The 57,671-nt window shown below is 45.3% G+C and carries 52 protein-coding genes, 9 tRNA genes, 3 rRNA genes, 2 riboswitches and 1 other annotated feature (2 of these 67 only partly in view); of the genes, 45 read left to right on the forward strand and 19 right to left on the reverse strand.

Translation table 11 applies throughout. The features are described from left to right. Together cwlD and M1J35_RS03630 are read left to right on the forward strand one after the other, a co-directional pair. Positions 1-354, forward strand: partial view of an N-acetylmuramoyl-L-alanine amidase CwlD gene (cwlD, locus tag M1J35_RS03625; protein WP_224522347.1) — the 3' portion only. The gene continues 366 nt to the left of window position 1, outside the view; 354 of the gene's 720 nt are visible here — the last part of the coding sequence; its start codon lies off the left edge, out of view; its stop codon occupies positions 352-354. A 124-nt stretch (positions 355-478) separates the two neighbouring features. Next, complete coding sequence (locus tag M1J35_RS03630) at positions 479-1,528, forward strand: P-loop NTPase (protein WP_229597128.1); 1,050 nt, start codon at positions 479-481, stop codon at positions 1,526-1,528. Positions 1,529-1,606: 78 nt separating this feature from the next. On the opposite strand, the gene gerD is transcribed toward M1J35_RS03630, so the two are convergent. After that, on the reverse strand, positions 1,607-2,245 hold the full coding sequence (gene gerD / locus M1J35_RS03635; protein WP_254652767.1) for a spore germination lipoprotein GerD: 639 nt from the start codon (positions 2,243-2,245) through the stop codon (positions 1,607-1,609). Positions 2,246-2,394: 149 nt separating this feature from the next. Here gerD and M1J35_RS03640 point away from each other — a divergent pair, with 149 nt between their 5' ends. Next, a complete protein-coding gene (locus M1J35_RS03640) occupies positions 2,395-3,030 on the forward strand; it encodes a KinB-signaling pathway activation protein (protein WP_079534950.1) in 636 nt (211 codons plus the stop codon). Positions 3,031-3,077: 47 nt separating this feature from the next. Here M1J35_RS03640 and pdaB read toward each other — a convergent pair whose 3' ends face one another. Then, the gene (gene pdaB, locus M1J35_RS03645; protein ID WP_229597130.1) at positions 3,078-3,827 is read right to left on the reverse strand and encodes a polysaccharide deacetylase family sporulation protein PdaB; all 750 of its coding nucleotides are present in this window, start codon (positions 3,825-3,827) and stop codon (positions 3,078-3,080) included. A gap of 138 nt (positions 3,828-3,965) precedes the next feature. Between pdaB and M1J35_RS03650 the strand changes: the two genes are divergently transcribed. The 14 genes from M1J35_RS03650 (at position 3,966) to rocF (ending at position 11,592) form a co-directional block, all read left to right on the forward strand. Then, a complete protein-coding gene (locus M1J35_RS03650; RefSeq protein WP_034765921.1) occupies positions 3,966-4,193 on the forward strand; it encodes a hypothetical protein in 228 nt (75 codons plus the stop codon). 357 nt (positions 4,194-4,550) lie between these two features. Next, positions 4,551-6,100 (forward strand): 16S ribosomal RNA (locus tag M1J35_RS03655). 199 nt (positions 6,101-6,299) lie between these two features. Continuing rightward, positions 6,300-9,234: ribosomal RNA gene (locus M1J35_RS03660) — 23S ribosomal RNA — on the forward strand. A 151-nt stretch (positions 9,235-9,385) separates the two neighbouring features. Continuing rightward, positions 9,386-9,502: ribosomal RNA gene (gene rrf, locus M1J35_RS03665) — 5S ribosomal RNA — on the forward strand. Together the 16S, 23S and 5S rRNA genes with 9 tRNA genes alongside form the textbook arrangement of a ribosomal RNA operon. Positions 9,503-9,510: 8 nt before the next feature. Beyond that, positions 9,511-9,585: transfer RNA gene (locus M1J35_RS03670), tRNA-Asn, on the forward strand. A gap of 2 nt (positions 9,586-9,587) precedes the next feature. Next, positions 9,588-9,660: transfer RNA gene (locus tag M1J35_RS03675), tRNA-Thr, on the forward strand. A gap of 20 nt (positions 9,661-9,680) precedes the next feature. Continuing rightward, positions 9,681-9,755, forward strand: a tRNA-Glu gene (locus tag M1J35_RS03680). A gap of 29 nt (positions 9,756-9,784) precedes the next feature. Then, positions 9,785-9,860, forward strand: a tRNA-Val gene (locus M1J35_RS03685). Between the two features lie 41 nt (positions 9,861-9,901). Beyond that, positions 9,902-9,977: transfer RNA gene (locus M1J35_RS03690), tRNA-Thr, on the forward strand. Between the two features lie 13 nt (positions 9,978-9,990). Then, a tRNA-Tyr gene (locus M1J35_RS03695) sits at positions 9,991-10,074 on the forward strand. A 68-nt stretch (positions 10,075-10,142) separates the two neighbouring features. Then, positions 10,143-10,217 (forward strand) — tRNA-Gln (locus tag M1J35_RS03700). A gap of 4 nt (positions 10,218-10,221) precedes the next feature. Continuing rightward, positions 10,222-10,294, forward strand: a tRNA-Lys gene (locus M1J35_RS03705). Positions 10,295-10,337: 43 nt separating this feature from the next. After that, positions 10,338-10,413, forward strand: a tRNA-Ala gene (locus M1J35_RS03710). A 276-nt stretch (positions 10,414-10,689) separates the two neighbouring features. Beyond that, positions 10,690-11,592, forward strand: coding sequence for an arginase (gene rocF, locus M1J35_RS03715; protein ID WP_034765818.1), 903 nt, complete (start codon positions 10,690-10,692; stop codon positions 11,590-11,592). 56 nt (positions 11,593-11,648) lie between these two features. Here the strand turns inward: rocF and M1J35_RS03720 are convergent, their stop codons facing one another. Continuing rightward, a complete protein-coding gene (locus tag M1J35_RS03720) occupies positions 11,649-11,810 on the reverse strand; it encodes an aspartyl-phosphate phosphatase Spo0E family protein (protein ID WP_034765819.1) in 162 nt (53 codons plus the stop codon). 166 nt (positions 11,811-11,976) lie between these two features. On the opposite strand from M1J35_RS03720, the gene sigW reads away from it, so the two are divergent. From sigW to glmS, 6 genes are all read left to right on the forward strand, one after another. Beyond that, positions 11,977-12,540 carry an RNA polymerase sigma factor SigW gene (gene sigW, locus M1J35_RS03725; protein WP_034765821.1) on the forward strand — a complete coding sequence of 188 codons (564 nt, stop codon included), beginning with the start codon at positions 11,977-11,979 and terminating at the stop codon, positions 12,538-12,540. Positions 12,541-12,555: 15 nt separating this feature from the next. After that, the gene (locus M1J35_RS03730; RefSeq protein WP_224522344.1) at positions 12,556-13,185 is read left to right on the forward strand and encodes an anti-sigma factor family protein; all 630 of its coding nucleotides are present in this window, start codon (positions 12,556-12,558) and stop codon (positions 13,183-13,185) included. A 235-nt stretch (positions 13,186-13,420) separates the two neighbouring features. Then, positions 13,421-14,257, forward strand: a complete 837-nt coding sequence (gene cdaA / locus M1J35_RS03735; protein ID WP_034765824.1) for a diadenylate cyclase CdaA — start codon at positions 13,421-13,423, stop codon at positions 14,255-14,257. After that, a complete protein-coding gene (locus M1J35_RS03740) occupies positions 14,250-15,491 on the forward strand; it encodes a CdaR family protein (RefSeq protein ID WP_254652768.1) in 1,242 nt (413 codons plus the stop codon). Before cdaA ends, M1J35_RS03740 begins: the two co-directional genes overlap by 8 nt. A gap of 24 nt (positions 15,492-15,515) precedes the next feature. After that, positions 15,516-16,865: a phosphoglucosamine mutase gene (gene glmM / locus M1J35_RS03745; protein ID WP_034765828.1), complete on the forward strand. Its 1,350-nt coding sequence runs from the start codon at positions 15,516-15,518 to the stop codon at positions 16,863-16,865. Positions 16,866-17,370: 505 nt separating this feature from the next. Continuing rightward, entirely contained in the window at positions 17,371-19,173 is a 1,803-nt protein-coding gene (gene glmS, locus M1J35_RS03750; protein ID WP_034765829.1) for a glutamine--fructose-6-phosphate transaminase (isomerizing), read from the forward strand. 51 nt (positions 19,174-19,224) lie between these two features. Here glmS and M1J35_RS03755 read toward each other — a convergent pair whose 3' ends face one another. Next, positions 19,225-20,745 (reverse strand): M1 family metallopeptidase, encoded by a 1,521-nt coding sequence (locus M1J35_RS03755; RefSeq protein ID WP_254652769.1) that lies wholly within the window; start codon positions 20,743-20,745, stop codon positions 19,225-19,227. 357 nt (positions 20,746-21,102) lie between these two features. On the opposite strand from M1J35_RS03755, the gene M1J35_RS03760 reads away from it, so the two are divergent. Further along, complete coding sequence (locus M1J35_RS03760) at positions 21,103-23,286, forward strand: FUSC family protein (RefSeq protein ID WP_254652770.1); 2,184 nt, start codon at positions 21,103-21,105, stop codon at positions 23,284-23,286. Between the two features lie 153 nt (positions 23,287-23,439). Next, positions 23,440-24,135 (forward strand): YqcI/YcgG family protein, encoded by a 696-nt coding sequence (locus M1J35_RS03765; protein ID WP_254653680.1) that lies wholly within the window; start codon positions 23,440-23,442, stop codon positions 24,133-24,135. A 36-nt stretch (positions 24,136-24,171) separates the two neighbouring features. On the opposite strand, the gene M1J35_RS03770 is transcribed toward M1J35_RS03765, so the two are convergent. Further along, positions 24,172-25,035, reverse strand: coding sequence for a DUF4097 domain-containing protein (locus M1J35_RS03770; RefSeq protein ID WP_254652771.1), 864 nt, complete (start codon positions 25,033-25,035; stop codon positions 24,172-24,174). Between the two features lie 227 nt (positions 25,036-25,262). Between M1J35_RS03770 and M1J35_RS03775 the strand changes: the two genes are divergently transcribed. The 6 genes from M1J35_RS03775 (at position 25,263) to M1J35_RS03800 (ending at position 31,189) form a co-directional block, all read left to right on the forward strand. Continuing rightward, positions 25,263-25,847: a DNA-3-methyladenine glycosylase gene (locus M1J35_RS03775; protein ID WP_229596909.1), complete on the forward strand. Its 585-nt coding sequence runs from the start codon at positions 25,263-25,265 to the stop codon at positions 25,845-25,847. A 104-nt stretch (positions 25,848-25,951) separates the two neighbouring features. Next, a riboswitch (cyclic di-GMP riboswitch) is annotated at positions 25,952-26,032 on the forward strand. A 72-nt stretch (positions 26,033-26,104) separates the two neighbouring features. After that, positions 26,105-26,815, forward strand: a complete 711-nt coding sequence (locus M1J35_RS03780) for an EAL domain-containing protein (protein ID WP_061811259.1) — start codon at positions 26,105-26,107, stop codon at positions 26,813-26,815. Between the two features lie 130 nt (positions 26,816-26,945). Beyond that, complete coding sequence (locus tag M1J35_RS03785; RefSeq protein WP_254652772.1) at positions 26,946-28,925, forward strand: ABC transporter permease subunit; 1,980 nt, start codon at positions 26,946-26,948, stop codon at positions 28,923-28,925. 14 nt (positions 28,926-28,939) lie between these two features. After that, positions 28,940-29,401, forward strand: a complete 462-nt coding sequence (locus M1J35_RS03790; protein WP_254652773.1) for a helix-hairpin-helix domain-containing protein — start codon at positions 28,940-28,942, stop codon at positions 29,399-29,401. A 162-nt stretch (positions 29,402-29,563) separates the two neighbouring features. After that, the gene (locus tag M1J35_RS03795; RefSeq protein WP_254652774.1) at positions 29,564-30,322 is read left to right on the forward strand and encodes a divergent polysaccharide deacetylase family protein; all 759 of its coding nucleotides are present in this window, start codon (positions 29,564-29,566) and stop codon (positions 30,320-30,322) included. A gap of 111 nt (positions 30,323-30,433) precedes the next feature. Beyond that, complete coding sequence (locus tag M1J35_RS03800) at positions 30,434-31,189, forward strand: (S)-benzoin forming benzil reductase (RefSeq protein ID WP_254652775.1); 756 nt, start codon at positions 30,434-30,436, stop codon at positions 31,187-31,189. Between the two features lie 107 nt (positions 31,190-31,296). Here the strand turns inward: M1J35_RS03800 and M1J35_RS03805 are convergent, their stop codons facing one another. Next, a complete protein-coding gene (locus M1J35_RS03805; protein WP_254652776.1) occupies positions 31,297-32,616 on the reverse strand; it encodes a Na+/H+ antiporter NhaC family protein in 1,320 nt (439 codons plus the stop codon). Positions 32,617-32,697: 81 nt separating this feature from the next. Next, positions 32,698-32,802: riboswitch (SAM riboswitch) on the reverse strand. Positions 32,803-33,075: 273 nt separating this feature from the next. Between M1J35_RS03805 and M1J35_RS03810 the strand changes: the two genes are divergently transcribed. Beyond that, positions 33,076-34,236, forward strand: coding sequence for an MFS transporter (locus M1J35_RS03810; protein WP_254652777.1), 1,161 nt, complete (start codon positions 33,076-33,078; stop codon positions 34,234-34,236). 419 nt (positions 34,237-34,655) lie between these two features. Continuing rightward, complete coding sequence (locus M1J35_RS03815) at positions 34,656-34,928, forward strand: DUF2187 family protein (RefSeq protein ID WP_051758445.1); 273 nt, start codon at positions 34,656-34,658, stop codon at positions 34,926-34,928. 86 nt (positions 34,929-35,014) lie between these two features. Here M1J35_RS03815 and M1J35_RS03820 read toward each other — a convergent pair whose 3' ends face one another. From M1J35_RS03820 to safA, 6 genes are all read right to left on the reverse strand, one after another. Then, the gene (locus tag M1J35_RS03820; RefSeq protein ID WP_254652778.1) at positions 35,015-35,272 is read right to left on the reverse strand and encodes a YpbS family protein; all 258 of its coding nucleotides are present in this window, start codon (positions 35,270-35,272) and stop codon (positions 35,015-35,017) included. An 82-nt stretch (positions 35,273-35,354) separates the two neighbouring features. After that, positions 35,355-36,803 carry a cardiolipin synthase gene (gene cls / locus M1J35_RS03825; RefSeq protein ID WP_254653681.1) on the reverse strand — a complete coding sequence of 483 codons (1,449 nt, stop codon included), beginning with the start codon at positions 36,801-36,803 and terminating at the stop codon, positions 35,355-35,357. 115 nt (positions 36,804-36,918) lie between these two features. After that, a complete protein-coding gene (locus M1J35_RS03830) occupies positions 36,919-38,352 on the reverse strand; it encodes an alanine/glycine:cation symporter family protein (protein WP_224521629.1) in 1,434 nt (477 codons plus the stop codon). Between the two features lie 330 nt (positions 38,353-38,682). After that, positions 38,683-38,850 (reverse strand): hypothetical protein, encoded by a 168-nt coding sequence (locus M1J35_RS03835; RefSeq protein ID WP_254652779.1) that lies wholly within the window; start codon positions 38,848-38,850, stop codon positions 38,683-38,685. A gap of 211 nt (positions 38,851-39,061) precedes the next feature. Next, positions 39,062-39,475: a CBS domain-containing protein gene (locus M1J35_RS03840; protein WP_034763135.1), complete on the reverse strand. Its 414-nt coding sequence runs from the start codon at positions 39,473-39,475 to the stop codon at positions 39,062-39,064. A gap of 86 nt (positions 39,476-39,561) precedes the next feature. After that, a complete protein-coding gene (gene safA, locus M1J35_RS03845) occupies positions 39,562-40,209 on the reverse strand; it encodes a SafA/ExsA family spore coat assembly protein (protein ID WP_254652780.1) in 648 nt (215 codons plus the stop codon). A 195-nt stretch (positions 40,210-40,404) separates the two neighbouring features. Between safA and M1J35_RS03850 the strand changes: the two genes are divergently transcribed. From M1J35_RS03850 to M1J35_RS03860, 3 genes are all read left to right on the forward strand, one after another. Beyond that, the gene (locus M1J35_RS03850; RefSeq protein ID WP_249922575.1) at positions 40,405-40,524 is read left to right on the forward strand and encodes an Lmo0850 family protein; all 120 of its coding nucleotides are present in this window, start codon (positions 40,405-40,407) and stop codon (positions 40,522-40,524) included. An 85-nt stretch (positions 40,525-40,609) separates the two neighbouring features. After that, on the forward strand, positions 40,610-40,894 hold the full coding sequence (locus M1J35_RS03855) for a hypothetical protein (RefSeq protein ID WP_224521628.1): 285 nt from the start codon (positions 40,610-40,612) through the stop codon (positions 40,892-40,894). Positions 40,895-41,067: 173 nt separating this feature from the next. Then, positions 41,068-41,967, forward strand: a complete 900-nt coding sequence (locus M1J35_RS03860) for a diacylglycerol/lipid kinase family protein (protein ID WP_159361022.1) — start codon at positions 41,068-41,070, stop codon at positions 41,965-41,967. A 45-nt stretch (positions 41,968-42,012) separates the two neighbouring features. Here the strand turns inward: M1J35_RS03860 and M1J35_RS03865 are convergent, their stop codons facing one another. The 3 genes from M1J35_RS03865 to M1J35_RS03875 form a co-directional block, all read right to left on the reverse strand. Then, positions 42,013-42,594, reverse strand: coding sequence for a YqaA family protein (locus M1J35_RS03865; RefSeq protein WP_034763130.1), 582 nt, complete (start codon positions 42,592-42,594; stop codon positions 42,013-42,015). 180 nt (positions 42,595-42,774) lie between these two features. Beyond that, positions 42,775-44,463: an arginine--tRNA ligase gene (argS, locus tag M1J35_RS03870; protein ID WP_254652781.1), complete on the reverse strand. Its 1,689-nt coding sequence runs from the start codon at positions 44,461-44,463 to the stop codon at positions 42,775-42,777. 47 nt (positions 44,464-44,510) lie between these two features. Next, positions 44,511-44,715, reverse strand: a binding site (T-box leader). Positions 44,716-44,767: 52 nt separating this feature from the next. Continuing rightward, positions 44,768-45,943 (reverse strand): FtsW/RodA/SpoVE family cell cycle protein, encoded by a 1,176-nt coding sequence (locus M1J35_RS03875; protein WP_034763125.1) that lies wholly within the window; start codon positions 45,941-45,943, stop codon positions 44,768-44,770. A gap of 434 nt (positions 45,944-46,377) precedes the next feature. On the opposite strand from M1J35_RS03875, the gene M1J35_RS03880 reads away from it, so the two are divergent. Both M1J35_RS03880 and sfsA read left to right on the forward strand, forming a co-directional pair. Then, a complete protein-coding gene (locus M1J35_RS03880; protein WP_254652782.1) occupies positions 46,378-47,157 on the forward strand; it encodes a hypothetical protein in 780 nt (259 codons plus the stop codon). After that, positions 47,154-47,897 (forward strand): DNA/RNA nuclease SfsA, encoded by a 744-nt coding sequence (sfsA, locus tag M1J35_RS03885; RefSeq protein WP_051758444.1) that lies wholly within the window; start codon positions 47,154-47,156, stop codon positions 47,895-47,897. Before M1J35_RS03880 ends, sfsA begins: the two co-directional genes overlap by 4 nt. Positions 47,898-47,939: 42 nt before the next feature. Here the strand turns inward: sfsA and M1J35_RS03890 are convergent, their stop codons facing one another. After that, on the reverse strand, positions 47,940-48,428 hold the full coding sequence (locus M1J35_RS03890) for a BsuPI-related putative proteinase inhibitor (RefSeq protein WP_051758443.1): 489 nt from the start codon (positions 48,426-48,428) through the stop codon (positions 47,940-47,942). Between the two features lie 215 nt (positions 48,429-48,643). On the opposite strand from M1J35_RS03890, the gene M1J35_RS03895 reads away from it, so the two are divergent. Genes M1J35_RS03895 through M1J35_RS03925 form a run of 7 tightly spaced genes read left to right on the forward strand, consistent with a single transcriptional unit; the run spans position 48,644 to position 55,192 of the window. Next, positions 48,644-49,873 carry an ABC transporter substrate-binding protein gene (locus M1J35_RS03895; protein WP_254652783.1) on the forward strand — a complete coding sequence of 410 codons (1,230 nt, stop codon included), beginning with the start codon at positions 48,644-48,646 and terminating at the stop codon, positions 49,871-49,873. After that, positions 49,854-50,714, forward strand: a complete 861-nt coding sequence (locus M1J35_RS03900; RefSeq protein ID WP_254652784.1) for an ABC transporter permease — start codon at positions 49,854-49,856, stop codon at positions 50,712-50,714. The genes M1J35_RS03895 and M1J35_RS03900 overlap by 20 nt, the downstream gene beginning before the upstream one ends. Before the next feature lie 7 nt (positions 50,715-50,721). Next, positions 50,722-51,522 carry an ABC transporter permease gene (locus tag M1J35_RS03905; RefSeq protein WP_254652785.1) on the forward strand — a complete coding sequence of 267 codons (801 nt, stop codon included), beginning with the start codon at positions 50,722-50,724 and terminating at the stop codon, positions 51,520-51,522. After that, entirely contained in the window at positions 51,519-52,487 is a 969-nt protein-coding gene (locus M1J35_RS03910) for an ABC transporter ATP-binding protein (protein ID WP_061811070.1), read from the forward strand. Before M1J35_RS03905 ends, M1J35_RS03910 begins: the two co-directional genes overlap by 4 nt. 12 nt (positions 52,488-52,499) lie before the next feature. Next, a complete protein-coding gene (locus M1J35_RS03915; RefSeq protein WP_034763107.1) occupies positions 52,500-53,159 on the forward strand; it encodes a TVP38/TMEM64 family protein in 660 nt (219 codons plus the stop codon). A gap of 14 nt (positions 53,160-53,173) precedes the next feature. Continuing rightward, on the forward strand, positions 53,174-53,755 hold the full coding sequence (locus M1J35_RS03920) for a CDP-alcohol phosphatidyltransferase family protein (RefSeq protein WP_254652786.1): 582 nt from the start codon (positions 53,174-53,176) through the stop codon (positions 53,753-53,755). A gap of 12 nt (positions 53,756-53,767) precedes the next feature. After that, positions 53,768-55,192, forward strand: a complete 1,425-nt coding sequence (locus tag M1J35_RS03925) for a dihydrolipoyl dehydrogenase family protein (protein WP_254652787.1) — start codon at positions 53,768-53,770, stop codon at positions 55,190-55,192. A gap of 64 nt (positions 55,193-55,256) precedes the next feature. Here the strand turns inward: M1J35_RS03925 and M1J35_RS03930 are convergent, their stop codons facing one another. The 3 genes from M1J35_RS03930 to M1J35_RS03940 all read right to left on the reverse strand — a co-directional run. Then, the gene (locus M1J35_RS03930; RefSeq protein WP_254652788.1) at positions 55,257-56,342 is read right to left on the reverse strand and encodes an FAD-dependent oxidoreductase; all 1,086 of its coding nucleotides are present in this window, start codon (positions 56,340-56,342) and stop codon (positions 55,257-55,259) included. Positions 56,343-56,356: 14 nt separating this feature from the next. After that, entirely contained in the window at positions 56,357-56,908 is a 552-nt protein-coding gene (locus M1J35_RS03935) for a GNAT family N-acetyltransferase (RefSeq protein WP_229596860.1), read from the reverse strand. Positions 56,909-57,033: 125 nt separating this feature from the next. Further along, on the reverse strand, positions 57,034-57,671 hold the 3' portion of the coding sequence (locus tag M1J35_RS03940) for a dicarboxylate/amino acid:cation symporter (RefSeq protein ID WP_079532959.1). The gene runs 550 nt beyond the window's last position; only the last 638 of its 1,188 coding nucleotides appear in the window; its start codon lies beyond the right edge, outside the window; it ends in the stop codon at positions 57,034-57,036.

The following is a 57,671-nucleotide window of genomic DNA, read 5'->3' on the forward strand; positions in this document are numbered from 1 at the left end:
GCAGATCTGTTTCTTAGTGTCCACTTGAACTCCATTCCATCTGCGAAATGGAGCGGGGCGCAAACCTTCTACAATCCAAAGTTTGAAGAAAATAAAGAACTCGCCAAAGCAATCCAAGCAGAACTGACACGGAACCTGGAAAATACGACCCGGGAAGCAAAGGGTCTGCAAAATGTCTATATCCTGAAGCATGCTAAAAAATCAGGTGCCCTCGTGGAAATCGGTTTCCTCTCCAACCCTGGAGAACGTGCCAACCTCCTTAAAGAGGATTACCAGCAAAAGATTGCTGCCTCCGTCTACCAAGGGGTACTCAACTACCTGACCGCGGACAAAGAAAAAGCTGACGAGGAATAACCTCTCAGCTTTTTTTATTATTCGACAAAAGCATTCAAAACCTTTTGAGCATTCATTCAACTGAGAATATGTTATACTGAAAACAGATGATTGAAAACGAATACATAGAAAAGGGTGGTTATTCATGTTATCGGAACAACAAACACGCGAACTTTTATTTGGATTGAAAGATCCTTTTTTAAATAAAACCTTACAAGAAACAAATGGTGTTGTAGACATCTCCGTTAAAGAAGAGAAGAACCATGTCAGTGTGAAAATTGCCATCGCCAAAACGGGTACCGGGGAGCAAATGCAATTCCAACAGCAAATTGTACAAGTATTAAAGGAGAATGGGGCGGAATCCGTCGGGATCCGTTTCACCGAGCTTCCGGAAGAAGAGCTAGAAAAACATAGAGGCGCAGGTGGGGAAGGGACGGACCTGTTATCCCCTGCAAGTAAGACGACTTTCATTGCGATTGCCAGCGGAAAAGGCGGCGTAGGAAAATCAACGGTTTCGGTTAACCTTGCCGTCTCACTTGCCCGACAAGGCAAAAAGGTCGGTCTTGTGGATGCCGATATTTACGGATTTAGCGTTCCTGATATGATGGGGATCGTGAAAAGGCCGGTCGTACGCGGGGAAAGAATTATTCCAGTAGAACGATTCGGCGTGAAGGTCATCTCCATGGGGTTCTTCGTAGAGGATAATGCCCCTGTTATTTGGAGAGGGCCGATGCTTGGTAAAATGCTGAATAACTTCTTCTCTGAAGTCGAGTGGGGCGAACTGGATTATTTACTGCTGGACCTTCCACCTGGCACAGGAGACGTTGCTCTTGATCTACATACGATGCTTCCACATTGTAAGGAAATCATCGTGACGACACCTCATCCGACAGCAGCATTCGTTGCAGCCCGTGCAGGCGCCATGGCCCTTCAAACCGACCATGACATCCTTGGTGTGGTAGAAAACATGTCTTACTTTGAAAGTAAACTGACAGGTGAAAAGGAATTCGTCTTCGGTCAAGGCGGTGGAGAGAAGCTTACAGAAGAGCTCCGTACCGATTTACTTGGCAAGCTTCCACTCCAGCAGCCGGACTGGGATGAAGCGGATTTCGCCCCTTCTATTTATGCAGAGGATCACCGACTCGGTCAGATATATGGGGAGATCGCTCACAAAGTAATTGAAAAACTGTCTTAAAGAAGCAAAAAAGGGACCAATGCTGAGATATGCATTTGGTCCCTTTTTATGTTTGTCACATTGACAGGAGGAAGGTCTCTATTGCCCTCCGCTGCCTGTACCACCCGAGTCTCCAGAACCACCCTGGTCACTGCCGGATGATTGACTGCTGTTGCCTTCACTTTTTCCGCCATCTTTGATTTCCCCTGCAGCCTTCAATAAAACATCCTGCAGCTTCGCCTTGAATAACGGACTTTGGAAGGTTTCTGTAATCACCTTTTGCAGATGCTCTTTGTATTCCTGGCTCTTTAATACCTCGGTAAGCTCTTTCTTAAATTCCGGATCCTTTAATAGGTCCATCATCATTCCTTGGTACTCAGGGTCCTTCATGAGGTCTTTGAGCAATTTTTCATTGCCATCTTTCATGCTTTTTGCCATGGCTTCAGCAAACTTCGGATCTTCAAAGGATTTCTTCCAGAATTCTGTTCCCTTTTCGGATGTGAGGGTTTTGGATATCGTATCAGTTACAACACCCTGATCCATAATAAGCTCTGCCTTCATTTTTTCATCAGACATGACTTGCTGGATGGCTTTTTTACCATCATCCGTCTTTAATATATCAACAACCATCTTCTTGGTCTCTTCATAATCCATTTTGCCACTGCCCGTATCCCCGCCACCGCCACAAGCGGATAGAAGAAGAAGGGGCAATAGAAAAAGAAAGGAATATCTTTTCATGGGTAGGCTCCTTCCATACAAATTCCCTTACCCTTAATATGAGAAATATCGAAAAAAATATGCACAGGTAAAATTGGAACCTGGCTTTTTTAAACATGCGTTGGTACAATCAAGTGAGTGTATATTTTTTTATTTGGAGGAAAATAGAAGTGACCATCCGCAATTGGATTCGTTTATTTATTCATACGTTAGTCATCGGTGGAGCCATAACAGGTGTCGCCGCCCTGATCATAAGATGGGATCAGTTCGGGCCATACTTTCAGGACGGTGACGTGATTGGTATATTATCGAGTTTACTCTGGTTCATATTTGTAGGATTTACTTTTAGTGTCATCAGTCAAATGGGCTATTTCGCTTATTTAACCATCCATCAATTCGGGATGGGGATGTTCAAGAGCTTATGGAACCCCGTTCAAGTGGTGCTGATTGCCCTTGTGCTGTTTGATTTGATTTACTTCCGGTTCAGAGCTTTCGCTGTAGAAGGGGAGTCGTATACACCTTATATCCTTCTCGGCATCGGGATCTTTGTGGTGGGTCTTGTCGTGGCTTACGTCAAGAATCAACAATCAGAAGCTAAAACCAACACATTTGTATCAGCCCTTTTCTTTATGATCGTCGTGACGACACTCGAATGGCTTCCAGTATTACTGGTGAATTCCGTGAAGTGGCTGTATCTTATGCTGCTCGCCCTTCTTGCCTGTAACGCATTCCAACTATTGCGCCTTCCTAAGTACATAGAGAAGTCCCAGGCGGAAAGAGAACACAGGCAATCGGCTAAGGGTTGAATAAAAAATCCCGCAAGGTGAACGACGTTCACCTTGCGGGATTTTTATTACTGTATAAGCGATGACTTGGCATCACCGTTTGAAATCATATCGGATACCGTAATGAACGTACCTTTTCCTTTAAGCTCTTTCACTATGGACGGCAAGGCGTCCTTCGTCTGTTTAGCTGAATCTGACGCGTGAAGCAGGACAATGTCCCCTTTTTTTGCTTTGCTAACATTATTCAGGATTTCTTCCACACCCGGATTAGTCCAATCCTTTGAGTCCACGCTCCAGTGGACGACCGTTAAGCCGAGGGAATCGGCGACCTTCAACGTTGCTTTATCGAAATGTCCCGTGGGAACGCGTAATAATTTCACATCTTTCACATTCAATTTCTTAAAGACTTCATCCGCCTTCATAATGTCCTGCTTTATCTTGTTCGGTTCCATCTCCGTATAGTCGGAATAGGCATAGCCGAGATTTCCGATCTCATACCCCTGTTTAACGATTTGTTCCACTAAATCGGGATGCCGCTCGGCCCAGGCTCCGGAAAGAAAGAAGGTAGCGGATGTCACATTCATTTTCTTCAATTCTTCAAGGATCGGCTTTGCCTTTTCATCTCCCCAACCAATGTTGAAGGTGATCGCCACTCCCTTTTCTCCTTTGTAAATCGCCTTCGGACCATCCTTCGTACTGAAAACCGAAAGTGTCGAGAGGTTACTGCTATATACAAACAAAGCAGTAAAGAAAGAAATCACGATGATCAAACTAATTTGCTTTAATTTCTTAGCGTTTACTGTGTGAAACGTATTCAAAGTCATCCCTCCGTTCAACCGTCTGTCTTTACTAAAGATATGCATGTCCTTCAAAAAAATATCTATCTGACAAAAAAATGATTATAAATATCTTTTAATGGAAAAAACTACAAATACCAACATAAAGGGGTGACATACTTGCTGGGGTTAATGATTAATGATAGAGAGAAACAAGAAATAGAATATCTGTTGAAAAGAGAGATGGATGAAATACTGTTCGATCTTAAGGATTCTCGAATTGATCATATCGTTAAGAGAGCAATGGATGAACGGTATAAAATCTTATTTTCCCTTTTTAAACGGTTTGCGAGTCACAAGGAATGTTTGAAATATATGAAGACAGCACCTAAGAAAGAAACAAATTAATGTCATCGGGCTCTCCTTTTAATGCAAGGGAGAGCTTTCATTATCATAAATGCGAGGGACTATGGATGAAATAGTAGTAATGGGAATGAAATAATTTATTAAAAAAGTTCACAAAATGTATTGACCCGTATTTAAAATCTTGATATAGTAATAAACGTCGCTGAAACACAATGAATTATTTAGAAGAAACACCAATAAATAATTTTAAAAAACAGTTGACATCACATGATGAATTGTGATAAATTAATAAAGTCGCTTCAAACGGAAGCACTTACAAATTGAACCTTGAAAACTGAACAAAACAAGACAATACGTCAACGTTAATTCTAGATTTATTTTAAAGAGCTATTCAAACTTTTATCGGAGAGTTTGATCCTGGCTCAGGACGAACGCTGGCGGCGTGCCTAATACATGCAAGTCGAGCGGATTGATGGGAGCTTGCTCCCTGATATCAGCGGCGGACGGGTGAGTAACACGTGGGTAACCTGCCTGTAAGACTGGGATAACTCCGGGAAACCGGGGCTAATACCGGATAACCCATTTCCTCGCATGAGGAAATGTTGAAAGATGGCTTCGGCTATCACTTACAGATGGACCCGCGGCGCATTAGCTAGTTGGTGAGGTAACGGCTCACCAAGGCAACGATGCGTAGCCGACCTGAGAGGGTGATCGGCCACACTGGGACTGAGACACGGCCCAGACTCCTACGGGAGGCAGCAGTAGGGAATCTTCCGCAATGGACGAAAGTCTGACGGAGCAACGCCGCGTGAGTGATGAAGGTTTTCGGATCGTAAAGCTCTGTTGTTAGGGAAGAACAAGTGCCGTTCGAATAGGGCGGCACCTTGACGGTACCTAACCAGAAAGCCACGGCTAACTACGTGCCAGCAGCCGCGGTAATACGTAGGTGGCAAGCGTTGTCCGGAATTATTGGGCGTAAAGCGCGCGCAGGTGGTTCCTTAAGTCTGATGTGAAAGCCCACGGCTCAACCGTGGAGGGTCATTGGAAACTGGGGAACTTGAGTGCAGAAGAGGAAAGTGGAATTCCAAGTGTAGCGGTGAAATGCGTAGATATTTGGAGGAACACCAGTGGCGAAGGCGACTTTCTGGTCTGTAACTGACACTGAGGCGCGAAAGCGTGGGGAGCAAACAGGATTAGATACCCTGGTAGTCCACGCCGTAAACGATGAGTGCTAAGTGTTAGGGGGTTTCCGCCCCTTAGTGCTGCAGCTAACGCATTAAGCACTCCGCCTGGGGAGTACGGTCGCAAGACTGAAACTCAAAGGAATTGACGGGGGCCCGCACAAGCGGTGGAGCATGTGGTTTAATTCGAAGCAACGCGAAGAACCTTACCAGGTCTTGACATCCTCTGACAACCCTAGAGATAGGGCTTTCCCCTTCGGGGGACAGAGTGACAGGTGGTGCATGGTTGTCGTCAGCTCGTGTCGTGAGATGTTGGGTTAAGTCCCGCAACGAGCGCAACCCTTGATCTTAGTTGCCAGCATTCAGTTGGGCACTCTAAGATGACTGCCGGTGACAAACCGGAGGAAGGTGGGGATGACGTCAAATCATCATGCCCCTTATGACCTGGGCTACACACGTGCTACAATGGACGGTACAAAGGGCAGCGAGACCGCGAGGTTTAGCCAATCCCATAAAACCGTTCTCAGTTCGGATTGTAGGCTGCAACTCGCCTACATGAAGCTGGAATCGCTAGTAATCGCGGATCAGCATGCCGCGGTGAATACGTTCCCGGGCCTTGTACACACCGCCCGTCACACCACGAGAGTTTGTAACACCCAAGTCGGTGAGGTAACCTTTTGGAGCCAGCCGCCTAAGGTGGGACAGATGATTGGGGTGAAGTCGTAACAAGGTAGCCGTATCGGAAGGTGCGGCTGGATCACCTCCTTTCTAAGGAAGATTTACTAAAACGTTTGACAGTCGAAGTTTTGTTCAGTTTTGATGGTTTAATTACTGTCAAAACATTTTTTATCTCTTGCGAGATAAAAGTTGTGTTTGTTCTTTGAAAACTAGATAAAGATAAATTGATAGTCAAGAAATTACCGAGTATCGCCATTTTAGGTTTTAAACCTGATGTAACAACCAATTCGGTTAAGTTATGAAGGGCGCACGGTGGATGCCTTGGCACTAGGAGCCGACGAAGGACGGGACTAACACCGATATGCTTTGGGGAGCTGTAAGTGAGCTTTGATCCAGAGATTTCCGAATGGGGGAACCCATTGTTCGTAATGGAACAATATCCTTACTTGAATACATAGAGTATGGAAGGCAGACCCAGGGAACTGAAACATCTAAGTACCTGGAGGAAGAGAAAGCAATTGCGATTCCCTGAGTAGCGGCGAGCGAAACGGGATATAGCCCAAACCAAGAGGCTTGCCTCTTGGGGTTGTAGGACACTCTATACGGAGTTACAAAGGAATGAAGTAGACGAAGAAGTCTGGAAAGGCTCGTCAAAGAAGGTAACAACCCTGTAGTTGAAACTTCATTCCCTCTTGAGTGGATCCTGAGTACGGCGGGACACGTGAAATCCCGTCGGAAGCTGGGAGGACCATCTCCCAAGGCTAAATACTCCCTAGTGACCGATAGTGAACCAGTACCGTGAGGGAAAGGTGAAAAGCACCCCGGAAGGGGAGTGAAATAGAACCTGAAACCGTGTGCCTACAAGTAGTCAGAGCCCGTTAACGGGTGATGGCGTGCCTTTTGTAGAATGAACCGGCGAGTTACGATCCCATGCAAGGTTAAGTTGATAAGACGGAGCCGCAGCGAAAGCGAGTCTGAAAAGGGCGAATTGAGTATGTGGTCGTAGACCCGAAACCAGGTGATCTACCCATGTCCAGGATGAAGTTCAGGTAACACTGAATGGAGGTCCGAACCCACGCACGTTGAAAAGTGCGGGGATGAGGTGTGGGTAGCGGAGAAATTCCAATCGAACTTGGAGATAGCTGGTTCTCTCCGAAATAGCTTTAGGGCTAGCCTCATGTGTAAGAGTCTTGGAGGTAGAGCACTGTTTGGACTAGGGGCCCTCATCGGGTTACCGAATTCAGACAAACTCCGAATGCCAAAGACTTATCCATGGGAGTCAGACTGCGAGTGATAAGATCCGTAGTCGAAAGGGAAACAGCCCAGACCACCAGCTAAGGTCCCAAAGTATACGTTAAGTGGAAAAGGATGTGGAGTTGCTTAGACAACCAGGATGTTGGCTTAGAAGCAGCCACCATTTAAAGAGTGCGTAATAGCTCACTGGTCGAGTGACTCTGCGCCGAAAATGTACCGGGGCTAACGTATCACCGAAGCTGTGGATTGACACCTCTAGGTGTCAGTGGTAGGAGAGCGTTCTAAGGACTGCGAAGCTAGACCGTAAGGACTGGTGGAGTGCTTAGAAGTGAGAATGCCGGTATGAGTAGCGAAAGATGGGTGAGAATCCCATCCACCGAATGCCTAAGGTTTCCTGAGGAAGGCTCGTCCGCTCAGGGTTAGTCGGGACCTAAGTCGAGGCCGATAGGCGTAGACGATGGACAACAGGTTGATATTCCTGTACCACCTCTTTTCCGTTTGAGCAATGGGGGGACGCAGGAGGATAGGGTAAGCGCACTGCTGGATATGTGCGTCTAAGCAGTTAGGCTGATGATGAGGCAAATCCCATCATCGCGAAGGCTGAGCTGTGATAGCGAGCGAATTATAGTAGCGAAGTTCCTGATTCCACACTGCCAAGAAAAGCCTCTAGCGAGGAAAAAGGTGCCCGTACCGCAAACCGACACAGGTAGGCGAGGAGAGAATCCTAAGGTGAGCGAGAGAACTCTCGTTAAGGAACTCGGCAAAATGACCCCGTAACTTCGGGAGAAGGGGTGCTCTGGTAGGGTGCAAGCCCGAGAGAGCCGCAGTGAATAGGCCCAGGCGACTGTTTAGCAAAAACACAGGTCTCTGCGAAGCCGTAAGGCGAAGTATAGGGGCTGACGCCTGCCCGGTGCTGGAAGGTTAAGAGGAGTGCTTAGCGCAAGCGAAGGTGCGAATCGAAGCCCCAGTAAACGGCGGCCGTAACTATAACGGTCCTAAGGTAGCGAAATTCCTTGTCGGGTAAGTTCCGACCCGCACGAAAGGCGTAACGATCTGGGCACTGTCTCAACGAGAGACTCGGTGAAATTATAGTACCTGTGAAGATGCAGGTTACCCGCGACAGGACGGAAAGACCCCGTGGAGCTTTACTGTAGCCTGATATTGAATTTTGGTACAGCTTGTACAGGATAGGTAGGAGCCTTGGAAACCGGAGCGCCAGCTTCGGTGGAGGCATCGGTGGGATACTACCCTGGCTGTATTGAAATTCTAACCCGCGCCCCTTATCGGGGTGGGAGACAGTGTCAGGTGGGCAGTTTGACTGGGGCGGTCGCCTCCTAAAGAGTAACGGAGGCGCCCAAAGGTTCCCTCAGAATGGTTGGAAATCATTCGCAGAGTGTAAAGGCACAAGGGAGCTTGACTGCGAGACCTACAAGTCGAGCAGGGACGAAAGTCGGGCTTAGTGATCCGGTGGTTCCGCATGGAAGGGCCATCGCTCAACGGATAAAAGCTACCCCGGGGATAACAGGCTTATCTCCCCCAAGAGTCCACATCGACGGGGAGGTTTGGCACCTCGATGTCGGCTCATCGCATCCTGGGGCTGTAGTCGGTCCCAAGGGTTGGGCTGTTCGCCCATTAAAGCGGTACGCGAGCTGGGTTCAGAACGTCGTGAGACAGTTCGGTCCCTATCCGTCGTGGGCGCAGGAAATTTGAGAGGAGCTGTCCTTAGTACGAGAGGACCGGGATGGACGCACCGCTGGTGTACCAGTTGTCTTGCCAAAGGCATCGCTGGGTAGCTATGTGCGGAAGGGATAAGTGCTGAAAGCATCTAAGCATGAAGCCCCCCTCGAGATGAGATTTCCCATCACGTAAGTGAGTAAGATCCCTAGAAGATGACTAGGTAGATAGGTCAGAGATGGAAGCATGGCGACATGTGGAGTTGACTGATACTAATCGATCGAGGACTTAACCACAAAGAGTCATATTTATATGAACAACAATTGGTCGATATTCGGCTTTCTTGACATCAATTCTTTATCTAGTTTTCAGGGAATAAATTTTCATTTATACCTTGATTTTTACCGAAAATATTATATAATAATATTTGTCATTGTAAGCAATATGTCTGGTGATAATGGCGAAGAGGTCACACCCGTTCCCATGCCGAACACGGAAGTTAAGCTCTTCAGCGCCGATGGTAGTTGGGGGATCTCCCCCTGTGAGAGTAGGACGTCGCCAGGCCAAATCATTCCGCAGTAGCTCAGTGGTAGAGCTATCGGCTGTTAACCGATCGGTCGCAAGTTCGAATCTTGCCTGCGGAGCCATTGCTTCCATAGCTCAGCAGGTAGAGTGCTTCCATGGTAAGGAAGAGGTCACCGGTTCGAGCCCGGTTGGAAGCTTTTATTTTTTTTTACAAACCGGCCCATTGGTCAAGCGGTTAAGACACCGCCCTTTCACGGCGGTAACACGGGTTCGAATCCCGTATGGGTCACCATTTTCTTTTTGAAGGAAAAGATACATAACGGAGGATTAGCTCAGCTGGGAGAGCATCTGCCTTACAAGCAGAGGGTCGGCGGTTCGATCCCGTCATCCTCCACCATTTTTTTACGAAAGTAAAATGAATGTTTGATAACCATATATGCCGGTGTAGCTCAACTGGTAGAGCAACTGACTTGTAATCAGTAGGTTGGGGGTTCAAGTCCTCTTGCCGGCACCATTGTTTTTTAGCTGGAGGGGTAGCGAAGTGGCTAAACGCGGCGGACTGTAAATCCGCTCCTTCGGGTTCGGCAGTTCGAATCTGCCCCCCTCCACCATTTTGTATATTTCATTGTAAAATGGACATCCTATAAATGTCCCTTTTTTATGCCATTCACGTAATTATTGGGCTATAGCCAAGCGGTAAGGCATCGCACTTTGACTGCGACATGCGTTGGTTCGAATCCAGCTAGCCCAGCCATTACGAGCCATTAGCTCAGTTGGTAGAGCATCTGACTTTTAATCAGAGGGTCGAAGGTTCGAATCCTTCATGGCTCATCACACATTTCTCACATCTCTTGGTGTGAGAATTTCTCTATATGGGGCCTTAGCTCAGCTGGGAGAGCGCCTGCTTTGCACGCAGGAGGTCAGCGGTTCGATCCCGCTAGGCTCCACCAAAGATATTTTGCAGATGCAAAAATATCCATCCGCTTATGAAGCAAAAAAATCAACATACATACGACATGATTAGACCTCAAATCTTTTAGGAGATTTGAGGTTTTTTTTGTGTACATAAATAATACGTTTGATGGCCTAATACATAAACTTACACTCATTCTCCCATAACCCCTCCGCCCACGCATATATATACACAATCCTGTCCAGTTGAGTCATCGGCCCTACTAGGGATACAATGGGGGTAGGATGTAAATTTTGAATAGGGGGAATTTTTGATGAAAAGAAACATTTCAATTATTGGTGTACCGATGGATTTAGGTCAAATGCGCAGAGGTGTGGACATGGGACCGAGTGCGATTCGTTATGCCGGTATCGTTGAGCGACTTGAGAATCTCGGATATGATATCAAGGACCTGGGTGATATTGAGATCGGTCAAGCTGAACGTGTACATAATAATCCTGATACAAATTTACGAAATTTGAAAGCGGTTGCTGAAGCAAGCGAAACGCTTGCCGGTAAGGTGAATGATGTCATTGGCAGCGGGGATTTCCCATTGATTTTTGGTGGGGATCACAGTATTGCGATTGGAACATTGGCAGGGGTTTCTCCCCATTATGAGAACTTAGGGGTGATTTGGTACGATGCCCACGGTGACTTGAATACGGGAGACACCTCTCCGTCCGGAAATATACACGGGATGCCCCTGGCAGTAAGCCTTGGGATCGGCCATGAGGATTTAACGGGTATCGGGCAAAGTTCACCAAAGATCAAGCCTGAGAACATCGTCATCATCGGTGCACGTTCTTTAGATGAAGGAGAAAGAGAGTTGATTAAGGAAAAAGGCATCAAAGTGTATACGATGCATGAAATCGACCGCCTGGGAATGACAAGGGTAATGGAAGAATCCATTGATTACTTGAAGGGAAGAACGGATGGGGTTCATCTATCACTTGATTTAGACGGCCTGGATCCAAGTGATGCCCCTGGAGTTGGGACGCCTGTCCTTGGAGGGATCAGCTACCGCGAGAGTCATTTGGCGATGGAGATGCTTGAGGAGTCTGGATTGATTACGTCTGCTGAATTCGTGGAGGTAAATCCCATCCTGGATGAGAAGAATAAGACAGCTACGGTTGCCGTTGCGTTGATGGGATCACTTTTTGGAGAGAAGTTACTATAATAAATGTCAAAAAAGGCTGGAACCCTCTAAGGATTCCAGCCTTCATCTATTCCCCTTCAATGGTGCTTGACCACTTGATATTGATTTAACAGATCGTCAAGACGAGTACTCAAATCAACTACTTGCTCATCGGCAAAGGAAGACTTTAATGCTAGTTCGACCATTTGGCGACGGCAGTCTTCAATTTGAAATAATAAATCATTCATTCTTCTCCTCATTTCGAGATCCTCCCGCAATAGAAATATTAGTTCCTTTATACCCCTTTTCTAATAAATGTAAACACATTTCCTTAAAAATTTGTTAGGATAATAATATAAAAAAATTGAAACCTTTTGATAGGGTACTACGTATATAAATATAGCCGCATAGAGCGGAGGTTGTGAAATGGAAGCGTTAGTGAATAAACGGATAAAACAAGTATTGAAAGGTGATCAAAATGCCTTTGCAGAATTGGTCGAGCTTTACAAAGATAAAGTGTTCCAAATTTGCTTCCGCATGCTTGGGAATCGTCATGAAGCAGAGGATATCGCCCAAGAGGCATTTATTAGGGCATACGTAAATATCGAGACTTTTAATCAAAAGAGAAAGTTTTCGACCTGGCTGTTCAGGATTGCGACAAATCTTTGCATCGACCGGATTCGTAAGAAAAAGCCGGATTACTTCCTGGATGCAGAGGTGGCAGGAACGGAAGGATTGACAATGTACTCTCAGGTGGCTGCTGATGTTCAGCTTCCGGAAGATGAAGTGGAGAATATGGAGTTGCAGGAGACCATACAGAAAGAAATTTCCAAGTTACCGGAGAAATATCGATCGGTCATCGTTTTAAAATACATTGAAGAGCTCCCGCTTCAGGAAATCAGCGAAATACTGGATTTACCGTTAGGAACGGTTAAAACGAGAGTACATAGAGGGCGGGAAGCTCTCAGAAAACAATTACGATCACTGTAGAGAGGGTGAGTGAACATGAAACCTTGTCCTGAAGAAATCATCGACTATATGCACGATTATTTAGATGGAGACTTAAATAGGGAGAAAGAAGAAACGCTGAAACATCATTTGCAGGAATGCAGCGATTGTCAGCATCATTTCCATGAATTGAAAAAAGCGATTGCGTTTGTACAAAGCACATCTCATATCAGTGCTTCTGCAGACTTTACAGATAAAGTCATGGCGGGATTACCGAAAGAGAAGAAGAAGATAGGGGTGCAGAGATGGTTCCGTCACCACCCGCTACTTACGGCTGCGGCCCTGTTCCTGTTCTTTATGACAGGAAGTTTCCTTACCTCCTGGAATGATGAGGACTTCTCATTTACGAAAAATACTAAATTAGTCGTTCAGGATCATACGGTTGTCGTACCTGAGGGGGAAGTCGTAAATGGTGACCTGACCGTCCGGAATGGTGATGTGAAAATAGAAGGAAAAGTCACAGGGAACGTGACCGTCATCAACGGTAATCAATATCTGGCTTCTGCAGGCAGTGTGACAGGAGAAATCCATGAAATCGATGAGGCGTTTGAGTGGCTTTGGTACCAGATTAAAAAAGGGGCTAAAGACACGTTGGATTGGGGAAATTCGCAACTTGAAGAAAAGTAGGATAAAATAGAGGGGATGGAATGTCAGGTCCGTCCCTAAAGGGCTGACACTTATGATGTTCGTGTCAGTTTTTTTATGCAAAAACGTGAGTTCATGAAGAGAATAGAAAGAATCATGAAGCCGTGGGTGTCTTTCATTTGACAGTGATAAAATGTGCTATAATAGGAACGTTACGAAAATGGAGAAGCCACACATGGCGGCTTACGCTTTCGATTAAGCTATTGGAGGATGTAATATGCCGTTTATCGATATTTTTTCGGATTACTCCGCGCTGGATTATGTCTCTGATATTGTAGATATACTCGTTGTATGGTTTGTAATCTATAAACTGATCATGCTGATAAAAGGAACGAAAGCAGTACAATTATTAAAAGGTATTTTTGTCATCATCATTGTAAGAGGCCTGAGTAGTATCTTTGGTCTCGATACACTGGGATGGATGATGGAACAAGCCCTCACATGGGGGTTCCTTGCGATCATCATCATCTTCCAGCCTGAACTCCGCCGGGCCCTTGAACAGCTTGGTCGTGGCCGATTGTTCTCAAGGACAGGGCTTCAGGAGGAAGAAGAGCAGGAACAGATGATTGAATCCATGACAAAAGCCGTAAGCTATATGGCAAAGCGGCGGATCGGGGCTCTCCTTACTCTTGAGAGGGAGACGGGGATGAGTGATTATATTGAAACAGGTATACCCCTTGATGCGAAAATTTCGTCCCAGCTGCTCATTAATATCTTCATCCCGAATACACCACTTCATGATGGAGCGGTGATTGTACAGAAGAATCAAATCGCAGCAGCTGCATGCTATCTACCGTTATCGGAAAGTCCTTTCATCTCAAAGGAACTGGGAACAAGGCACAGAGCTGCACTTGGTGTCAGTGAAGTGACGGATAGTATCACCATCGTTGTGTCAGAAGAAACGGGAGCTATCTCCATTACGAAAAATGGGGAGTTGCATCGCGATCTCTCTCTGGAGCGCTTCAGGGAAATTCTTACATTAGAGCTCATTGGCGATAAAACGAATGCTTCCTCGACAAAATGGAGCTTTAGGGGGAAGAAAGAAAATGGATAAATTCATGGAAAGCCGTTGGTTCATGCGTATCGTCGGACTCATGCTAGCTTTCATTCTTTATCTATCCGTGAACTTTGACGATATTCAGAAGACGGCCAACAATAGTAACGGTACGTCCCAGAATGCGATTGAAACGATCCAGGATGTCCCGCTTGAAGTGTTCTATGATAGTGAGAACTTGGAAGTGTCAGGCTTGCCGGATACCGTGAACGTGACCGTGGAGGGATCAAAAGCGATTGTCCAACAGGCGAAAACCCTCAAAGACTTTCAAGTATATGTTGATTTAAATGATATTGGAATAGGTGAACACCGTGTGGAAATTCAGATTCAGAACATCTCTGATAAATTGGATGTGAAGATCGATCCTGATTTCGCCAATATTTCCGTACAGGAAAAGGTCACGGAAGAATTCACCATTGAACCTAAATTCAATGAGAGTATACTATCCAATGGATATGAGGAAGAAGGTCTTGCCGTCGATCCAAAATCCGTGAAGGTGACAGGCTCGAAGGATGAGGTAGAGCGGATTGCCTACGTGATTGCCACACTCGATGTAGACGAAGAAATCAATGAAAATGTGACTAGGGAAGCCAGGGTACAGGTGCTCGACCGGGAATATAACAAACTGGATGTCCAAGTGGATCCTGAAGTGGTGGATGTGACCGTGTCGGTCGTGAATCCGAGTAAGGCCGTACCAGTCACCATCAAACAAAAAGGAAGCCTTCCGAAGGGTACCACCCTTGAGTCGATTTCAGTGGAACCTAAAGAAGCAACGGTCTTTGGAAGGCAGGATGTACTCGACACAGTCGAAGAACTCCTGGCAGAAGTCGATCTTTCCAAGATCACGAAGGATTCGACCATTACTGTGCCACTCGCCCTACAGGATGGTTTGAATAAAGTGGCTCCTGAAGAAGTAAAAGTCACAGTTAATGTGAACACAACCGAAGAGAAAAGCTTATCCGGGATCGAAATCAAACCTGAAGGATTGGCTGACGAATATGAGTACACCATCATGGAACCTGAAAACGGAGTAGTGGACGTGTCTCTGAAAGGTGAAAACGAAGAAGTGAGTAGTGTGAAGAAAGAAGATTTCTCTCTTGCTCTCGATCTTACAGGGCTCGAACCCGGGGAACATGAGGTAGAAATAGAAGCGGAAGGGCCGGAGAATGTTGAATGGACCCTTTCGCAAAAAAAGGTAAAAGTAGAAATTAAAGAAAAGAACACATCAGCATAGAGCTGTAAAAAGGAGAGAATGACAATGGGTAAGTATTTTGGAACGGATGGAGTAAGAGGTGTAGCGAATACCGAATTGACACCGGAATTAGCGTTTAAGCTCGGCCGATTTGGTGGATATGTTCTGACAAAGGATGCTACACGTCCCAAAATATTGATTGGACGGGATACCCGGATTTCCGGACATATGCTGGAAGGGGCTCTTGTAGCGGGACTTCTTTCAATAGGTGCTGAAGTGATGCGCTTAGGCGTGATTTCAACTCCTGGTGTCGCTTATCTGACAAAGGCGCTCGGAGCTCAGGCGGGGGTCATGATTTCCGCTTCTCATAACCCGGTTGCCGATAACGGAATTAAATTCTTCGGACCGGATGGCTTCAAGCTTTCCGATGACCAGGAAAGTGAAATTGAAGATCTGTTGGACCAAACCGTTGACGGGCTTCCTCGTCCGACAGGCGCGGACCTTGGGCAGGTAAGTGACTATTTCGAAGGCGGTCAGAAGTATCTGCAGTATTTAAAACAATCAGTAGACGAAGATTTCGATGGTTTACATATTGCGTTAGATTGTGCACACGGTGCTACATCCGCCCTTGCCACTCACCTGTTTGCTGATCTGGATGCCGATATTTCCACAATGGGAGCATCCCCGAATGGATTGAACATCAATGAAGGTGTCGGCTCCACTCACCCGGAAACATTGGCTGAAATGGTGAAAGAAAAAGGCGCGGATCTGGGTCTTGCCTTTGATGGAGATGGAGATCGGATCATTGCCATTGATGAGCACGGACAGATCGTTGACGGCGATCAGATCATGTACATCTGCGGTAAGTACTTGAAATCACAAGGGCAGTTAAAACAGTCTACTGTCGTATCGACTGTAATGAGTAATCTAGGGTTCCATAAAGGACTTGAAGAGAATGGCATCCAGAGCATCCAGACAGCCGTCGGGGACCGCTATGTGGTGGAAGAGATGAAGAAAAACGGTTACACACTCGGTGGAGAGCAGTCAGGCCATATCATCTTCCTGGATTACAATACGACTGGGGACGGACTATTAACGGGAATTCAGCTGGTGAACATCATGAAGGTGACAGGTAAATCACTTTCTGAACTTGCCGGAGAGATGCAGAAGTTTCCTCAGAAGCTTGTGAATGTACGAGTGACGGATAAGCACCATGTCACGGATAACGACACGGTGAAAAACGTCATTCAAAAGGTGGAAGAAGAAATGAACGGAAATGGCCGTATTCTTGTACGTCCTTCCGGAACAGAGCCTTTGGTGCGTGTAATGGCGGAAGCACCTACGGAAGAACTTTGTGAGCGATATGTGAATGAAATCGTACAGGTCGTCGACCAGGAAATGGGTCTAAACGAATAGTTGATTTTTCATGCACAAGGGGTCAATATGAGCCTCTTGTGCATATTTAATTAGTAGAGACCTTTTGAAAGGGTTTATCACTATCCTGTGTCGGGAACATGACAAATGGATAACAACTTATTGATGTCATGAGATTTATATTGACGAAGGGAAACCTGCTGGTGTATGATGATTTTGTTTTCGTTTTTCAAATAAAATGGGAATGTAATTCAAGAAGGAAAGGTGGATTGTAAGTAATAATCCTATAAAGCGCCAGGACTAAGCGATGGATACGTAAAGGATCGTTTAGTTGACGAGGTGGAGGTTTATCGAGTATTCGGCGGATGCCTCCCGGTTCGCATATGTCACCGAACCGAAAGTTTCGTCCTTAAAACGTTAAGGCAACTTAATGCACAAAGGGAAGAAAAAAGTGACCTAAAAAACTAATGACAAACAGAGATAAGGGGGCAAGTTGTCCCCAAAAGAGTTCTTGCCCCCTTGCATGTTCAGGGAGGAAATATAAATTATGTGTGGTATTGTTGGATATATTGGAAGTTCAGATACAAAGGAAATTCTTTTAAAAGGTCTTGAGAAGCTTGAGTACCGCGGTTATGATTCTGCAGGAATCGCCGTTCAAAACGAAGAAGGCATCCATGTGTTCAAGGAGAAAGGTCGTATTGCAGACCTTCGCGGCATCGTTGATGAGAACGTATCAAGCAACACTGGAATCGGACACACACGCTGGGCTACCCACGGTGTACCAAGCCAGGTGAATGCCCACCCTCATCAAAGTAACTCAGGCCGATTCACGATCGTTCATAACGGAGTAATCGAAAACTACTCCCAACTGAAGCGCGAATACCTGACAGACGTAACGTTCAAGAGTGATACGGATACTGAAGTCATCGTACAGCTGATCGAAAAGATCGTGGAAGAAGGAAATACGGTTGAGGAAGCGTTCCGTCAAACGCTGATGCTTCTTAAAGGTTCTTATGCGATTGCCCTTTTAGATTCTGAGAACGATGAAACCATCTATGTAGCGAAAAACAAAAGTCCACTTCTTGTCGGTCTTGGAGAAGACTTCAACGTTGTAGCAAGTGATGCTATGGCGATGATTCAAGTAACGGATCAATATGTTGAGCTGATGGATAAAGAAATGGTCATCGTAACGAAGGAAAAGGTCGAAATTCAAAATCTGATCGGTGAAGTAATGGAACGTGCTCCTTACACGGCTGAAATCGATGCCAGTGATATTGAAAAAGGAACATACCCTCACTATATGCTGAAAGAAATCGACGAGCAGCCTCTAGTGATGCGTAAAATCATCCAGGCTTACCAAAACGAGAACAACGAGCTTCACATCGATGAGCCTATCGTCGGAGCGATGAAAGAAGCGGATCGTGTCTACATCATTGCATGTGGAACGAGCTACCACGCTGGCCTTGTTGGAAAGCAATTTATCGAGAAGAGCGCAGGGATCCCTGTAGAAGTTCATGTAGCAAGCGAATTCAGCTACAACATGCCTTTACTTTCTAAGAAACCATTGTTCGTATTCATCTCACAAAGTGGTGAAACGGCAGACAGTCGTGCCGTACTTGTCCAGATCAAAGAGCTTGGACATAAATCATTGACGATCACAAACGTAGCGGGTTCTACCCTGTCACGTGAAGCGGATTACACATTGCTTCTTCATGCAGGACCTGAGATTGCGGTTGCTTCAACGAAAGCGTACACAGCTCAGCTTGCAGTGCTTGCGATCCTTGCACACGTTGCCGGGCAGGCATGCGGAAACAACCAGGACTTTGACCTTGTTCAGGAACTGGGTATCGTGGCTACTGCGATGGAAGCACTTTGCGATACGAAAGAAGAGTTTGAAGATATCGCCCGCGAATATCTGTCAACTACTCGTAACTGTTTCTTCATCGGCCGTTCACTCGACTTCTATGTAGGCCTTGAAGGTGCATTGAAGCTGAAAGAAATCTCTTACATCCAGGCAGAAGGATTTGCCGGAGGAGAGCTTAAGCACGGTACAATCGCCCTAATCGAAGAAGGAACACCGATCGTTGCCCTTGCAACACAGGAAGAAGTAAACCTAGGCATCAGAGGAAATGTGAAAGAGGTAGTAGCTCGTGGAGCAAACCCTTGTATCATTTCCATGAAAGGCTTAGAAGACGAAGAAGATCGCTTCGTCATCCCGGAGGTTAACCCATTGTTAACACCTCTTATCTCTGTCATCCCATTACAATTAATCTCTTACTATGCTGCCCTGCACCGCGATTGCGATGTAGATAAGCCGCGTAACTTGGCTAAGTCTGTTACGGTCGAGTAAGGATTAAATAGAAGAAACCCGGTCAGTCCATGAGGATGACCGGGTTTCTTTTTATTCCTGATCTGAAAGTAACACCCGATGATCCCTGAAGAACGGCATTAAATCTCTTCCCGTAGATTTTTCCATGGAAGCGATAAAATCCCGTGTAGTGGAAATACCGAATTTCTGCTGCTTGAAATAGGTCTGCATGGCGGAATAAAAAACTTCGTCACCCAGCAATTCTCTTAAGTCATTGATGGTGCTGGATCCGTAATTGTAGATCATATAATAATAGGCACCGATGCCCCCTTCATCTGCTCTTGCAGTGAAATCGGAAATTTGGCTTGAGAGGTGATAGTACGTTTCTTCGGTAGGTTCAACTTGAAGTGAATCGAGTTCCCCATCATATAAAGCGGCTGCAAAACTGGCAAACGATTCGTCGAGCCATGGCTCATCGTATTCGTTATTGCCGATGATGCCGTAGAACCATTGGTGACCGATTTCATGAGCGTTGACGGACTTGGCCCAATCAAGTGGACGGTCGCCTGCAAGACTGATCATGACAAGCTGTGGATACTCCATCCCGCCGAACCAGCCTTCCATCGTCACGATATCCAGTTCTGGCCAAGGGTATTGGCCGAATTTCTCACTGAAGAGCCTGATGCTGTCTTCTCCGGATTCGAGGAGGGCGGCAGCGTACTTGGAGTGCTCGTCTGAATAATAGACATTCACTTTAATATTATTGACTTCAGTAGAGATCACCCGGTAATTTGGATTCATTTCCAAGGCAAAATCACGGACATCCTTGGCTTTGTAGCGGTGGGTGGCTTTATCGCCTGTAATCTTTGCTTTGCCTACTTCTTCTCCGGTAGCCGCAATCACCTGATTTTTGTCGGTTGTAACGGTTACGTCATATTTTCCTGATAAAGAGTAGAAGGATTCGCCATAGGGATAGTAAGGATCCACGTTCCATCCTTCGTCATCATACACGGCCAGGATGGGGAACCAGTTCCCCATGGAAACTGTCTCGCCGTACCATCCGAATCGATCCTGTTGTTCAGGTAAGCTCACCTCGAAATCCATGCTGACGGTCGCTTTCTTATTTTTGCTCAAAGAAAGATCCTTGATATGTAGTGCTGTCTCATTTATTTCAAAAGCCGCGTTTTTCCCGTTTACTTTTACATCGGAAACATTCATTCCGCCGCCGTTCTCTTTAAAAACCTCGGCATTTCCCCAAAGGTTGAAATACAATTCGCTTAAGTTGTTTTTTATATTATTTTTAAACGTCACTTCCAAGGTTCCTGCTACTTTATGAGTGGAAGAGTTATAGTCTACATCGATGGTATAAGAAGGGTTAGCAGGACCAAGAGCTTGCTGATTCTTCTTATTGCCTTTGCCTTTCATGCTGCTTTTCATGGAGAATGGGGAATTGAGTGTTGACAGGTCAGGTGTTCCGGATGGGACATAAGCTCCTTTTGGTTCTTGTTTCATAGAATCCGTTCCGATTGCGGAAGCCGGCAAAGCGAATCCGATCGAACATACAAGTGCAATGGCTCCCATTGATATTCGTTTCGTTAAACGACTTATCTTCATGATTAACCCTCCTATAAGTTGAAAAATCCCATTACTCACTTAATGTGATTTTTCGGTTACTTAATGGATTCTGTAAAGCGGAGTATCTTCCCTTGATACTATTTTCTCAATTTTTGGAAATCTACAATTGGCATAGAAAGGGTGGCCTATGTGTATTGGCCTAGGAGAGTTGGTGAGAGCACTTTCCTTTACCCACCCGTCCAAAACCCTTATAATCATACAAATAGATTCCGTTCTCTTCGTGCACCAGCGAATGTGAGTAACCTGCTGCTTCTTGCAGTACAGGTTACTTTTTTATTGGAAAGGGTACGATAAAAGAGAATGAAAAACGGTGTGTAGATAAGGGTTTGATGAGAGATGAAACATTTACATAGACAGCATATATGGCTGGGGAGGATCCTTGCTTCCGATCCCGGCAGAAAAAGATTTCAGCAGGCGGGTAAAGCTACGATCAGCTTGATATCGGCTGTATTTACGATGCTTTTCTTATTGAAGCATTTCGACCATCCGTCCATCACCCCGGCCATTGTGTCAGGTATGGTGGGGATGCTCGGTATTTTTGTGGTCATGGATGATACGACGGGGAAAAAGAAGGTAACGACCTTGCTGGTTGGTGTTTCAGTTGCCACCGGGATTACACTGGGTTCGGCCTTTGCCCACTACAGTCTTGTGGTGAACGCTTTATTGGTAGGCGTCATTTTTAGCGCTTTTTACTTCTCACGATTTGCCATCCGCTATTTTTCCATGGGAATGGCAGGGTTTATGTCGATCTATATATCGTCGATTTTACAGTTGGATGTGGCCCATCTTGAATGGTTTTACCTCGGAATCGTCATTGGGCTCGTGTTCGCGTTTCTTTATAACTTCATCATTTTTAAGGATTCTGTCCATATGTTAAGAAGGAGTATGCGTTCGTTTCATATTCAATCCAACTTGACGTTTACCATCTTAATGAAGATGATAGAGGATCCGAATACGAGCGGTAAGCGGAGAAAGCAATTGGACCAGAATGTACGAAGGCTGAATGAGTATGCGAGAAGCGTAGCAGGTGACATTAATGAGAATGATTTAAAGAAGCTGTGGCCGGGTATCGAAGCGTCACAACTTCGTTTATATGTCTTTGACACTGAAATGCTCATTCAGACTCTCACGGATTCATTGAAAAAGCTGAAGGACCTGGAAGCTTTGGAGGTCATGGAACTCAGGCGCCTGCTCGTATGGGTCATCCGTTCTCTCCGTGACGCCGAGGTACTGGCCCAGGATTATGATCCTCGTTCTCTTGAAGAGGCGGAAAAAGCCATCCAGGCCCTTCGTCTGATATTGTCGGAGGTTCTGAATCAAGAAGAGAAACCTGAAGGCTGGGTATATCTCCTGAGACGGATCGAGTCCATTGCGAACCATGTCCTGGAAGCGGCCATTACGATTCAGGAATCACTGAAAGTGTCTGAGTACAAGGAATCGACTGTAGAGAGCGATACTGAACCGGAGGAAGAAGACAAGGAAGATGAGTCTGAAGAGGACAAGAGTTTAAAACCGTCTACTCGTAAAGCGATACAAGCCTTGGTAGCGGGAACGCTTGCGATCATCGTCGGGGTTCTGATCGCACCTGCACAGCCGTACTGGGTCTTGCTTACGACCTTTATTGTTCAAATTGGTACTGAAACGGTAGGCAGAACGTATATGAAGGCTTTCCAACGATCGATTGGAACGGTGATCGGCGCCATCATCGGATTCGGAGCGGCAACCCTCGTATCCGGAAATTCACAGCTGGAGGTTGTTCTCCTGTTTGCGGTCCTGTTCCTCGCCTTTTATCTTTTCCCGGTTTCCTATACATTGATGAGCCTATTCATTACAATGCTCATCGCCTTTATGTATGACCTTCTCCTTGGTGGAATCAGCATTCAGCTGATGGGGGCACGTGTCATCGATACGATTGCAGGTGCTATTATTGCCCTGATTGTCTCAGCGTTTGTATTTCCAAAAAGAACAAAGGACAAAGTCGCCGATAGCTTTGATGATTTCTTTGGGGATCTGGAGGGGTATGTATCTTCCTATATTAACACCTTTACAGTCCCGGAAGATAAAGCGTTGACAGATCAGGCGTTTGATCTGGATCAGAAGCTTCAGGCGATCAAGGATGAGGCACAATCCCTCCTGCAAAGACCCGGATCTTTGACAAGGTCGGGAGTCGGGCGCTGGATCACTGTGGTGACGGCCATTAATTATTACGCAAAGCATCTGCTTGCTTCCTCCCATCGAAAGGTGCCGGCAACGGTTTCCGAGGAGCTCAGCAGTGCGTTTTCAGAAACGGAAGAAAAAATCTCTCAAAACATCGAGACGCTTCGGCAATTGTTAAAAGAACAGGGAAGTGCTCCCGTCATGTGGGATTTAAGCCCGGAGCGGGAAAGAATTGAAACTCAGGCTCCAAGCTGGCGTAAGTCCCAGGTGGACCTTATTCACCATTTCTACTATGTGTGGAGGATCAATCAATCGATCGTGGCACTTGGAGTGGAATTAGGGGCAGAAGTAAAGAAAGGGTAAAGCGGATTTCGCTTTCCCTTTTTTTATTTGGCCATGAGGTGTTTTTTGTCAGTAATTGTTTTATCCTGTCACAATTCGGGAAGAGCATACCATCGACATAAATGTGAGGTGGAAGAATTGACAACGAACAGTTTACTACTGACAAAAGAAGATATGACAAACCCTGAGATTGTCCCTCAATGGGTTATAGAAGAATATAAGAATTTTCATGAGGTTGTAACTGACCGCACTTTCCCTTGTTACTTCGGGATGACCGGAGAGAAAAAGGGGGAGCTTCGGTATTCCTATATCAGTCATGACAATTGGGAGCATCTTCCCCAAACGATTCAGGAGTTCATCGACTTGTTTGATGTACCCGAAGGAGAACGCTTGATCCGTCACGGTTTCTTTTTATTTGTGGAGCCTGAAAGGGAGAAGAGGTCCGTCCCTCATTACAGAGATTATTTCTGGAGGATCCTGCAGTTTCTCCATGGTGAGGATAAGGAGGATTGGCCGGAAGATTATCCAGAGGACCCTGATCACCATTTGTGGGCTTTTTCCTTTGCAGGGGAACCTTTCTTCGTGTTTGGGAATGCCCCTGCCTACAAGCAGCGAAAGACGAGGGATCTTGGGAATAGCTTAGTACTGGGATTTCAGCCAAGAAGGATTTTTGAAGGCTTGGAGGGTACCTCCAAGGGGGGAATCATGTCCAGGGAAAAAGTAAGAGAGCGGGTCGAAAAATGGGACGGCTTACCGAAGCATCCTAATATCAGTCATTATGGGGATCCCGAACACCGTGAGTGGAAGCAGTATTTTATTGGGGACGATGTGGAACCGATTGAAGGGAGATGTCCATTCCATCATAAATAATGTAAAAGAGTGCCGGGGTGTTCCCGGCACTCTTCTTTAGTAGATATCTACATTTCCACTGGACACTGAAACATCAATGGTATTTTTCCCGGAGCCTGAGACCCCTGAAATATCCCCGTCTTCTACCTTTTGATTTTTTAGAGGAAGATTGCAGGAAATATCCCCGCTGCTCGCCTGCCCCTTCAGTTTAAAGCTTGCTTTCTCCGGTAGATCAAGCTCCACTCCCCCTGAGCTGACATCGAATGTCATGTCTCCCTTTAAGGAGTCCATGGTGACCGTTAATTCCCCTGAGGATAAGTCGCCTTCAAGGGGACCTTCAAAGTTTGATAATTCTACATCCCCCGAACTGATATCCACTCTTCCATCCTTTGTAGTGAGACCGCTTGCGACCAGGTCCCCTGAAGAGCCATCATGTTCGAACACATTTGTCTCGATGTTTTTAAGCTGCATATTCCCAGATCCCATGTCAATGGACAGTTCATCGAGCTTCCATTTCTTTGAATCAGATTCTCCAGCCATCACAAAATTGCCGGCGCCAATATCGATTTCCATGCTGTTACTATATTCTTTCGGAACATAGACCGTAACGTTTGATTTGCGGTTGAATCCAATCCATTGATACCATTTATGCTTGACCGCTACGTCAATCGTTTCTCCGTTCACCGCCAATGTCATTGTCCCTTTTCCCTCTATATCGACCTGTACTTCATTCTTGTCAGTTGGTATGACTTCTGTGTCGCTGTTTTCCAAGTCCAGGTCGATATGTTTGATATTATTCGTGACTTCAATCCGTTCTCCTGACTGACTTTCTTTTGCAAACAGTGATGTATTGTCATTTAGGATGACATAGAGCGTCCCCAATGCAAGCAGTGCAATCATGACGGCAAATGCGTTTTTCATTTCAATCCCTCGCTTTGGTTTGATTTTCCAATTGATACATTTATTTTAATGCAGTGGAGAGACTACGACAATGAGCCATAGGATTATTTTTGAATGGGACCAGAGGCGTAGGGTTGCCGGAATTGAAATATCGAGGCGTGGAATCTACTACAATCGTGGATGCTTGATTTAAATAGGCAAAGGTAGGGTACAAATAGATTAGACAATGCAGATAAGGAAGTGAAATCATGGAAGGAACACCTATGCCCCCAACCTTTTACGAGCAGCCGACGCTGGAGCTTGCCAAAGCTCTGTTGGGGTGCGTGTTAGTGAAAGAAACCGAAGAAGGGATCGCTTCAGGTTATATTGTAGAAACAGAAGCCTATATGGGGCCGATCGACAGGGCCGCCCACAGTTACGGAAACAGGCGCACAAAGCGGACGGAAGTGATGTTCCATGAAGCTGGCCGCATTTATACATACGTCATGCATACTCACTGCCTCGTAAACGTAGTGAGCGGAGAAAGGGAGAAGCCTGAAGCGATCCTCATCAGAGCCGTAGAGCCTCTTCATGGACAGGAGCTTATGGAAGCGAGGCGCCCCGGTCATGTGAAGAAGAATTGGACCAATGGGCCGGGAAAGTTGACGAAGGCTCTGGGCATTACCATGGAGGATTATGGGGGGAGTTATTTACAACCGCCGCTCATGATTACAGAAGGGTATCAACCTGAAAACATTTCCGCCGGGAAACGAATTGGGATTGATAACACAGGGGAAGCCAGGGATTATCCATGGAGATTCTGGGTTAGTGGCAATCCATTTGTTTCAAGATAGTCTTTCTTTATGAATTTTCAAATAATTTATGGAAAATACACCCCATAAGTACTAGTTATGTGGTATATTTTTCTTATAAGACAAATATCTTTATAAGCTGACCATTCGACTGGGGGCTTTGAACCTAAATGATAGATGGGCGCTTACATTTAGGGGAGCCAGTAGCGCAACCGACCACATGCGAACGCGGATAATGCGTTTTTGTGTGGTTTTTTTGTGGGTAAGACCAAAAACTAAAGAGAGAGTATAGGGGTCCTATGAACATCTTTACTATTTTCCAAGACGACTTTATCTACCATGATTTTCAGCCATTATATGATATGGGTGAACATCGAACCCTCTATGCTTATGAGGGTCTTTTGCGAAATAAGTATAATGAAAATCCCGAAAGTGTATTTCAATCGGCCATGAAGGCCAATATCTTGTACAAACTGGATACGTTGTCCATTTCAAAGGCACTTGAAAGTTTTTCGGAAAACGGGATCGGGGACTGTAAACTGTTTCTCAATATTTATATCACCACGATTTTGCACCCGAGCTTTCACACCTATTTTTCCGATCTTATGGACCGCCATTCTGACATGAAGGGCCGTCTTGTGCTTGAAATTAATGAGTCCAGTGCGGAAGAGCTTTGGCAGAATCCGTTGTTGAAAGAGTCTTTGAAGGAACTGAAGCAATATGGTGTCTGGTATGCGATTGATGATTTCGGGCAGGGGACGTCTTCCATCAAGAAATCCATTGAATATGAACCGGAAATCATCAAGCTTGACCGCTATTTCGCCATGAATTTGGCACAGGATGAAAAGAAACAGCGGTTCCTCTCTTTTTTCAGCCAATTCTACGGAAGTGATACGTTGATTGTGTTAGAGGGGATCGAAACAAAACAGGATATGCAGGTGGCAAGGGAAATCGGGATAACGATTGGACAGGGCTTTTATTTAGGAAAGCCGAGCCGGTTATTGGCTTAGAAGGTGAGAGTGACTCTGACATAGCGGGGTCACTCTTTTTGTTACCGAATTGTCAGATTTGAAATAAAATTGAAAAATTTTAACATTTCTATTAAACTGAGGAAAAAGAGAATAAAAGGGGATTCAATATATGAAATATCTCAAGTTTCCAATCAGGTTCATCTTTTATTATATTCTCGGTCTAATTGGGATCCTGGCCGTGAGTATTGCCCCGGAAGTGTTCAAGGAAAGAGGGCTGTATAATGTTGTTGGCTACTTGGAGGAGTTCATCAAGTTCATCTTTGTTTTCATGGATGGGGCCAATTGGAGTTATTCATATAAAGGGATTACCGTCAATTTCCTCGATATGCTTTGGGGACCATACCTGTATTCACTGCAGATTATTGGGGGAGCATTGGGCATAGGGCTTGGTATTGCCTTTATTCTTACCGTTTTCACCGTCTTTTTACCCCGACCGATCACATCGGTTCTTAAGAAAGCATTGAATCTCTTGGAGACGGTGCCTGATTTAATGTTTGCGTTCATGCTCCAGTTGATGATTGTCTATGTATTTAAATATTTCGGTGTGGAACTGATGAATTTTACCGAGTTCGGGGAGGAGAAGATCTTTCTTGCCCCGATGATTACGCTGTCGATCATCCCGATGATCTCTTTTTTCCGGATCCTCATTTTCATTATGGAAGAAGAGTTATTGAAGCCTCACATTGAATTTGCCCAGAGTAAGGGGATGTCGAAAGGGCGGATCCTCTTTTCACATGTTTTGAAAAATATCTCACCAAGTCTTTTCTATCATGGAAAGCTGATCATTTGGGGGATGCTATCGAGTTTATTCATCATTGAAACCATTTTTAACATGAGAGGAATCACCTATTATATCATACAGGATTTCAGGCCGATGGTCATTGCGATCTCATTGATTATGATCTACACCCCTTTTTTCATCGTGTACCAAGGTGTTTACCTGTGGATCAATCATGAGAGCAGTGAGGATCACGCGAAATATAAACGGGATAAAACGAAATGGACTGAATGGAAGATATGGGGCTTTCTATCGACCATACGCAGGCTGTGGTGGCAGCATATGCATAATGGCAAATTCGCCACCGGGTTCACGGTGATATTTGGTTTGATCGCGGTCAGCTTCCTTTATTCAACATTGAAAGAAGAGCCCATCAAACAAATTCAATTTATGAAAAATGATGAGGGACGGATCATCAGTGCCCCTCCTCATAAACCATTTGGGGACATGATTCTGGGATCGGATTTCTTCGGTTACAGTATTCTCGATCAGCTTATTGTGGGGGCGAAGTATACCCTGTTGTTTGCTTTAATTGTTGCTTCCCTGCGGGTGGTCGGGGGATTCTATCTTGGTATCGCCTATCATTTCCACTTGAAAGAAAGCAGGAAGAACTGGCTTGACCGCATGGTGGATTCGATTCACTTTCTTCCTTTAAGTCTTATCGCTTATCTCTTATTAAGACCGGTCCTTTGGGGGTTGCCTGTGTTGGGGTGGGATCACTCGATCTTTGAAAGATTGGTGTTCGAAGCCGTTGTCTTAACGATCCTTGTGCTGCCGTTGACCACTGTGTTAATCGGGAATGAACTGAAATTAATAGGGAAGCAGGATTTTGTCCTGTCTGCGAAGCTCCTTGGTGGAAGCAACAAGCACCTGCTTTGGACGCATCTCTTCCCTCACCTGGCTCCAAGGCTGTTTATTATATGGGGACAGCAATTCATCCAGACGCTTCTTATCCTTGTGCATCTCGGATTATTTCATCTATTCCTGGGAGGGACGATCATAACAGGCGGACTGGTTCCGGATCCCCCAAAGTCAGGAACATTTGAATGGTCGGGACTGATCAGTTCCACGAAGAATTCCCTTATGACAGGCAAGTACTGGATTGTCATTGCACCACTCGTTGCCTTCATGATCGCGATCATCGCCATGCAGCTGATTGTTCAGGGCGTGAAGGAAATCCAGCAGACGAAAGTCGGGGTGCTGGTGAACGATAAACCAATCAAGACGAAACGCAAAACTGTTAAAAAGAAAACGAACCGTCCGGCGGTGGAAGACTTCCAACTTGTCCGCCAGCAAACCTTTAAAGGATAAGGAGGAGACGAAAGGTGAGCAGAAAAAGCCCTAAACTTCCATTGACTGATCAGGAGAGGTCAGCCCTCCGTAAAGCAAAGATACGACTTGGGGATCTGAATGAATGTTCTCCTGAACTTCTCCGTGAGAAACTGAACATCACGATGGAAAGATCCCGTTACTTAGTCGGCATGTCTATATTTCAACAGATCCCTTCTATTGGACCCAATATGGCCCACAATGTTGTAGAGGATCTTGGATTTTATACCTTTGAAGAAATCAAGGGAGAGAAGGGGGAAGATCTTATCATCGACTTAGAGAAGAAGTACGGTGTTTGGATGGACCCATGCGTGGAAGACTCACTCAGATGTGTCGTCCACCACGCCAATCACCCTGAAAGCAGCAAGAACTGGTGGGACTTCACAACACAAAGAAAAACATATCGCCAAACCCACGGCTACCCTAAAGACCGTCCCACCAAAGCCTGGGATCAATAGGTCCGTTCCTCCTGAATTCCAAGCCAGGAAGCGTATTTACGCTTCCCGGCTTTCTTTTTTGCTGATTTTTGAGGGGACCTCCATTCGTATATCCTCCTTAAAATGGACATCCTAAAGAAAAAGGAGTGATGCCATATGAGAACCCTTGTTATCTGTTTACTTATGACTTTTTCCATACAGATGTCCGTTTCAGCAAGAAACATCCTTCCTCTTCCGGCACATCAGAATGAACTTGCGATTGTGATCGATGATTTAGGAAACGACATGAAAGGGACGGAGGAAATTCTGAGCCTTCCCGTCACGTTGACGATTGCGGTCATGCCTTTTCTCCCAACGACCAAGGCAGATGCGGAAAAAGCCCATAAAAATGGACATGAGGTCATCGTCCACCTACCCATGGAACCGATGTCAGGGAAAGCGAGCTGGCTCGGACCGGGGGCCATCACGACCTCCCTATCCGATGAAGAAATCAGGAAGAGAGTGGAGCAAGCCCTGGAAGAGGTTCCTTATGCAGTAGGAGTCAATCATCATATGGGCTCGAAGGCCACCGCTGATGAGCGGGTCATGAGGATTGTCCTCGGCATATGCAAGGAAAGGGGGTTATTTTATCTGGATAGTAAAACAACAGGAAAGAGTGTCATTCCGAAGCTTGCAAAGGAAATGGGCGTCCCATACCTAGAAAACGAATTATTCTTTGATGATATCTACACCATTCAACACATCGGGAAGCAGGCGAGACTCCTTTCAAAGGCATTGGATCGTGATGATGCAACCATCGCGATCGGGCATGTGGGGGTTACAGGCATGAAGGTTGCCACCATGTTAAAAGAATTTCTTCCCCTTTATGAGAAAAAAGCGTCGATCGTACCACTATCCGACCTCATACCGGAATATCATTTGATTGATGAGAGCATGCCTTGATGGTGTGCTTTTTCACAAATATTAGTAAAAATTCGGTTAACTTGATGCTTAATTTTTTGAGGAAAGGAAACTCTCCTTTATAATCAGTATGTAAGAAGGAGATGATTCGAAATGGATTATGCAATCGTGACAGGAGCAACAAGGGGATTAGGGGAGTCCGTCGCCAGGCTCTTTATTGAAAAAGGCATCGGTATTCTCAATATATCCCGTTCGGATAATGACAGCTTACAAAAGCTTGCACGGGAAAAAGAAGTGTCGTATGAATTCTTTCCCTGTGATCTATCTCAATCGGGACAAACAGAAGCGGTGTTCCGCGAAGTAGGGGCAAAGGTATTTGGATCTGGAGCCAAGAAGATATATGTCGTTCAAAATGCAGGCGTGGTGACACCGATCAATACGTCGGGTGAAGTGGAAAATGAAGCAATGGAAACGAGTGTCCACGTCAATCTACTTTCACCTATGATCGCCACCAATGAATTGCTCAAGGCAGCAAAAGGCTCTGAATCGAAGATGATCATGGTCAACATCAGTTCAGGAGCGGGAAGTCGTCCCGTTTATGGCTGGAGTACGTATTGTGCGACTAAGGCGGGAGTCAATATGCTGACTGAAACGGTCAGCCTTGAGCTCTCCAACACACATAGCCGTCATCAGGTCATCGCTTTCAGTCCGGGAGTGATGGATACGGATATGCAGGGGGAAATCCGCTCGTCCTCCAAAGAAGCGTTTGCCGAGGTTGAGTCGTTCCAGCGCTACAAAGAAGAGGGGATGCTGCGCAGCACGGACACGGTAGCGGATGCACTGGTGGCTCTCATAACCAAAACCGATATTGAAAGTGGTAAACTGTATCATGTGAATGATTTGTTATAAGAAGGGAGCAGACTCCGGAAATCGGGGTCTGCTTTTTTAAGGGTGCTTGAATAACCCAGACACAAAAAAGAGACAAACCCATACGGATTTGTCTCTTTTCCAACGTATTAAGAAGAACGGACCGGATCTCCACCAGCAGCGGTTCTCCGTGTGAACTTCGGAAGGGCGAATTGAATCGCAATCAGTCCGCAAACGGCAATCAGGACAGGGTAGAAGGCATAAGGGATGATGCTGATAGGTGATATGCCGGCTACTTCCGCCACTAACAGTGCCTGTGCACCGTATGGGATCAACCCTTGAACGGCACAAGAGAAAATATCGAGGATACTGGCTGACTTACGGGAATCTACGCCATACTGATCGCTAAGCGTTTTGGCCAGTGGTCCTGCGATGATAATGGAAATTGTGTTATTGGCTGTGCAAAGATTCGTCGAACTGACCAAGCCTGCTGTTGCAAGTTGTGCTCCCTGAGGAGATTTAATCTTACGTGTGGCATGGTAAAGGATCGCTTGAATCCCTCCATTATGACGAATCAGTTCGACGACTCCGCCGATCAGGATGGAAAGGATCACAATCTCTGCCATGCCCGTCATCCCGTCGGCTACACTACCAAAGTAACTCGATGGGGTAAAGCTTCCATCCGTAAATCCGATAACCCCTGCCAACACAATCCCGCCGATTAAAACGACAAATACGTTCAATCCTGCAAGGGCCCCAATGATGACTCCGAGGTAAGGGATGATTTTAACCCAGTCGAAGCTTCCTGCGTCAACGGAGGATGGAGTTCCCATCGTAAGGACAAAAAGGATGACCATCGTGATGATAGCTGCGGGTAAGACAATGAAGAAGTTCACTTTGAACTTGTCCTTCATTTCGGTTTTCTGTGTGCGTACGGCTGCAATCGTTGTATCCGAGATGAACGATAAATTATCCCCGAACATCGCTCCCCCAATGACGGTGGCCATAGCAAGGGGCATAGAAATGTCGGTTCCTGAGCTGATGCCCACTCCAATCGGGGCAAGTGCTGCAATCGTCCCCATTGATGTCCCCATTGATAGGGAAATGAAAGCGGCGATGATGAATAATCCAACAATGATCAGATTACCAGGAAGCACGGATAGGGCAAAATTGACGGTTGAATCAACGGCGCCCATCTTTTCTGCTACACCGGAAAACGCACCGGCTAATAAGAAGATAAAGACCATAATCATAATGTCCGGGTGCCCGGCACCTTTTGCGAACCGTTCAACCTTAGAGGTTAACGACTCTTTCCGATTCATCGCAAGGGCTACAATGGAGGCAATGATGATGGATACCAGTACAGGGAATGCATAAAAATCTCCTGAAAGGATCCCCGCTCCAAGGAACAGTGAAACAAATATGATCAAGGGCAATAAAGCCAGTAAATTACCTTTTTCTTGGTTCATGTCAAACACTCCTTTATCGTGTGAAATCAAATAAAAAACCTCTTCCAGTATAAGAAGAGGTTTCATTCAAACGAAACACTCCTCTTATCTTTCAAGCATTACGCTTGCTGGATGTGGCACAGCACTCATCATGAGTCCGCTGCCGAGACATCACAGGGCCAGTCCCTCCGTCTCTCTGGATAAGAAGATATGTTATTCAGTTCATTTAAAATATACTTCCATACTTTAAAGGGTTTAATCGAAAAAGTCAAACGGTAATTTATTGGAAATATACATGCAGGGCATGACTGCCACAGCTGGATCAAACGAAAGCGGAGGGAGGTCGCCGTAGCAAGGCATGCATCATAAAACGGGGGAGTTTATCCATAAAAAGGCATAATTTCATAGACAATTGAACGGTCAAGGTCTACTATAAGATAGACAAAAAACATCTTGGGGGATACGGTAGTGGAAAGAAATGTGCGAAATCAAATTTTTACGTTACAAGGGTTTTATCTATTGACCTTCTTCGGGGTTGGAAGTTTATATCCTTTACTCAGTGTATATTTAAGTGAAAGTGTGGGGTTAAATGGATATCAAATCGGAACCATCATGTCTGTCGGCCCGATCATGATGATTTTCTTCCAGCCGATATGGGGGATGGTCAGTGACACAACCAATAAGCCCACCGTCGTGTTAGGATTAACCTCCTTAGTTGCAGGGATCTTTGCTCTTGGTTATTTATTCATGGATGTTTACTATGGACTATTGGTGGTCGCGATTTTAGTTGCGATCTTCCAAAGTGCCATCATTCCCGTGTCTGACAGCATCAGCTTGAAGTATACAAGTAAAGTCGGTTATAACTACGGAAATATTCGTCTGTTCGGCTCATTAGGATTCGGGATTGCCGTGTTCGTCATGGGGAGGCTTTCGGAAGGATTCATCGGACCGACAATCATTTTCTACTCCTTCTTTATCTGTCTGGTCCTATCCGGCTTCCTATCCTTCCGTTTTCCTAAAGAGAGAGCGGCAGCTAAGCTTGATCTAAAAGCCGGGATGAAGGAATTATTCACGATGAAGAAGTTTCTGATCTTCCTGGCCGTCACGTTCCTGGTGTTCGGCCCAAATTTAGCCAATAACGTGTATTTCGGATTATTCGTAGAAGATTCAGGTGGTACGTACGCCGGAATCGGTCTCGCATTTCTGATTGCCGTCCTATCAGAAGTACCGTTTATGAGAATCGCGGGAGGGTGGATTGATAAGTTCGGTCTCTTGACCGTAGCGGCGCTGGCAGGTGCTGCATCCATGATCCGCTGGTTATTTTACTTCACAGAACCAAGTCTATGGCTGGTCTATTCCTCAGCGGTGATGCAGGGGCTTGCCATCGGATTATTCATTCCTGCGGGGCTACGCTACATCAAAGAAATCACGCCGGCACATATTACAGCTACTGCCGTCACCGTCTATTCCGCCATCGGAAATGGTCTCGGGAATTGGTTCAGTACCTTCGTGGGAGGTTTTATCTATGAAACCTATTCCATCTACACGGTATACCTCTTCTTCGCAGTCCTGTCACTCCTAGGCATCTTTCTCTGCTTCGTCCTAATGAAAGAAGAAAAGAAGAAGGCATTAGCTTACTAAAAAACAGGCATCCGCTACCCACGGATGCCTGTTTTTTATATAAAATTAATAAAAGGAAGGATTTTCCTTATGGAATGTAAAAGTATATATAGAGAAATGATTTTACCTTGAAAGTGTTTATCTTGAAGGGCACTGCTAAACAAGTCTTTAAACTTCACTTTGACGCTGATTGTAGCGGAAGGTGCTCAACTCACGCCCCGCGGAAAGCGAGCACCTGGAGCGAAAATCAGCCAGGCATCGCTTTGGCTGTAAAAGATTTTGAAAAAAGACATCAAAAGGTTTTGACTTTATGTAATTGTGGTACAAAAAGGATAAGTCATTCATTGAAATTTATATAAATACAAGTTAAAATAATATTATTAGAAAATTCTTTCAATTAAAAAGAGAACGATCATTTTAACTAAAAAGGGGACTTTAAAATGGAAAATACATTCGTTTATTCAAAAGAGAATGCAAACCTTGGGGATACGATTCAGTTTAAAAGAAAGAAACATGTCATCAATGGTGTCGTCACGACCTTGAGAGAAAATACCGTCATTGTCAAAATGGATAGGGAAATTGCGAAGAAACTGGATTTACCAGATGATCAAACGGTCGTAGCACATAAAAACTATGTGGTGACAGAGCGAGCAGAAAACGATACACAGCCTGTATTTGTTTATGATGGGTGGAATAGCGCATTAAAAGCCTAAATTTCAGCCTTCAAATAAAGTAACCCTGAAACGATCTCACCATCAGAATGGTTGCAGACGAATCAGGGTTATTTATGTTGTCCAGCTTATTTTAGTCTCGCGACATATTCCTCAACCATTCCCGTTGTCACAAGTTTTCTTTGCGGAACGACCCCGCGTCTTGCCAGGGTATTGATTTCATTTGTTACTTGATTTATGTGATCTGTTGTAAAAGGTTTTCCGTCATAACAAAGCTGAACAGCTTCGTCAATCGCTTTTTCTCTCTGCTCATCCAGTTTCATAAATTGCTGAACAAGCTGATTTTGCATGTTGGAATGCTTGGAAATTTCTTTGTGCACACTCATGATCTCATCCCTCTCTTTTTCTTTCACAATAAGTCTATTATGCCTTTTTCTATCCGCAGATGGCAATGTCCAATCATCCCATCTATAAGATCGGGGACAACAGCCTTGATATGGATTCCTTGACTTTGATCGTCAAAGGTCTTTGATGATAGTCTTCCAACGTTAATTCCCTGCTCTTTTCAATGTCCTTTCTAAACACTACTCCAAGACCCTCAGAGAGTGCCTGATCATATAAAAAGGCATTGACCTCAAAGTTTAAACGAAAGCTTCGTACATCGATATTGGCTGTACCGACAGAGGAAATGACCTCATCGACGACAATCGTTTTGGCATGTATAAATCCATTATCATAAATATAAATCTTCGCTCCGGCTTTCAGGAGCTCCCCGATATACGAATACGTCGCCCAATAGACAAATAGATGGTCGGGTTTATTCGGGATCATAATCCGGACATCCACCCCCGTAAGAGAAGCAATCCTCAAAGAATCGAGGAGACTGACGTCTGGAATAAAGTATGGGGTCTGGATGTAGATGGATTCCTTGGCTGATGAAATCATTTTGATATAGCCATTTTTTATCTGCTCCCATTCCGAGTCGGGACCGCATGTGACAATCTGAACCCCTGCATCCCCCGTGAAAGATGGCGGGGGAAAGTATCGCAGGTCATAGGCAATCTTCTTTGATCGGCTTGCCTGATTCCAATCGAGGATGAATCTTGTCTGCATGGCGAGTGCAGAGCTGCCGGCAATTCTGAGGTGGGTATCCCGCCAATAACCGAACTTGGGGTTCAAGCCCAGGTATTCATCTCCGATATTAAAGCCGCCTACATAGCCAACTTTTCCATCAATGATCACAAGCTTTCTATGATTTCGATAGTTTAAGCGAAGGTTGATAAAGGGGATCTTCGAAGGGAAAAACACTTCCACCTCACCACCGGCAGAGAGGAGGTCTCTAAAGAACCCCCGCCTCGTTCGCCTGGACCCCATTTCATCGTATAGGACCCTGACCTTTACGCCTTTCTTAGCTTTTTCCGTGAGCTTCTTCAAGATGCGCATACCTAGCTGATCTTTCTTGAAAATATAATATTGTATATGAATATGATCATCTGCTGCCTCGATGTCTTCTAACAGCGCTTCAAACTTGTCTTCTCCGTGTGTATAAAAGGTGACCTCATTATCCTGGGTCAGTAGGGCCTCATTATTGATCAGATGCATATAAATAAGATCCTGATAACGAAAGGCGATTTCATTTTTAAAAGGAAAACGATGTTCCTTCAAGGATCGAATCTGATTGTGAATCAAGCCTTCAATTCCGATCTTCTTCATATCCTCCCAGTCAAATAACCTTTTCCTGCTCAAGTTCTGCCCGAACACCAAATAGAGGATGAACCCCAGAAATGGAATGAAGAACAACACCATCAGCCAGGCCCAGGTCGCTCCCGCATCTTTCCGCTCCAAGAATATGATGACAGCGGCAAGGATCAGGTTAAGAAAAAATAATGCCCCTAGAAGAGCAGATAGGATACTCATCATGTTATGGCTCCTTTGACTAACTTTCTATCAATAGTATACCTGAGAATGGAATAGAAAAAAATGACAAGAAAAAAGAGCAGGGACCTGGTCCTGCTCTTTCGTATAAGGTTGATTATTCATTTACGGCTTTTTTAGGCATATCACTTTGACGCTTTGGCCAGCATTCGACATTCTTTAAACCAGGAATATCATCTGCATAGAAGACAGGATCCAATCCTTGACGACGTTGCGTCATATAGTTGTCCAAAGCCTTAAAGGCGATCGGTGCAAGGACACCGATGGCGGCCAAGTTCGTAAGGGCCATCAAGGCCATTGAAAAGTCAGCGAGGCTCCAAACGATATCAAGACTTGCGACAGACCCGAAGACCACCATTCCCAGTGCAATGAAGCGGTAGATCAGAAGGCCGGTCTTGCTTTTATTAATGAATGGAAGATTGGCTTCACCATAATAATAACTCCCAATGATGGAACTGAAGGCAAAGGTAAAGATGGCAATCGCCAGAAAGATTCCGGCCCATGAGTTAAAGTGTTCAGACATGGCTGCTTGAGAAAGTTCAATTCCAGTCAAACCGGAACCGTATGCGTCTGATGTTAAAATGATAAAGGCCGTCGCGGAACATACAAGAATCGTATCAAAGAATACCCCCAGTGCCTGGATGAACCCCTGCTTGACGGGGTGGGAAACCGATGCCGTAGCCGCTGCATTCGGTGCACTACCCATTCCGGCTTCATTGGAGAATAGCCCACGCTTTACACCGTTCATGATCGCAGCTCCGATACCCCCACCGACGACTTGTTCAAAGCCGAAGGCACTCTTGAAAATCATGGCGATGACGCCGGGCATTTCAGTGATATTCGTAATGACTACAAATAGAGCTAGAATAATATAAAAGCCTGCCATGATCGGTACAATGAAAGATGAAAAGTTGGCTATGCGTTTCACACCGCCAAAGATGATGAGTGCAGTCAATCCGGCCAGTACAATTCCAATGACAAACGTATTGATGCCAAATGAATTACTGAAGGCCGTTGCAATGGTATTACTTTGGACAGCATTAAAGGTTGTCCCGAAGGAAAGGATGATGGTAACCGCAAAGATCGAACTCATCCAGGGCTTGCCCAGTTGTTTCTTCATATAGTAGCCGGGGCCGCCTTTGAATCCTACCTTATCCTTTTCTTTATAAATCTGTGCCAATGTGCTTTCGACAAAGGCGCTGGCTCCTCCCAGAATGGCAACGAGCCACATCCAGAAGACCGCTCCAGGTCCCCCAATTGCTAAGGCAATGGCTACTCCTGCTAAATTACCTGTACCAATTCGAGTACCTGCTCCAATAAAGAATGCCTGTAAGGAAGAAATCTGCTTTTCCCCTTCTGCTTCAACGACATCTTTATCCCCTAATAATCGAAGCATTTCACCTATATGGCGAATTTGAACAAATTTAGATCCGATTGTGAAGTATAATCCTAAAATGAGCAGTACACCGATTAAAATATACCCCCATAATATGGAATTTGCTTCCGTAACTAAATTGTTTAAAATATCCATGATAACCCCCTCGAAAATTTGTGTCGGTTACATGTATTATTATCTGAAAATTTAAAATGAAAGTCAAGTTATTATCTGAATATTAAAATATTACCAGATATTATTTAGTGAATCGAACTATTTTATCATAGTAATAAAGGTTTTCGTGCTACGTTAATGACGAAAGTAATAGCGTGTATAATTATTGTGAAATAACTTATTTGTGTTTATTTGAATAATGTTTTTTTATGTAGTGAGTGCAGCTCGGAACACAAAAAAAGCCATAGAAATCCATGGCGACGGTTAAGCGTTCAAGCTATTAAAATAGGATAAATAATGGCAGAGATCTGATTAATAAAAATTCCAAAATCCTAAAACAAATAACAAAATCCCCGTGATCATTGAAATACCAAATAACATAAATAAGAAATCAAGAATGCTGTCGGTGAAGACTCTTTTGCGGTTCTCACGTTTAAAATGACGAACTTCCTTACGGTACGATCGTGCAGCACGACTCATACAAAACCTCCTCCTCCATAAACACCTTTTGCATTAATCACAAATTCGTCACAAACAAAGAAAATCCTTCCTTAACATGAAAAAAATGACGATATACCCATCTCTTCGTCACAATAAGTCGATTAAGATCTCTTTACATGCTGAATAAGGGGCTGCAGAAGCCCCTTATTCAGTAAAAGGAAGCTATGAAGTTTTTGCTCTTAAGCCTTTATTAGCGAAGGTGATTCTGGGAGATTCCGCTTAAGGCACTTCCGGCACTTTGATCGGATTTCTGCTGTACTGCCAAATCTCCTAAAGCCAGCATCCCGACCAGCTGACCATTTTCCACAACAGGCAAACGGCGCACCTGATGCTGGGACATCAAAGCCGATGCTTCTTCTACGGATGCATCAGGAGAAATGGTCACAACTTGCTGTGACATAACCTGAGAGACATTTCCCTGTGCACCCTGAGACAGTCCACGAGTGGCAATATCACGGTCCGTAATCATCCCGACAACCTGCCCGTTTTCAACGACAGGAACGGAACCAACATTTCTGGAACTCATCTTGGAAGCGACGCTCTCAAGTGAATCCTGGTTAGAAGCTGCTTCCACATTTGTCGACATAATATCACGTACTTGCATGAAATATTCCCCCTTGATCATAATGGCAGTACACCCTTATTATTCATCCTATATCCCACTCTTATTCTGAACATGTTTTTCCAAACTTAGTTGAGCTTTTGGAGGGACGGACCTTCTTTCGCAATAAATAGCTGTGTCCAGTACGACCCGTAAGTCCCACCATCGGCATATCCTACTCCAACTTGTGTATAGGACTTGTTGAGAATGTTCTTACGGTGAACCGGACTGTCCATCCAGTCCCGGACAACTTTTTCAGGACTCATTTGACCGGCAGCGATATTTTCACTAGCTTCGCTATATACGATGTGGAAACGTGTCAGCATCTCATCGGGAGTTCCGTAGGTCGGGCTTCTATGGGAGAAGTACCCGGCATCCCTCATATCACGGGACTTATACAAGGCGACCCGAGAGAGATTTCCGTCAGAGTGAAGAGGAGGGAGGCCGTTTTTCTCCCGTTCCTTATTTGTTAATTCAATGACTTGGTTTTCGAATGAACTTTGGGATGTGATGCCAGGGATCTTAATGTTTTGACCCGGATAAATGATGTTTGGATCTTTCAACTGGGGGTTCGCACGGATCATTTCAGATAATCCAATTTGGAACTCCCTGGAAATGGTCCAAAGTGTATCTCCTTTTTTTACAATATACGTGCTTACGGCATTTATTTTATGTAGACCAATTAGACTAAAAAAAAGGGACGTTGTGATTAGAATACATGTCAATTTAGTTTTCATGAGTATAAATTGTGTAATTCGAAACAAATTATTCTTCTGAAATGTGTAAAAGTAGGATTATCGTTTCATTTTTAGGGAAAAGGAAAACCATATTACAATAAGTGAAACCTTTTACGGAGTAAAACGTACAAATAGGTAACGATATTTTAAAAAGAGGTGAATAACGTGGTAAAGGAGAACGATCGCTTTAAAAAAGTGATAACGAAATTGTCGAACGTCGGTGTGAATATTTCAAAAACGAAATCAAGACGGGAAATTCTTCATTCACTAAAGCAGTATCAACCATTACCTAAGACGTTAACACAAGATTCATAATCCATGCTTATCCGAAATATAGGACAGACATAATTCCCGATTCTTCCCGATATACTATAGCTAAAGGTAAAGGGGAGGGTTAGGCATGGAAAGAATGATGTTTGATCCACAAGCATTAAAGGAAATCAGAAAGAAGGCAGATGAGATTTCATACTACTGTATGAGCCGGGACCAGCTTGCAGATCCACATCGTATAAGCATGGCATTGGATCAGGTCTGTCGTGCACTGGCTATGTTTGCAGAAATGGAGCTTCATCGCATGCAGCATCAGCATATTCCCTATGACCCCCAAAGCTATATCAAAGGGCGTCTCGGAATTGCCTATCGATCTGTACTCCAAGTCCCTCAGGAAGACTCGAATACGGCATAGTAAAAGAGGTTGACCCAAGATTCATTGGCTTCAAAAGCCGGTAAGTACCCATGATAGGTTGAAATATTTTCTAATCATATGGCCTGGTCCGATAAGGATGATCATCACTCATCGTTTTGGGTCAGCCTCTTTTTATGTACCATACTAAATCTATAGGTTAGGTGACGATATTCATGGCGAGATTTTCGGAAGTATTGCTTATATGCAATGGCAAGGCAGGTCAAGGGACACTCGAAATCCTGTTGAAGGATGCCGTTCCCCCTTTATTGGATATCTGCAACGAACTCATCATTCATAAAACAAAAGAAAAGGGAGATGCCGAAAGGGTCTGCAGGGAATCAGGGAGTCGTTTTGAGCTGGTGGTGATCATGGGCGGGGACGGTACGATCCATGAAGCCATCAATGGGCTGTCAGTTCTCAGTGATCGTCCGCTTGTCGCCATTCTTCCTGGTGGCACATGTAACGATTTTGCCCGCTCCCTGCGCATTCCGATGAATATTGGACAAGCTGTCCGTCTTATAACCGAACAGCCTTATGAACAGGAAATCGACATTGTGAAAGCAGGGGAGAGGTATTTCAGTAACTTCTGGGGCACGGGACTGGTTGCCCAGACGAGCGATAATATTGATGTAGGATCAAAGAGCGTCCTCGGGAAACTGAGTTATTATATCAGTGCTTTCCAATCGATTCAGGATTCACCTATCTTGAATGTGAAGGTCACGACGGAAAATGAGGTAGTGGAAGAAGAGGTCGTCATGCTGTTGGTCGCAAACGGACGTTCGATCGGATCCAATCCACTGCCTACGTGTATCAATATGGACGATGGATTGATGGACATATATGTAGTGAAGAAAAGTGGATTTCCATTGCTGAAGGAATTTCTCGTCATTAAAAGTACAGGTAATATCAGCGAAGAATATGACGATATTATGCACATACAAGCAAAAGAAGCCCATATTGAACTCGGGCAGGATGAGAAGCTTGATATGGATGGGGAACTCTATGAAGGTAGCAGGCAGTCCCTGCGCGTATTACATAAGCATCTACGCTTTGTCGTGGGAACTTCCGAATAAAAAAGGAGCATGGGATCATCCCATGCTCCTTTTTAGATCAGCTGATCAAGGAGTTTGCTTTTTCTTTTTGATGACCAAGTAGACGAGATAGACAAGAATCAGTACACCGCCTGCAGCAAGTGTCAGTATAGTGAAGTTCTCTTCGATAAAAGGTTTTGCTTTCGCTCCCAATGTGAGAATGATTGCACCCTCCAAGAAAAAGCGAATCCCCCTGCCGATGATCGACCAGATCACAAGTACCCGGATCTTCACACCGGATACCCCTGCGAATATGGTGAAAATCTTATACGGGACCGGTGTCAGACCTGCAATCAGTAAGGCCATTGGGCCGAACTTTTTGAAGTACTCTTCTACTTTTTGAATTCTTGCTTCAGAGAATAGCCGAACAAGAATCGGGCGACCCAGCTTTTTCCCGATCAACCATCCAAAAAGGGCTCCGATGACGGAAGCGATCGTCGTATAAAGTGCGTAAAGCAGTGCACTGCCAGGGTTGGCAATCGCCAATGGAATCAGTAATACATCAGGTGGAATGGGGAAGAAAGATGAATCTGCGAAAGAGACGATGATCAGTCCCCATACACCGTAATCCATTAACCATGCTTCGAACGTGTGAAGTAGTTCAGACATAAGTAATCTCCTTTATGAATAAAGCGTTAGTTTCGTTTTTAATAGAACATAAGAAGTATATCACTTTTCATAAAGGGAGTCATGAAATATCCTATTCACCCTGTACTTAAAGAACTGAATCGTTCACATTCTCGAAATAAATCTATTTCTCGGGAAATAGTGACAGTATTCTTTCGGATTCTACATTTCAGCAGGGGATTTCATCCCCAATAATCGTAATCCTTCGGCAAGGACAATCCCCACGGCATGAACCAGGGCCAGACGAGAATTTTGCTGGCTGTCATCTGAAATGATTTTGGTTTTAGCATAATAACGGTTAAAGCTTTGTGATGTGACGATTAAATATTTGGCAATGATAGATGGAGCATAATGCTGCCATGATTTTTCGATCATTTCCGGAAATAACCGCAGCTGTTTAATCACGTCCCAGCTTTCAGCATCTTCAAGACCTTCAAATGTCAGTGGATCGATCTGTCCTGCTTTTCTGAGAAGGGACTGGGCTCTCGCATACGTGTATTGAATATAAGGACCGGTTTCACCTTCGAAGGTGAGCATATGTTCAAGGGAGAATTCAATATCATTGAGACGGTCATTCTTCAGGTCATGAAAAATGATTGCCCCGACCCCGACATCTCTTGCAACTCTGTAAGCATTCTTTAAGTCAGGATTTTTCTGCTTAATGTTGTCCTCTGCCATTTTGATGGCTTCGTGAAGCACTTCTTCAAGGAGAATGACCCTTCCTTTTCTTGTAGACATCTTCTTTCCATCTTTTAAATACAAACCGAATGGAATATGCTTCATTTCATCCGCCCAAGTATACCCGAGCTTCTTCAAGACGTTCATCACTTGCTGGAAATGGATCGTCTGCTCCTGGCCAACAATGTACAGGGCTTCATCAAAGGCATATTGACGCTGACGATAAAGGGCAGCAGCCAGGTCCCGTGTGGCATAAAGGGTTGCTCCATCAGATTTCTTAATCAGGCAGGGAGGCAGATTCCCATCATCCATCCGAACGACTTGAGCCCCCTGGGATTCCTCTAGAAGATGATGTTCCTGAAGCAAGGTCACGACTTCTTCCATCTTGTCATTGAAGAATGCTTCACCGTTATAGGAATCGAACTCGACGCCAAGTAAAGAGTAAATCGTCTTAAATGCTTGGAGTGATTCATCCTTAAACCATCTCCAAAGCCCGGTAATCTCTTCATCCCCGTCTTCGAGGAGCTTAAAGGCTTTTCTTCCTTCTTCCTCAAGGGAAGCGTCGAGTTCTGCTTCTTCATGAAATTTTTTATAAAGAATGAACAACTCGGCAATGGGATTTTCTTTGACCTTATCAGGGTCTCCCCACTTTTTGAAAGCGACGATCAGTTTGCCGAACTGTGTTCCCCAGTCTCCGATGTAATTGATTTTTTCGGTACGATAGCCGCATTTTTCCGCAATGGTGGCAATGGCATTCCCGATGACCGTTGAACGGAGGTGCCCCATGGAAAACGGCTTGGCGATGTTGGGAGAGGACATGTCTAATACGACGGTTCTGTCCTTTCCAAAGGTGTGGGTTCCATAGTCCTTTCCTTTCGCCAAAATCCCCGACACGATTTCTTTTCCTGCTTTACTCCCGTCAAAGTGAATATTGATATAAGGTCCAACCGCTTCCACCTTGGTGAAAAGGGGAGAGGTAATCTCAGCGGCCATTTCCTTCGCGATCTGTGCAGGAGCTTTTCTCATGGTTTTGGCCAACTGGAAGCAAGGAAAGGCTAAGTCCCCTAAATGGCTGTGCTTCGGAGTTTCAATCAAATCGTATAGTTCTTTCTCGCTCCAGTCCTGCAGGAGCTGAGTCTTTAATTCTTGAGCAAATATTAATTTCAAGTCCATCTTGTTACACCTCCCATTAGTATAAAACACAAAAAAACCCGTCTCTATACAGAGACGAGTTTAGCTCGCGGTACCACTCTTATTCCCGATTAAGGACACTCATTGTATAACGGGAGATCCCGGTCCTTCCCTACTGATTTCAAGAAGAACTTCTCAGAAGTGCGGTTCATCCAGGGCTTCATACCGGGCTCCCACCGCCCCCGGCTCGCTTATGATCCACGTCGGGATTACTCTCTTCTTCACAGAATATTCCATATCTAATTACTATTATTTTACACATTTCAGGGATGAATGCAACCGGTAATTAGGAATCTTCTGAAGAAAACATATACGTCTTATGATGGAACCTCATACTGAACACAAGGCCGAGGGCCAGCATGTTCCCCATGAGGGAGCTCCCTCCATAACTGATGAACGGAAGGGGGATACCGGTGATCGGGAGTAACTGGATCGTCATTCCGATGTTCTGGAACACATGGAACGTGATCATACTGATGATCCCTGCACACACATAAGCGTTGAAAGGCTCTTTCGTATCAAGGGCCGTCTTGGTTAGGTGGTAGATCAGCAGAAAATATAAGCTGATGACGACACTTGCGCCGATAAATCCGTACTCTTCACCGATGACACTGAAAATAAAGTCTGTATGATTTTCCGGGATATACACTTCCCGGTCACTGTAGCCTTTCCCGAAAATCTGTCCCGAACCAATGGCGTTAAGGGAGTTGATCAAGTGAAATCCTTCTAATTTCGCATAATTGTACGGATCGAGCCAGGCATAAATCCGTCCGAATTGGTAAGGTTTCACGTTTAAATATTTCTCCAATAATTGTGGTGCCCATATGACCAGTGAAAGGATGCCTGCACCTAATACTCCGATCGAAGCATAGATAGGCACAATCAGCTTCCACGTAATACCTGAAACGAGGATGATACCCGTCATGATGGCTAGTATGACCAGTGATGTCCCTAAATCCGGCTGCTGCATGATGAAAGCAAGGGGGAGAAGGGTGGTCAAGCCGATTTTAATCAATAACTGAAAGTCTGTCTGCACTGTTTTTCTTGGATTAAGTTCATGATGATTGGTAATGACACGTGCCAAAGCAAGGATTAAGAATGTCTTCATGAACTCTGAAGGCTGTATCGATCCAAGCGGTCCAAGCATGAACCAGCTTTTGGCCCCATTCCGGTGAGGTGCAATGCTTTCCGGAGAAATCAATAATAAAACGAGCAAGAAGATTCCTGCGCCGTATATGTACCAGGCAAGCCGTTTATACTGATCCGAGTCGAGAAATAACGCAGCGCCGATGATGATACCGCCCACTACGTACCAAAAAGCCTGTCTAATCACAAAGTTTGTCCCATATTGCCCTGAGGTCTGGGCACTGCTGATTCCCATTGCACTTACAATAAAGAACAGCATCAATAAAAAGAGAAGACCCCAATCGATCTTATCAGCAAATCGCTGGCGAGTTTCCATAATCTATTCACCTGAATTTCTAAAGATTTCACATTCCTAGTCTAATAGAAATGAAAGGAAATTTCTACTCATGACCAGAGAAATTCGAGAACTTCTGTCGGGACATGACAGGTATATGAAACAGAAGAACCATTCAATACATTGATAATATTGACAACAGAAGCAATCGGGAGAAAAATAGTAAAAATATATTCCATTTATTACATATTTATAATCGGTATTCCATATTGAAATAGATTATATTCATCAATAAGGGGATGAGAGGGCTAATATCGATGCTAGTCTTCAACTCATACCACTCAAATATGACTATTTTCGACAATTCCCTGCGACTTTTGTCATCATTTTGAAATGAAATAGAAAAGAACAAGTAGGTTCTATATTTGATAAAATAGAAACTATGAACTGTGCACCGTGTTAAACAGATGGAGGGAATGTTCTTGAAGGCAAATAACCAAATGAAAGATATCATCTATGTTCACAAGAATCCGGATCGTCACTATGTCGTTTCGTACGGAATCCATTTCAACGAGTTTGCAATGAATGCCCGTAAACCCTTAAAGAACTTACTTCTCATCAAGCATCAGTACGAACATGGTGCTTTCAATATACATACCCATATGGAATATGTAGAAAAGGACGAAATGAAGAAGATCATCGATGACGGGGTTCAGAGCTATGGAGACTTCTGCTGGATCGATTTTGAAGAAGAGGTCGGAGTCGATGAATTGAACGGACAGGAAATTGCAGAACTCCTTTATATGGGGCATATCAAGCAGCCATTGAACCCTCCATTTTATTCTAAACTGAATAACCGCTACGCCTACCTTTCCCATGATGATGGCTGGTTCAATAAGGTTTATTACCGGGATTTTGAGGACTTCTATTATATGCTGGGAGCGACCCTTTCATCAAAGCTCAGTACGATGAAGAGTGGGAAGGGCCTCTTCGGTATGAAGAAGGAGAAACCCTACCCTGTGATCGGAAAGGAAGTCATTCATTCCTTCCAGGATAAGTTAAAAGAAGGAACGGTCATCTCCCTTGAAAAAGCAGTATTGACGAGAGGGAAGATCGAGATACCCATATGGGTGATCGGTGATTATTATGACATGGATGAAATGGCAGAGGATTATAAGCAGATTCGCAAATTACCGGCGAACGGGTTACTTTCTTATGACCGTAAAACCAAGAGCTGGAGCGCCTTACTTAAATGAGGGACCGTGACGTTTTAGCAGATATTTCATTCCATGACACTTTGGTCCAAGCCGTCTTTCTTGAACGGCTCAATCGGTTTGTGCTGGAATGCGAACTCCCTTCAGGTTCAAAAGAAAAGGTCCACTTACCGGACCCGGGCAGGCTGAAAGACTTATTGGTACCTGGAGGGCCGATCTGGCTCCAGGAATCCAAGGATCCAAGAAGGAAAACAAGGTGGTCAGCGGTCATGACCCATGATCCCGTAAACGATATGTATGTTTCCTTGAATACGCAATATCCAAACCGGTTGGTACTGGAAGCCCTGCAGTTGGAAGTACTGGAGGAGCTGAAGGGGTGGGGTCTGGAAAAAGCCGAATATAAGGTGGGAGGTTCACGTTTTGACTTCCTCCTCAAACATAAACAAAATGATGAGAAATTACTACTCGAAGTCAAAAGTGTCACCATGGTCGAGGACGGAATGGGTAAATTTCCCGATGCTGTCACAGCAAGGGGTGCGAGGCATGTAGAGGAACTGACCCACTTACAGATGAAGGGAAGCTATCAAACGGCGGTCCTATTCATTGCCCAGCGCACAGATCTCAGGGGAATCACTTCCGCTCCTGAAATCGATCCCCATTTTGCCCGGGTCATGGAAGAAGCCGCGAGACACGGGGTCAGGTTCTTCGGAAGAAAATGCATCGTGACACCAGAACGCATCTCCCTCAGTGGGTCTATCCCCGTTTACACAGAAAAGGATTAATCTCGCCGTGCCCCGGCCGAGATTAATCCTTTTTGCGTGTCCCTATTCAACCACTACCTTAGCCGTCGCTTTATAATCCTGTTCCCCCTTGGCAGTCATCCAGACGGTCAATGTGTAAGAGCCGCTTTCAACCTTAGGAAGGACGATTTCGCGGGAAAACGCTTCCCCTTGTTTCACAGTGATGTCCTGTAACGCCTGGGTATACATTTTATTCTTTGAATCTTTATAAACGATCTCGCCTTTTTCGTTGCGAAGTTCATAGTCGATTGTCTGGCCGGATGAAAACGAAAATGTTTTCTCCTGCTCTGTTTGGTTTTTTACACTATATACATATACACTTTGACCATCTGCATCTTTCTTGGTTAATGAAGGTACCATATCGCCTGCGACAATTCCTTTCTGTACAGAAATATCTTCACCCGCTCTCTGTTCGGTCTCTTTTTTGACCGGCTGGCTGTCGTTTTCATCAGCTGTTCCACATCCGGCCATTCCCGTTAGTAGAATGATTATGATCATCATGAATCGCTTCACGCTAGAGTCACCTCCTTACTGTATTAGACAGAGTTTGATCAAAAAGGTTACAAGCCTTCTGAGAAAATGAGCACTGGAAGGCATGGGGGATGTGCTCTTCCGGTTTCTTTCACCCACTATTGGGGCATTCATTTACATATGTAAGGCAGATTACTTTTTTATATTATACGGTTTAGTACTATATAATTATAGAAAAGCGCAGAGGAGCAGAATGGATGAGAATATGGTTAGCAATTGTAAGCGTATTTTCCTTACTATTAGTATCGGCTTGCGGTTCGACAAATGCAAACGATAGCGGGAAAATTCCTGATGAAGAGTGGGGAACGATCACCTCGAAAGCAGAAGGGACCAAAGTGAATATGTTCATGTGGGGAGGAGATGACGGGATCAATCGATATATTGATGAGGTCATGGCCCCCATGTTAAAAGAAAAGAACAATATCGAATTGAACAGGGTACCTTTAGACACACCTGAAATCCTGCAGAAGCTGCAAACCGAGAAACGGGCAGGAAAAGAAAAGGGGACGATCGACATCGTCTGGGTCAACGGTGAAAATTTTAAAAACGCGAAAGAACAAGATCTGTTGGCAGGTTCCTTTACGGACAAATTGCCTAACTACAACCAATACTATGATACGGACAATGACGCATTTCAATATGACTTCGGAACGGAAACAGAAGGATTCGAAGCCCCTTGGGGAAAAGTTCAATTCGTATTTTTCTATAATAGTGAAAAAGTGAAAAACCCGCCGGCTACCTTTGAAGAGTTGAAAACATTCATGAAAGAGAATCCCGGGAAATTCACATACCCAAACCCAAGTGATTTCACTGGGAATGCATTTCTAAGACATCTCCTCTATGCCAAAACGGATTCGAATCTGGCCCGGGACGGGTTTGATGAGGAAAAGTCAGAAGAAATAGGAGCGGAAGTATGGGACGAATTAAACACCATGAAGCCTTATCTGTGGCGAAAAGGGGAGACGTATCCATCCACCTTGACGGACCTTGATAAGCTGTACAGTCAGGAAGAGGTATGGATGACGATGGGATATAACGAGGCAAGGGCGGAACATTTGATCAAGGATGACGTGTTTCCGGCAAGCACGAAGCCGTTCATATTGAGTGACATAGGATCCATCGGGAACACTCATTTCCTGGCCATTCCTTTCAATAGTCCCAATAAAGAGGGTGCCCTGGTGGCCATCAATGAATTTCTGTCCCCGGAAGCGCAGTATGAGAAGCTCAAGCCGGATTATTGGGGAGAGAGTTCGCCCATTTCCTATAACAAGCTTGATGAAGAGTGGAGGAAGAAATTCATGGAGATCGATCGCGGTGAAAGTGTACTGGAGGCCTCAAAACTTGAAAAAAACTTCAAGGGTGAGCTTGATGCTGCCTATGTTGAATGGTTGAAGGAGAACTGGATACGTGAAGTGGCCAACCAATAACGCACTTCTCCTCCTGCCGGGACTCCTCTTTTTCCTCCTGATCCCGGGACTCGGGATCGTTCTTGCGATGTGGGAAAGTGTAAGGGGCGGAGGAGTCTTTACACTCGAACATTACCGGGAATTGTTTGAGCAAGATCGTTTTATTACATCTGTCCTGTTCAGTCTGACAGTAACAGCGGTCTCAACGATCCTGTCCCTTTTCATTGGATTGGGTATCGTCAAGGCCTTCTCTCCATTGTTAATGGAAACCAGGCATAAACTGCTGGTGTGGATCCCGATGCTGGTCCCCCATTTTGTATGGGCGTATCTCGTCTACTTACTCTTTAATCAGAGCGGCTTTTTTTCAAGTATCGCCGGGGTGACGGGCTGGATTGACGATCGCAGTCAATTTCCCATATTGGTACAGGACCGGAATGGGATCGGGATCATGTTGACGTATGTGTGGAAAGAAGTTCCCTTTGTGACCCTCATGCTGTTACCCGTGTATGCCACCCTATCCAAAGGGTATAAAGAGGTGGCTTCATTATTGGGAGCGGGCCCTTATCAAACGTTCAGAGTGGCAGAATGGCCCTTCATCTATCCTGTCCTCATCGAAACAGGGGCCATTCTTTTTGCCTTTATCTTTACCGCCTTTGAAGTTCCACGGCTGTTGGGGGTAACGTCTCCACAAATGCTTGCGATCCTTGCATACGACTGGTTTTATAGCGGTAGCTGGAGTGACCGTCCACTAGCGTTTGCCTCCCTAGTCATGACCGGACTCGGCATCGGAGTCCTTATGTGGCTCGTTCTTTACTTCACGAACAAGAAACGGATGCACATTACTAAAGGGATTGGGAATTAGGGGTGTCATGATGAAAAAAACGTCATTTTACAGCATATCCTTTATCCTTTTTGCCTTTCCCCTTTTCTTTTTAGTGTATAAAAGCTTTTACGGTGTAGCGGCATGGGGGAGTCCTGCTCTAGGTGAACCAAGCGTAAGGGCGTGGGAACTCTTAATGAACGAAGGGAAGTTTCTGAATTCAGTAGGGGTGTCGGTATGGATTGCAGTAGTCGTATTAGGTCTCAATCTTCTGATCGGCATCACAGCGGGAAAGGTGTTTTCCTTTTCTTCTTTCAGGGGGAAAGCGTTGGTGGAAGCGCTCATGATGCTGCCCCTGTTCATTCCTGTTTTAGTCGTTGCCATCGGACTTCATATTACCTTCATACGATATGGCCTCTCCGATCACTGGCTCGGGGTCGCCCTCGTTCATTTGGTGCCGACGATTCCTTACAGCATTAAAATGTTTAAAACAGGCTATGAGCGGATCGGCTCGAAATTACTCGAACAATCAACCATCCTGGGAGGGAGTGCCATCAAGCGCTTATACCATATCGAATTGCCACTGCTCCTTCCAAGCATACGCAGTGTATTGTTCCTGACGATCGTCATCTCTTTAAGTCAATACGTGTTGACGGCGATCATAGGCGGGGGGAACGTCGTCACCCTTGCAATGGTCTATTACCCATTTACCGATACGGCAGATGAAGCGGTGATGGCGGCATTCTCCATCGTGTTCGCCCTTATCCCCCTCATCTTATACATCATAATTGAAGGGTGTTTGACATTCATACTCCCTTACCAGCATCTAAGAAGGAGGAAGAGGAAGTGAGTCCATTCATACATATCCAGGGAGTGTCCAAAACCTTTAAAGAGAAAGAGATTTTGAATGATGTAACCTTCTCATTGAAGAAAGGGGAAATCCTTTCATTAGTGGGAGCGTCGGGTTCGGGGAAATCAACCTTTTTGCGGATTCTCGCAGGCTTAGAATCTGCTACAAAGGGAAAGGTATTAATAGATGGTAACGATATTTCTTCAACCAAACCTCAAAACCGACCGATTGGAATGGTCTTTCAGCAGCCTTTGTTATTCCCTCATATGAATGTACTTGAAAACGTCATGTACGGTCTCGAAATGAGAGGGGAAAAGAAACGTGAAAATAAAAGGAAGGCGAAAGACTATATTCAAAGAGTCGGTTTAGGTGAAGTCATGCATCATTACCCCTCTGAGCTATCGGGAGGCCAGCAGCAACGGGTGTCCCTAATCCGCTCCCTCATTCTGAAACCGAAGCTGTTACTCTTGGATGAACCTTTTAGCAGTCTGGATCTGCAACGGAGGAGAGAGTTGAGGCAGTGGGTACTGACCGTATTTAAAGAAGAAGGAACCACAGTCTTGTTCGTCACCCATGACCGTGATGAAGCGTATGAGGTGGGAGACCGGGTGGCGGTGTTACACGAGGGACGATTCCTGCAGGCGGGGACACCGGAGGAAATTTATTACCGTCCGGGCTCCTCCTTTGTCGCTTCTTTTATGAGTGACGGACTCATTCTGTCTCCTGGACAATTCATTCATGCTTCCCATCTGTCCATAAGCTCTTCGGGACAGGATCTGCCTTACCCAAAGTGGAAGGGCAAGATCCAGCAAAAGCTGTTTGTAGCGGGAACGAACATTCATGAAATATGGGTGGAAGAACTGAAGCAGAAACTCCATCTGCCCCTTGAAGGGGAATCCTCCCACGGGACGGTTTGGCTATATGCCAAGGAAGAGAACATTCAAACGTTTCAGAACGAGGAATAGGAGGGAAGAACATTGAAGAAGAAGGAAATCGGCAAGATCTTTCTATTCATCGCGATATTACTGTTCCTCATGTGGCTTAGCCGAAATTTCTTTCATATAAAGCCCCATGACATCAGGGATTGGATCGTGTCATTCGGCATTTGGGCACCGATCGTATTTATTGTCGTCTATACGGTCCGTCCATTGATCCTTTTCCCTGCTTCCATCCTGTCGTTCTCGGCGGGCCTTGCTTTCGGTGCGGTGGAAGGTTTCTTTTATATTGTACTGGGGGCACTGGGGGGTGCGACGGTTGCCTATTATGCAGCAAGCATCCTGGGGGCGAAACTGTTAAAGAGACCTTCCCCCCGCATCGTGAAAATACGGGAAAAGATGGAGGAGAGCGGCTTCATCTATGTCCTTGTATTGCGTCTGGTGCCGTTCTTGAACTTTGATTTGATCAGTTACCTCGCTGGAATGGGGAAAGTGAGATACCTTCCATTCATTCTTGCCACAGCCATCGGGATTTTACCAGGAACGTTTGGCTATGTCTTTTTAGGGTCAAGCTTGGTGGGAGAAGACCGGACGAATTTGTATATTGCCATTGCGTTTTTCCTGGCCATGATCATCGTACCACTCATTTTTAAAAAGAAGATGAAAGCATGGCTTGGATTATCGGGCAAAGAAGATAAGTAAAGGATGGGAAGTACATGTTAGACACGCATGCCCGCAAGTGGGTGCAGCCAAGTATAGAGGGGACGGCACGTCTGTTCCTGAACAAAGGATTAACGGCCAATCAAGTGACAGTCACCGCCTTCATCATAGGTTCTGTGACAGGTCTGGTCTATTACCTGGGTTTCCCGATTATGGCCGTCCTTTTATTATGGCTCTCGGGATTCCTGGACGCGGTGGATGGAACCATGGCCCGATTGACCAAACCATCTCCCTTTGGCACCGTCATGGATGTCACGTTTGATCGGTTCGTTGAAATCAGTGTCATCCTCGGGGTTGCTTTCCTTCATCCTGACATCATGTGGGCCCTTCTCTTACTTAGTGTCTCCATCATCATTTCCATGACCATTTTCCTGACCGTGGGGGCTGTATCAGAGAAGCAGGGGATGAAGTCCTTCTATTATCAAGCGGGACTGGCTGAGAGAACGGAAGGTTTCATCCTGTTCAGCCTCATGATGATATTTCCATCCATTGTCTTGTGGACCACCCTCCTGTTTTTTGCAGTGGAGTTATATACGGGAATCCAACGATTTCTAGAAGCGAAACGACTACTTTCATAAGGAGAGATTCAGATGGAACAATACGATTTAATTGTCATAGGAGGAGGGGCAGGCGGATTGACCGTCGCCTCTGGGGCTGCCTCACTGGGAGCAAAAGTGGCACTTGTTGAAAAAAGCGGCCTTCTGGGAGGGGATTGCCTTCACTTTGGCTGTGTCCCGTCCAAGGCGTTCATCCAATCGGCAAGAGAAGTGGCGACCATACGTTCAGCCGGGGATTACGGATTCGAAACAAAAGGATCCGTCGATATGAAGAAGGTAAAAGAACGAGTCAAAGGGGCCATTTCACACATTCAACAGCACGATGATCCCGATCGCTTCCTGGAGCTTGGGGTCGATATTTATTTCGGAGCAGCCGAGTTCCTGGATCCCCATACCATTTTGGTGGAGAAAGAGGACCGGATCTCCGGGAAGAGGGTGGTTGTGGCGACAGGATCAAGTCCACTTGTCCCCGATATCGATGGCCTTGGCAATGTTGAATACCATACGAATGAAACAGTATTCGAAGTGGATGACCTCCCTCGCCGGGTGGTCTTCATCGGGGGAGGTCCAATTGGTCTGGAATTGGCGCAGGCATTCTCCCATTTAGGCTCAGAAGCCATAGTGCTAGAACAGCATGATGAAATCCTGGTGAAAGAAGATAAAGAAATCCGTGAAATGGCCACCGGGTTATTGGAAAAGGATATTCAGTTTGTTTTTGGAGCTGAAATTAAACGTGTGTCGAAGCGGGATGGACAGAAGGTGGTTCATTACGTGAAAGATAGAGAAGAGCAGTCGGTTGAGGGGGACCTTTTATTCCTCGCGACAGGCCGCAAGCCGGGTACAGATTCCTTGAATCTTTCCGCTGCCGGTGTGGAGACAGACGATCGGGGATTCATCAAAGTGAATGACGAACTAAGAACGAATCAACCCCATATTTTCGCGATAGGAGATGTGAACGGCCGTTATCCATTCACTCACGGTGCCGGAATGGAAGGGAAGCTTGTCGTCCAAAATGCCGTATTTGGATTGAAACGAAATGTCTCCTACAGCAAGCTGCCCTGGACCACCTATACGACACCGGAAATCTTCCATATCGGCTTGACCGAGGAAGAAGCGGTGGAAAAAGGAATAGAATACAAGGTCTATAAGAAAACGTTAGACGAGGTAGACCGGTTCGTGGCAGATCAGAAGACAGAGGGTCTCGTTAAAATCATCACAGACCCGAAAGGCAGGATCCTCGGTGCCCACGCAGTCGGCGCCGGCGCTGGAGACTGGATGCAGCCGGTCGTGTTCGCAATGGAAAAGGGAAGCAAGATCGGTGCCCTTTCCAACATGGTCTATCCTTACCCGAATCACGCAGCAGCCGTCCAGCAGACAGCGGACCTGTACTGGAGAGAGAAGCTGTTCGACGGGGTACTCCCTGTGATTAGTAAGAAGTATGTGGAATTGTTTAGATAAGGTGTTTACAGCGCGACTGCTGGGAGGCGGTCGTGTTTTTTTTGTGGGGTTAGCTGCTTAACCCTCACTCCCCATACTTTCCCATAAACCGCTGATCAATCCAGTCCTTCAACCGCCAGGCCCATCCGCTGACCAATGAAAAGGATCCGTAGGTTAGGAAGCCACGCTTGTCCCCGACAGACATGATAGCGAGATATCGTTTCTGGGGCTCAAAGGGAATGATTTTTCCATTGGCTGCGGCGCCGTTCAGGTTTTCCCATAGGACGGGCCCTTGTCTGACGGCTGTTACGCCGTTTTTAGGCACATCGGGAAAGTCTTGTAAGGTAGCGCAATCACCGGTTCCGAACACGTTTGGGTATTCAACTGATTGAAGGTAGCTGTTCACGAGCAGATATCCTTGTTCATCTGTCGGAAGCACACTGCTCGCGAATAGAGGGGGTGCTTTAGGTCCTCCCAGGAAAATGACCTCTTCATAATCGAGGATCTCCCCTTTATCTGTATACACTCGGGACTCCTCCACTTTCGTCACGCGCCCTTGATGCAGATCGATGCCTTTTGTAAGGGCGATAGCCGTCATTTTTTCAGACGAAAAGATACCGGCTTTTTCTAACAGTGGAGAGGAGTGGGCGACTATGACAGCATGATTGTCATACCCTTTGTCCCTTTTCCATGCTTTCAGGGATAATGCCATTTCAATACTTGCTGCACCGCCACCGATGAAAATGGTTTTTCGGCTTTTCTGCAGTTTCTGGATTTGCTCGGGAAATCGGTAATTTGGCTTGATAGGCAGGTTGTGTTTATGTAATCCTTTGATCTCCGTTGAATCATTTCGGGAGCCGATGTCGAATGAAACAAAGTCGTAGGTGAAGATCTCCCCTTTGTCTGTTAACAGATGCTGCTGATCTGGATCGATGGAGAGAACGGTGCTTTTGACAAAGTCACAGCCGGCAGCTTTACATAAGTTCTCTAAATCGATCCGGGTTTCTTCCAATGAATAGATTCCCTCCGTGTATCCGGAGAACATTCCGGAATAATATTGATAACGGGAAGGGGAAATCAGGACCCATTTCACGTTTTCCTCCTGATGTTGACTCTTTTTTATGCAGTGGAGGTGGCTGTGTCCGCCACCGACTAAGATGATTGTTTTCATAGTGGAACTCCTTTTTAGAGAGAGCGTTTTTCTTCCCATTCTTCCCTGATCATCCCCATGCGTATGGAGTCATAATAAACACCATTGTAGTACCGGCATTTTCTCATACGTCCTTCAAGCTGCATCCCGATTTTCTCTGCGGCCTTCATCATCCGTTCATTCCCTGACCACGTCGTGATGCCGACCCGCCCGATTTCCTTCGTCGTAAAGAGGTGATCGACCCATAGGGATAAGGCTTCGGTTCCATATCCACCGTTCCAAAAGGCAGGATCGTAGATGACGATTCCCGCTTCAAGCCATCTGGTGGGTTCGTAATCCCAATAGTATCCGACGGTTCCGATGATGGTACCGTCGACCTCGATGACCCGTTGGAACTCATCGCTGCGACTTTTATTTCTGATGGATGATTCCATATACTCTTCAAAGGGGACGTACGTATGTTTAAAATAAGGGGCGTCCCATTTTTTCCACTCAGGGGAAGGGTCGCCGTAAATATAGTCCCATAGACGGGGAAGGTCTCTCTCTTCTATTTTTCTAAGTGTTACACGCTGACCAGTTAATTTCAATTCATGAGCACTCCTTTATTGTGTTACTATTTCCATTATACAGAAAATACCTTGAATAATCAGAATAGATAGTAAGAAAAAACAGAGGTCCGTCCCTCTAAAGTGAGGGACGGACCTCTGTTTGGTTAACTTGCTTTAATGGACGAGACCCGTGCTTTTTTCTTTTGGGTCAGTTTGTCGACGATGGATGTGATGGCACCGTCGCCTGTTACGTTGCAGGCAGTTCCGAAGCTGTCCTGTGCAAGGTAAAGGGCAATCATGAGAGACGTCATAGTCGGTCCGAATCCAAGCATCGTTTCAAGTAATCCAAGGGCTGCCATAACGGCTCCACCGGGAACACCAGGTGCTGCAATCATCGTGATGCCGAGCATCAAAATGAATGGGAACAGCTGAGTGAATTGCAGAGCTTCACCCTGGATGAACATGACGGCCATGGCGCAGCTGACGAGTGTGATGGTGCTTCCTGATAAATGAATGGTGGCAAGGAGCGGGACAGAGAAGTCTGCAATCCGTTCTCTTGAACCGATTTTTTTTGAACGTTCAAGGGTGACGGGAATCGTTGACGCCGATGATTGTGTTCCGAGTGCCGTGAAATAAGCGGGGAGCATCCCCTTCATCATGGAAAGCGGGTTCTGCTTTCTCAGTGTACCGGCGGCTGTATATTGAACAACTAAAAAGACAAGATGTAATAGAATGATCATGACAAAAACTTTTGCAAATACAGACATGATGGCACTCACCTGTCCGCCTTGTGTCATATTGG

The organism is Rossellomorea sp. KS-H15a, from assembly GCF_024195245.1.
Classification (GTDB): Bacteria; Bacillota; Bacilli; order Bacillales; family Bacillaceae_B; genus Rossellomorea; species Rossellomorea vietnamensis.

Excerpts from the sequence above, each read along its gene's own strand:
- M1J35_RS03630 (WP_229597128.1), top strand. The coding sequence starts at position 479 with ATGTTATCGGAACAACAAACACGCGAACTTTTATTTGGATTGAAAGAT.
- gerD (WP_254652767.1), bottom strand. The coding sequence starts at position 2,245 with ATGAAAAGATATTCCTTTCTTTTTCTATTGCCCCTTCTTCTTCTATCC.
- rocF (WP_034765818.1), top strand. The coding sequence starts at position 10,690 with ATGAAAAGAAACATTTCAATTATTGGTGTACCGATGGATTTAGGTCAA.
- M1J35_RS03720 (WP_034765819.1), bottom strand. The coding sequence starts at position 11,810 with ATGAGGAGAAGAATGAATGATTTATTATTTCAAATTGAAGACTGCCGT.
- sigW (WP_034765821.1), top strand. The coding sequence starts at position 11,977 with ATGGAAGCGTTAGTGAATAAACGGATAAAACAAGTATTGAAAGGTGAT.
- M1J35_RS03730 (WP_224522344.1), top strand. The coding sequence starts at position 12,556 with ATGAAACCTTGTCCTGAAGAAATCATCGACTATATGCACGATTATTTA.
- cdaA (WP_034765824.1), top strand. The coding sequence starts at position 13,421 with ATGCCGTTTATCGATATTTTTTCGGATTACTCCGCGCTGGATTATGTC.
- M1J35_RS03740 (WP_254652768.1), top strand. The coding sequence starts at position 14,250 with ATGGATAAATTCATGGAAAGCCGTTGGTTCATGCGTATCGTCGGACTC.
- glmM (WP_034765828.1), top strand. The coding sequence starts at position 15,516 with ATGGGTAAGTATTTTGGAACGGATGGAGTAAGAGGTGTAGCGAATACC.
- glmS (WP_034765829.1), top strand. The coding sequence starts at position 17,371 with ATGTGTGGTATTGTTGGATATATTGGAAGTTCAGATACAAAGGAAATT.
- M1J35_RS03755 (WP_254652769.1), bottom strand. The coding sequence starts at position 20,745 with ATGAAGATAAGTCGTTTAACGAAACGAATATCAATGGGAGCCATTGCA.
- M1J35_RS03760 (WP_254652770.1), top strand. The coding sequence starts at position 21,103 with ATGAAACATTTACATAGACAGCATATATGGCTGGGGAGGATCCTTGCT.
- M1J35_RS03765 (WP_254653680.1), top strand. The coding sequence starts at position 23,440 with ATGACAAACCCTGAGATTGTCCCTCAATGGGTTATAGAAGAATATAAG.
- M1J35_RS03770 (WP_254652771.1), bottom strand. The coding sequence starts at position 25,035 with ATGAAAAACGCATTTGCCGTCATGATTGCACTGCTTGCATTGGGGACG.
- M1J35_RS03775 (WP_229596909.1), top strand. The coding sequence starts at position 25,263 with ATGGAAGGAACACCTATGCCCCCAACCTTTTACGAGCAGCCGACGCTG.
- M1J35_RS03780 (WP_061811259.1), top strand. The coding sequence starts at position 26,105 with ATGAACATCTTTACTATTTTCCAAGACGACTTTATCTACCATGATTTT.
- M1J35_RS03785 (WP_254652772.1), top strand. The coding sequence starts at position 26,946 with ATGAAATATCTCAAGTTTCCAATCAGGTTCATCTTTTATTATATTCTC.
- M1J35_RS03795 (WP_254652774.1), top strand. The coding sequence starts at position 29,564 with ATGACTTTTTCCATACAGATGTCCGTTTCAGCAAGAAACATCCTTCCT.
- M1J35_RS03800 (WP_254652775.1), top strand. The coding sequence starts at position 30,434 with ATGGATTATGCAATCGTGACAGGAGCAACAAGGGGATTAGGGGAGTCC.
- M1J35_RS03805 (WP_254652776.1), bottom strand. The coding sequence starts at position 32,616 with ATGAACCAAGAAAAAGGTAATTTACTGGCTTTATTGCCCTTGATCATA.
- M1J35_RS03815 (WP_051758445.1), top strand. The coding sequence starts at position 34,656 with ATGGAAAATACATTCGTTTATTCAAAAGAGAATGCAAACCTTGGGGAT.
- M1J35_RS03820 (WP_254652778.1), bottom strand. The coding sequence starts at position 35,272 with ATGAGTGTGCACAAAGAAATTTCCAAGCATTCCAACATGCAAAATCAG.
- cls (WP_254653681.1), bottom strand. The coding sequence starts at position 36,803 with ATGAGTATCCTATCTGCTCTTCTAGGGGCATTATTTTTTCTTAACCTG.
- M1J35_RS03830 (WP_224521629.1), bottom strand. The coding sequence starts at position 38,352 with ATGGATATTTTAAACAATTTAGTTACGGAAGCAAATTCCATATTATGG.
- M1J35_RS03835 (WP_254652779.1), bottom strand. The coding sequence starts at position 38,850 with ATGAGTCGTGCTGCACGATCGTACCGTAAGGAAGTTCGTCATTTTAAA.
- M1J35_RS03840 (WP_034763135.1), bottom strand. The coding sequence starts at position 39,475 with ATGCAAGTACGTGATATTATGTCGACAAATGTGGAAGCAGCTTCTAAC.
- safA (WP_254652780.1), bottom strand. The coding sequence starts at position 40,209 with ATGAAAACTAAATTGACATGTATTCTAATCACAACGTCCCTTTTTTTT.
- M1J35_RS03855 (WP_224521628.1), top strand. The coding sequence starts at position 40,610 with ATGGAAAGAATGATGTTTGATCCACAAGCATTAAAGGAAATCAGAAAG.
- M1J35_RS03860 (WP_159361022.1), top strand. The coding sequence starts at position 41,068 with ATGGCGAGATTTTCGGAAGTATTGCTTATATGCAATGGCAAGGCAGGT.
- M1J35_RS03865 (WP_034763130.1), bottom strand. The coding sequence starts at position 42,594 with ATGTCTGAACTACTTCACACGTTCGAAGCATGGTTAATGGATTACGGT.
- argS (WP_254652781.1), bottom strand. The coding sequence starts at position 44,463 with ATGGACTTGAAATTAATATTTGCTCAAGAATTAAAGACTCAGCTCCTG.
- M1J35_RS03875 (WP_034763125.1), bottom strand. The coding sequence starts at position 45,943 with ATGGAAACTCGCCAGCGATTTGCTGATAAGATCGATTGGGGTCTTCTC.
- M1J35_RS03880 (WP_254652782.1), top strand. The coding sequence starts at position 46,378 with ATGTTCTTGAAGGCAAATAACCAAATGAAAGATATCATCTATGTTCAC.
- sfsA (WP_051758444.1), top strand. The coding sequence starts at position 47,154 with ATGAGGGACCGTGACGTTTTAGCAGATATTTCATTCCATGACACTTTG.
- M1J35_RS03895 (WP_254652783.1), top strand. The coding sequence starts at position 48,644 with ATGAGAATATGGTTAGCAATTGTAAGCGTATTTTCCTTACTATTAGTA.
- M1J35_RS03905 (WP_254652785.1), top strand. The coding sequence starts at position 50,722 with ATGATGAAAAAAACGTCATTTTACAGCATATCCTTTATCCTTTTTGCC.
- M1J35_RS03920 (WP_254652786.1), top strand. The coding sequence starts at position 53,174 with ATGTTAGACACGCATGCCCGCAAGTGGGTGCAGCCAAGTATAGAGGGG.
- M1J35_RS03925 (WP_254652787.1), top strand. The coding sequence starts at position 53,768 with ATGGAACAATACGATTTAATTGTCATAGGAGGAGGGGCAGGCGGATTG.
- M1J35_RS03930 (WP_254652788.1), bottom strand. The coding sequence starts at position 56,342 with ATGAAAACAATCATCTTAGTCGGTGGCGGACACAGCCACCTCCACTGC.